Below are 54,739 nucleotides of genomic sequence, written 5' to 3'. Positions count from 1 at the left end.
AATGCGCACCAACTGCTCGGCACCGGCGCCCTCATCCTGTGGACGTTCCCGTACCGCGAGCAAAATCCTGCTGTCCGCCATGAGACCCCTCCCGGCGGCCCACGCCGCCCCCGCTCAGTCTCCGAGCGGACCGGTTGAGCCCGCAGTTCCACAGCCGTAAACCACCCGCAGGACGGAACAACCCCCAGCTTCCGGCGACCGCGCCGGACCACGCCCGACCAATCAGCCGCCAGCAACCAAGCAGCACTCTGACGCGAACCCGGAATTGCGTGATCAGCATGACCTGCTCGGTGATCAGTACATTGGGGTGCGGACGGGGACGCTGCCGGAGCCGATGCTGACCGCGCCGGCGCCCGTGCCCGACCTGCGGCCGGACTCGGCCGTGGAGGAAGTGCAATCGGCCTGCGACCGGATCGACGGGCGCACCCGCCCGGCCACCCTCACCCGGGTGGATCCGGAGCGATCCGCACCGCACACCCCGCCCCTCTCGATGACGGCCCCGAACGGCCGTGTCAGGTCTGCCTCGCGGTTGAGTACATGCAGCACACCGGGATCGTTCAAGGCCCGGGGGACGCTGAACTTCCTGCGCGCTCAGAAGGGCGCTGGCACTCTCCCCACGGCGGGGGTGCATCGCGTCTGGCGGGAACGCGGGGCCCGCGTGCGTATGGTCTGCTCAACAGCAGGGGGTCAGGGCCACGGTGTTCCTGCCCGAGACCGCCCCGGCGGTGAAAGTGGCCAAGTGCGCGGCTGCGGCGCAGCTGTGCGCCTGGTCGGCTCCGAGTACGCCGAGGCTCTCGCCGCCTGCCAGGCGTTCGCGTCCACCTCCGGCGCACTCGCCGCGCACGCATACGACCCCCCGCTGATCGCGGCCCCGCTTGCCGGATCGCAGCGCATTACCCGTACCGGCCGGGCCGACCGCGCACGCGGCCGGACAAAGTCGTCGCCGGTAAGGCCTACGGCTCCCGCGCGAACCGCGCCTACCGACTTCCGAGAGCGGCACGCCGTGGAATGCGGCATCGCCCGGTTGAAGAGGCACCGGGCCGTGGCCACGCGAAACGACAAGCTGGGCGTCCGCTACGAAGCGAACTGCGCTGGTCGCTGCCATCGACGAGTGGCTTTGACCAGCACTGGGCGGTCAACTATGCAGCTGTCCCCGATCCTGTTGTGTGATTGCATAGCCGGGTACGGATGGCCACCGAACCGTCAGTACTACAGACTCCTCCTCCGCGAACCAGGAGTGGTCGACTCCGCGGCCCCACACGACGTAATCACCCTGCTGCTCCAGGAGAACACTGCGGCCGGGGAGTTCGACGCGGAAGCGACCGCTGATGAGCAGCAGGAGGGCCGTTCGCTCCTCGCCTCTCACCCATTGCCTTCGCTCGTCACCACGAGGATGGACGCCCCATTTGATCTCAACAGCCTCGCTGTGGCGCGGATCGTCGGCGTTCTTGAAGTGTCCGAGGAGCCATCCCCGGTCCAGTGCCGCATCCTTGCCCGCGCTGCCCACGTACACGCTGTCGTTCATGATCCGGACGCTAGCAGCCGCTCTTGGCAGCAGGACCAGGGCTCCCGCAACAGGCCCGAGTCCTGCGGTCGGCCAATGCGCCACCCGTTCGGGAACTCTCCCTGGCCTTGGCGCCGGTGTTGTGGCCCGGTGTTCGACTTCTGGGACCCGACCGCGCGGTCTGGTCAAGGGATAGCGGCCTGCACCCAGGGGTGGGGTAACGTCCTCTCTCAATTCGACGCATTCACCAGGCGCGTCCGGTCCTTCGCGACCATGCTCGCCGAGCGCCAGGGCGAGCGCCTGCCGGACTGGGGCGCCGGCGTCAGGCAGGACGACCTCCCCAGCCTCACACGCTTGCCGCGGACATCGACCGCGACCGTGACGCCGTGATTGCCGGTGTCTCCTTGGTCAAGGTGGATGGGTGCTGCTTCAGGGCGTCTGGAACGATGTGCCGCGTGGATGTCGATGATCAGACCGTGGCAGTGGGCGGGGACGGACGGGAGTGGACAGGAGTGGACGGGCGTGGTGAGCCAGTGCCTCCGTTGCTGTGTTTGTGGTGGGCCGACTGATGGTTCCGAGGATTATGTGCTCGTCGAGCTGACGGCACGTCGGCCCGGCGGCGGGCGGGGCAGAGCAGGGCTTGGCTGTGGTGCTTGCCTTGGGTGATCTTCTTGTCGTGTGGGACGCATCAGCAGCGCCACGATGCTGCAGACAATCGCCAGGATGGCGCAGAGCGACGCCACGTGGATGGGCCATGACTCGTTGGCTGGTGTCGACGGTCATGCAATTCCCTAGCTCAGGCGGTCGAGCGTACGTAAGACCCCAGCCCTGCGATCACGACTCCCCGGTGGGGACCGTGAATCTGTCGGTGTGCGCTCGCTGAGACATCCGCCCGCTTCCCCCGGGGCCCGGCGCAAGCACGGCAGCGTGAGGCGTGGGAGGCACTGGCCTGACGGCGCGGATGAGCCAGCGCGCCTCTCGATCGGGGCAGATGCGTCGAACCACTCGGTACGACAACGGCTACTCACCGGTCGACAAGGCGCGCACCGGATGTGGCGGGACGCCGCTGGCCAGTCAGCCCGCTGCTTGCTGGAGGCCGTCGAGGATGAGGTCCAGTCCGAATTCGAACTCGTCGCCGTAGGCGTACCCGGGACGCATGACGTGAGCGGTCGCGATCTCGGTCATGTACGGGTACTCGCCGTCGCCGAAGCCGCTCATGATGGAATCCGCCAGTTCGGCGATCTCCTCAGGGGAGCCGAGAGGCAGGGTCTTCTCCTGCAGGGCGAACCCGTAGATGTAGCTGTCGAGAACCGAGACGGCGTGGGCGGTCATGGTGAGGGAGAACCCGCCCTGACGCAGGCAACCGAGGACGGCGTCGTGGTGACGCAGAGTGGCCGGGCCCGGAGTGGACCGTGACTCCATCAGCCCGATCGCCCAGCGGTGGCGGGACAGCGTGAGGCGCATGGATATGGCCCGTTGCCGCATCGCCTGTCGCCAGGCGTCACCCGGCGTGGGCACGTCGACCTCGCCGAACACCAGGTCGATCATGCCGTCGATCAGGTCTTCCTTGTTGGTCACGTGGTTGTACAAGGACATTGCCTCGACTCCGAGGGCCTCGCCGAGTTTGCGCATGCTGAGTGTCTCCAGGCCGCCGGCGTCGGCGAGTTCGACGGCGGCATGCAGCACCCGCTGCCGGGTGAGCGTCTCGCGGGCCGACTGCCGGACGGTACGTCGGGTCACGGTGGACATCACTTCCTCTCGTGGTTTCCCAGCATTGACGAGCTTACGCCGTAAGTGCTGTACTTACGGCGTAAGTTTGACTTACGCCGTAAGTGTGCGGGAGACGGAACGGGAGCAGGGACGATGCGGAACATGAGCGAGCCGATCGCAACCACCGGTGGGACCAGGACGATGGCGGCCGTCGTACAGGAGCGTTACGACGCCGAGCCGGAAGCCGTGCTGCGCACGGCGCGGCTCGCCCGGCCCAGCATCGGGCCGGCCGAGGTATTGGTACGTGTGCGCGCCTCCAGCGTGGACCGGGGCACCTGGCACATGATGGCCGGTCTGCCGTACGCGGTCCGGCCCGTGAGCGGGTTGCGCAGGCCGAAGCTCCCCAACCCCGGCCGCAACATCGCCGGTGTCGTCGAGGCTGTCGGCCCCGAAGCGAACGGGTTCGCGCCCGGCGACGAGGTCTACGGCACGGCAGTGGCCGCGTTCGCCGAATACGCGGCCACCCGTCCCGACAGGATCGCTCCCAAGCCGGCCGGGCTCACCTTCGAGGAGGCGGCGACGGTACCCGTCAGCGCGCTCACCGCGCTCCAGGCGGTTCGCGACAAGGGCAATGTCCAGGAGGACCAGCAGGTCCTGATCACTGGAGCCGCCGGCGGCGTAGGCACCTTCGCCGTCCAACTCGCCCACGCCTTCGGCGCCCGGGTCACGGCCGTCGCGAGCACCCCCAAGCTCGACGCCGTGCGAGCGCTGGGCGCCGACCACGTGATCGACTACACGCGCGAGGACTTCCTTGCCGGCTCGCGACGCTACGACGCCATCATCGACATCGCGGGCAACCGCGGTCTGCGGGATCTGCGCCGCGCTCTCACGCCCCGCGGCAGGTTGGTCATCACCGGCGGCGAGACGAACGGCCTCTGGCTCGGCGGCACCGACCGACAGCTCCGCGCACAGATGCTGTCCCCGTTCACCGGCCAGCACCTTGGCACCTTCATCGCCTCCGAGCACGCCGATGGGCTGCGCGACCTGACCGTTCTCATCGACTCGGGAACGCTCAGCCCTGTCGTGGACCACGTCTACCCGCTCGCCGAGACCGCCGCAGCCGTCCGACACCTTCTCTCCGGCCGCACCACGGGCAAGGTCGCGCTTGCCCTGCCCGCGGAGTGACACCGTGGGCCGACGCCGGCAACAAGCCATCCATCTCCCGGACATCGCCACATCTGGCGAACTGACTGCCCCGCATACCCGGCAGCGGCAAGGCGACCACAACCGGCCACAGAGCGCAGATCGGCTTCCCAATGGAGAGGCCAACCTTGATGCAGCTCGTCGGCGGACCTGGTGCGTCAGCTTGGCGTTCTGATCTGTTCTGCTTTGTCGTCGCTCATTGCCGTGTAGTCGGTCCGATCGATGCTGCGACATCTACCTCCTCGGCCGGCGGGTGATGTGTCCGGAACGCACTGCGGACGCGCGCGGGACGGGCACGCGGCTTCGGCAGCGGGCCCGCGCCGGGGAAGTGGCACAAGCTACCTCAGCGCCGTACCGCTGTTGCGGCAGATGCTGAGCTATTTGTTGCGGTGGGTGTTGCGGTGCGTGTTGTGCGGGACTTCCCGGTGTGCCTGGGGCCCCCAGGCCACCATGGGCGTGTGGGCGTGTAGGCGTGGTCGGGGTGCTGACATCCCCGTTGCGGCCGCTCTTGCCCATGTCTCCGGATGGAGTTGAGGAGTCGGAGAGGGGCTAGGCACGCCTCAGTGCGGGCATGAGGCGGAGCGCGTTGTCGCGGTTGATGCCGCGACGTTGGCGGTTGGTGAGGACGGGGTCGGTCTCGATGGCCGGCACCGTGAAGTCGGTGATGATGTCGGCGGAGGCGGCCGGCCAGTCGGTGCCGAAGAGGATCCGGTCGGCACCGGCGGTGGCGACCAGAGTGCCCGAGGGGGCCAGCGGGCCCGCCGTGTCGTAGTAGAAGCGGTGGAGATAGTCCTGTACACGGGCAGCATCGAGGGGTGGGGTGCAGAAGTCGCCGAAGGCTTTCATGCGGGTGGCGATCTGGGGGAGGAATCCGCCGGCGTGTGGCAGGACGACTGACAGGTGCGGGTAGCGGTCGAGTGTCCTGGTACGGATCAGGTTCACAGCGGCACGCGTGGAATCCAGCAGGAAATCGCACATGAAGTTCGGAATTCCGGGGACGGTGGGCACGCCGGGTGGTCCGCTCGGGAGGTCGAGCGGGTGGGTGAAAAGGACCGCGGCGCGTTCGTCGAGTTCTGCGAGGAAGCGGTCGTACGAGGGATCACCGAGGTAGATACCGTTGTAGTTGGCTTTCATGCTGACTCCAACGGCACCGAGCTCGTCGAAGGCGCGTTGGAGAGCCCATGTGGTCACCTCGGGATGGTCCAGGACAGCAGGGCTGAGGATGGCGAAACGGTCCGGGTGTACGGCCACCAAGTCGGCCACTGCCTCGAAGACGACAGTGAGGCCTTCCCTGGCCTGCGCCGCGGAACGGTACCGGTCCTGCATGGTCGGGTTGAGGACCGCGGTTGCGATTCCCACCCGGTCCATCAGCGCCAGAGTGGAATCCAGATCCCAACGCGCCCACCACGGCAGTTCCTGCCGCCGCACCAGGCCCTCACGCTCGGCCCAGTCGACCCATGCCGGAGCGGTGAAATGGTGGTGGACGTCAATCCTTGCCCGGCCGGCGTCATCACCGGTCTCCGAGCCCCGCAGCACCGCTTCCTCTCCGGCCAGAGCACTGGACCCGGCCGTGGCGGCGACGGTGGTCGCCACCGCCCCACCGGTGATCAGCAGACTGCGCCGACTCATGGCCTGGGTCGGTTCCGACATCCGCGTATCCCATCCGTAGCGCCATCAGCTTGTCGCACCACGATGGCCCGGCGACGGGCTCGCGATCAGCAAGGCGTGCCCTGTTCGAGCTCGGTTACCTCGGACGGACGCGGTCCAGAGGGGATGGCCTCGCCAGTTCTCGCCGTCGTCCGGCTTCAGGACGGATGCCCCGTGCCGACCGCGATGGGGGAGGGCGTCATGCACGGCACCGGTACAGATCCACCTGTAGACGGCGCCGGACCACTCGTCCGGCTGGCCAGCTATCAGACGTCGGCAGCCCGCCGGCGCCTCGGGACCGCGCGACTGACCCGATGGCTGCGCGCGCGTGGCGTCCGCAGCCCAGAGGAACTTGCGAAGAAGGTTGTGGAGGCCGCGGAGCGGCAGCACACCTCCGATCCCGGCGAGGCGGTGATCGCCCAGCTCGCTCGGACGCTCGCCCAGGATGTCGAGACCCTGAACAAGAAACTTGAGCGGAATGATCGAGTGCAGACCCTTGGCCCGGATCTGGGGAGAGGACGCTGAGGACGCGGTATGGCACGCCGCCATTGACCTCTTCCTCCTCAACACGGGCAACGCCTATGACGCCCTCGCCTGCCTCTTCGGCGTCCGCAACTCCTTTGGGTTCAGGCCGCTCACCGAGGACCGAGGTCTGCCAGAGGATGCCTCGGACGGACTGCGGAACACGTTCAACGCGTGGGGCGGGCCACGGGACGCGCACGGAAGGACGTGGATCAGCTGGACCGAGTTGGCAGACGCCAACTGGGACGGGCAGATCGGTCCGGCACGCTCAGCCGAAATATGGTCGCCGGGGCGGGGACCCACTGGGCACCGGTCTGGGACGTGATGCGGACGCTTGGCGAGCTGCATGGCCCAGAGCATGTGCGACTCGTGGTCTGGTTCGACTGATCGCGGAACTGGTATCTGCCCCTCGACGCAGCTTGACTTCTCCATTGGGAAGCCAGTGAGTGTTTCACTTGGCCAGTTGAGCGCTCGCGGTCGAGCAAGTGTGACTGGTCGAGATAAGTGTCACCTGGTCGCGATACCTGTCACCGGCGCCAGTATGGCGGGCTGCCATCATACTGAGATGGCCCACGACATAGTGTTCTTCCTCGCTCCCGACGACGAGACTGCCGCAGCGACGCGCCTGCGGGGACCTGGTCAGGCCTTTGAGTCTGTGACCTGCCGTTTCATTGAGCCAGACAGTGCCATCGCCGAGTGGGACATGTACTTCGAGGAGCCCTCGGCCGAGGTCCCGCCGATTGAGCAGCTCCTTGGGTGGTCGTGGCCGGAGTGGGTCACTGCCCCCTTGAACGATGGCGTTGAGGTGTTCGCTCTGCCGCAGCGGTTGACCCGGGCGTTGGCCAACGCCAGCTCCACCGAGTTGGAGGAGCTGGCAGGTCGCTGGACCATGAGGCTCAGATCTGCCGACGGGGACGATATGACCGACGATGATCTACTGGCGGTGCTGCAGGGAGTTGCCCGGCTCGCGGCGGCGGCCGTGAGAACAGGTGGTGGCCTCTACAGCTGGAGCTTCTGACCGTCCGGTGGACCCTCTTCGAGCAGTGAAATCGCCGTCTGCTTGGGTGGCAACCGGGCTGACAAGTCGGAGTAGGTGACAACAAGGACGACTATCTGGTGACAAGTAGCGTTGTTCTCTCGTATCCGACTTGGCGCAGCGCGTCGCCGGTGGGCCGCGGTGCGTCAGATACTTGATCGTCCACAGTTGTCGTACTCTGTCGAACCGGCCGGACGGCTCGCCCGTCCCGAGCGCCTGATCCGGCGATGCGTGCCACAGTGCTCTGACGGGTCGGGGGCGTTCTTCGTCTTGGCCCATGGGGACAGAACGAGGGCACGTTTGCGGCCCCTCAGTCGATACAGAACTCGTTGCCCTCGATGTCCTGCATTGGGATGCACGAATCATGGCCGTCGTACAGCGTTCGCACATGTACCGCGCCGAGCGGGACCAGTCGTGCGCATTCGGCCTCAAGTGCGGCGAGGCGCTCCTTACCCACGAGTCCGGTGCCGACCCGCACATCAAGATGCAGCCGGTTCTTGGCGGCCTTCCCTTCGGGGACGCGCTGGAAGTACAGTCGCGGACCCACACCTGAGGGATCACTGCAGGCGAACCATGAATCCCGCTGCTCAGGTGGCTGCGAGTGCTTGAAATCGTCCCAAGTGGTAAACCCTTCCGGTGGCGGCGGTACGACGTACCCCAACACCTCGCACCAGAAGCGAGCGAGGCGCTCAGGTTCTGCGCAGTCGAAGGTGACTTGGAACTGCTTGATCGACGTCATCGGTCCACCATATTGGCGCATCCGTTCACCGAGATCCCGGGGTTTCATCGCCGTGCGGGTCGAGGTCTCGCGTGACATGAGTAGAACCAACGGGCCAGACCGCCCGAGACGACGAGCGAATCTGCCCAGATCATCTGATACAGCGGCTAATTAGCATGATGTGGGGCAATAGCGAGGAAGCCGGGCCCGGCATGATCAGTGTGATCATCGAGGGTGATGTCACGCTCCGGGGTGTCACGATCCCTCGATCGGATGTCCCGCCGTACTGGTCACGCTGCGTGCATGGCCCGAAAACACGGGCCGGAGGGCCGATTCCGAGGCCCGCGCCGATCAGCGTGACACGGGTCCGGGCCCGGCTACGGTCCGCGTTCGTCCCGTGTCCTGTGACAGCCAAAGGTTGAGCGGGTGTGATGGCGGAGGAGTTGGCTGCGGTCCGGTGTGATCTGGAGGACTTCGCGGCGGAGGTGTTCGAGTCGTTCGCGCGGGCGGATCAGCGCCGGTGGGGCGGGGTGTATCCGCGGGGCCTGTTGTTGGACGGGCGGCGTAAATCGGTGGAGCCGATGGCCGTCCGGCTGGGCGAGGACGGCAACCGGCAGGCCCTGGCCCACTTCATCACCACCAGCCCGTGAGATCCGGCGCATGTCCGCGCCCGCCTGGCGTGGAGGATGCAGCAGGTGATCATGCCGAGCGTGCTGATCATCGATGACACCGGCTTCCTCAAGGACGGCGATTCGTCGGCGTGCGTGAGTCGGCAGTACACCGGCACCGCGGGCAACGTCACCAACTGCCAGGCCGGGGTGTCCCTGCATCTGGCGTCCGACAGGGCTTCGGCGGCGGTCGACTGGCGTCTGTTCCTGCCCGAGAACTGGGATCCCGCTTCGCCGAAGGCCGATCCGGACAAGGTGGCCCGCCGCAAGCCGTGCGGCGTCCCTGTTGAGGTGGGCCATGTCGAGAAGTGGCAGCTGGCCCTGGACATGATCGACGAGACGAGGTCGTGAGGCATCGACATCCCTTTCGCCGTCGCCGACGGCGGTTACGGAGACACGGCAGCTTTCCGGCTGGGCCTGGAAGAACGCGGACTCGACTACGTGGTGGGCATCTCCACCACGACCACCGCCCACCCGGAAGAAGCACAGCCGCACGTCCCGCCCAACGGCGGCCGTGGTCCCCGGCCCCGGCCCGTCTACCCCGAGCCGGCCCAGACGGTGAAGAACCTGGTCATCGCGGCCGGCCGGAAGGCCGCCAGGCGTTGCAGTGGCGGGAAAGCTCCCGCCCCGACAGCGGCCGCAGCGGGGTGAAACGCATGTACTCACGGTTCGTTGCCCTGCGGATCCGTCCTGTCGGCCGCGAGATTCGCAAAGCCGCCGACGGTCCCGAACTGCTGGAACGGTAGCTGCTGGCCGAATGGCCGACCGACCAGCCCGAACCGGTGCAGTTCTGGCTGTCCAACCTTCCCGCCGACACGGCGCTGGCCACCCTGGTGCGCACCGCGAAACTGCGCTGGCGCATCGAGCACGCTCACGGTACTCGTCCAGGCACTCGCGCAGATCCCCGAGATCCACCGGCGCGGCCCCGACATCCTCGTCCGGACCGACGGCGCCGGATCCGCGAAAACCTTTCTCGCCCACGTCCGCGACCTGCGCAAACGAGGAATCCGTATCTACTTCTCGGTCGGACACGCCATCACAGAGCCGATCCGCCGCGCCATTCGGGCCATGCCCGATCGCCTCTGTCATCCCAGCCCTCAACCAGGACGGAATGCTGTGTGATGGCCCAGAGGTCGCTGAACTGAGCGGCTTGATGCAGTTGGACGGCTATCCCGCCGACACCGTCCGGGCTGACTGGCTGGATGGTGCCGATGCACAGGCCGCCCGGTAAGGGATCCCCCGCAGGTAGGCCCGCCAGTCCGCCGGGGACAGACCGGAGCCCACCCGTGCGCAGAGGCGGGCGGCGACTCGGTCGGGGTCTATGTCGTACGCCTGCACCGGCACGTGTGTGCCCGCCGCGTACAGCGTGCCGCCGTCCGGGCCGAAGGCGAGCGAGCGGATCATGTCGCCGGGAGTGGACAGTGCGGAGCCGAGGAGCCGAGGAGCCGAGGAGCCGAGGAGCCGGTGCGAGTCGGTGTCCCATAGTTGGACCGTGCCCAAGTCGCCCGTGACGGCCAGGGTCTCGCCGTCCGGCGAGAAGGCCAGTGCGGCCACTCCTTCGTTCTCCGCGCGGAGGGCTTCTGGGCCGTACTCAAAGAGGAGATCTGCCCCCGCTTCTGGCCCGACTGGGCCACCGCCCGCACTGAGATCTTCGACTTCGTCGAGACCCTCTACAACAGACGAAACTTCAGCTCCCGACGTACTGCCCTGCGCCGACTTAACGAACACCACTACACACACCACCATGCTGGGCGCTAAATCTGCCACTAGCGAGGCAGGTAGTACAGGTCCTTCTGACAGGCAAGGACGAAGGCACCGAGGACGGTCCAAAAATGTTGGGAAGCCTCTCGGTTCACCTTGGCGTGCTCGAGCGATGGAAGGTGAAGCGGCGTAGAGGTTGTTGTCTTTCCGGGCTTGAGGACTGCGTTCTCGCTGGTCAGGCATAGGGTCGGCGGTCTCGTGGCAGTGGTGACGTGTCGTGTCGTTGCTTTGGTGGAGGTCGAGGATGCCGTCGGTCGTGGAACTGCTGGAACAGCGTGAGCTCACCGCTCGCCGTTGTGTCGACGATCTGCGGGAGGAGGTCGACCGCCTCCAGGCGGAGCTGGCCGTGGCTGAGCGGGAGTGGAACGAGTGGGTCATCGCCCGCTCACGCGTTGGCGAGGTACTGGCCCCGGGCAACGACGCCGTCGTCGGCCCCGCTGCCTCCGAGGGTCTGCCGGCTCCCGGTGTGCAACCGGCGCGGCCCGAACCGGCGGAGGCGGCGAAGCCGAAAACAGTGGTGACGGTGTGGCGCGCGGGGCTGGCCTGGTCGGCGCTGTCGGTGGACTACCAGCGCATCCTGCAGGCCCTCAGCGACCGTAACCGACTCGGTCAAGGAGCGTTGACATGCCAGGAGATGGCCGCCTGCTTCGGCCTGGACCCCGTACCGGGAAAGGTGGAGGCACTGCGATCGAAGGCCAAGCGGCTGATGGCGCGCGGCTGGCTGATCGAGCCGGCACCTGGCCGATTCACGCTCGCGAAGGACGTGGCCGGGCAACGCGGCGGGTCATGAGCATCGTCATCGACCAGTAGACCATCGCCTCCGCGCTGGCGATGGAACGCTCGAAGTCGGGCACGAGACGGCGACTTCGCATCAAGTGGGCGAAGAACCGCTCGACGATCCACCGCTTGGGCAGCACGACGAAGCCGCGCATGTCGTCGCTGCGTTTGACGATGGCGAGGACCAGGGCGAGGGCCGCGAGGCAGTACTCGACGAGGCTGCCGGTGTATCCGCTGTCGACCAGGTAGCGGATCGCGTCCAGCTTCGCGCGGTGGCAATAAGCCTCCGGTTGTCGGCCCCGGCCCCGCAGCCAGCCCGGCACCGGCAGCAGTGGCCGGACCACCGCCCACTCGGCGTCCGACATGTCGGTGGGATACCGACGCTCGCGCGCCCCGTGGTCTCTGGCGTTCCCGGACCTGTGAGCCAGACAGTCACACGCGAGAGTGGCCGAAGTGGACCCCACTCCCGCGTTGCCGTAGAAATGCGACAACAGGGCCTCCTGGACCGCACGTTGGCTTCGACACCCTTCGAGCTACCAAGAGGCCCTGCTCTCATGCACGGCAGCCGCCGCAGTCACCCGATCGACTGACTTCTCGACGAGATCGGGACGACGGCAGTCGCGTCGCTTCTCGTGATCGCTGGGACGGACAAATTCGCACTGCCCTCCAGGTAGACGGTCGGCTTGGTGACGCCCCGAGGCCGCCTCGCGGGTTTGAGCCCGGTGTCGCGACTGACGAACCTGGCGAAGAGTCGTGTCCTACCGGCTCGAGGCGCGGCCAACCGCCCCCGCTACGTCCTACTTCTCCTCCGGCTCCCAGGCGCGGAGCAGGTCGAGCAGCCCTGCGTCTCCGTCAACGTGCAAGGAGTCGGCCTGGATCCGGTCGTACAGGTAGAGGACCAGCTCACTGGCCGTGCCGTGGACGGAGGCGCCGGCTGCGTCCGAGTCCTCGCCGGTCGCGGCGGTGGGCGCGGGGATGCGGGTGGTGCGTGCGCCGTCGCCGTCGACGGTGAGGCGCCAGGAGCGGCCTTCGGCGGCGTGGAAGTCGAAGGCCGTGGGCTTGTGCGGCCAGGCACTCGGCGTTGCGCAGACGGTGAACAGGAACTCCTCCACACCGTCGAGTGCCAGCTCGACCGGCAGCGGCTGCGGGGCGCCCCCGGCGAGCTGGGCGTCGTAGGTGTGCACCGCGGTCTCCTGGACCCGGTGCCGGGCGGTGCCGCCGGCGGTCTGCGGTTGCTGGACGCGGGCCACCACGTCCAGCAACCGCTCTCCGGTCCCGCCGCGCGCAGGGCGCCCAGCAGAAGCTGCGTCGACGCGTCCAGCCAGGCCACCAGGGCCTCACGCTCCTGCGGCACTTCCAGCGCGGCGCGCGCGGCGACGGCCTCGGCCGGGGGCGCGTCGGCGGGCCCCGCGCCGACGATGGCGGCCCAGAAGCGGTCTCCCCCGCCCAGGTGCTTCACCAGATCGAACAGCGTCCACCCAGGGCAGGTCGGCACCTGTGCGTCGAGACCGGGCGCGGCGGCGACCACGGCGCGGAAGGCGGTCGACCGTTCATCGATCAGTCGCAACAGGTCGGGGAACTCAAGATTCTCTTCCACGCCGGATGTCTATCACCGTGCTCCGGTGATCGGACAGCGATTTTCGCAGTCACCGCCGGTTGGCCATTGCGGACGTCCTCGCCTCCCACCGCTCGGGTGGCAAGCTGCGCACTGCTGCGAGGACGCTGGTGGTGGCGGTACGCCAGGCGTCGTGCCTGTGGGCGCTCTGGCCTCGCCGCGCGGCCTGGCACCTCGGCGCCGTGACGTCCACCCGGTGCGCGCGGTCATGCTGCCGCTCGATGTGATGGACGCGGAGGTCACGACGGCGGGGGGAGGACCGGTCGGGTTGGGAGTTCAGGTGACTCCCGTTCGACCAGCACTCCTCAAGTTCGGAACAACAACAGCCACTAAGCTTGTTTTTTATGGTTTGGGAGCTTTGAGCTGATTACGTTCAGCGATGCTTTCTGGGCGTCTGGTCGATTTGCCCACGTCGTAACGGGTGGCGGGTCGTCGGTTTTTCGAGCCAAGTGGGCGTCCTCGGCCGGGAGTTGAGGGTTTGGGTGCACGGGCCGGACTGTGCAGGTTAGGGCGGAGGTTCCGAAACCCTCGGCGGACGCGGGCCGGGGTGAGCCGGGCGGGCTCGGCCCGCTTCTCCCAGGGGCGGCGGAGATCGGCCGCGGCCTCGCGCGTGAGCCGGAGCTGGGTATGCGCCGCGATCACGAGCCACGTCCACCGGTCCGCGGCCTCGGGACTACGGAGCCTGGGATGGGTCCAGCCGAGCGTCTGCTTCACAAAACGGAAAGTATGTTCAAGATCGAAGCGACTTAAGAACGCTTGCCACCGCAGGTCGACGTCCTCGCTGGTCATGCCGGTCTTGGAGGACCACAGCCAGACGGGCAGTGGGTCACCTCCGCCGGGCAGATGGTCCACCTGGAGGCGGATGAGGGTGCCCTCGATGATGGGGAGTTCGCCGTCGTGGTCGATCCACGCGCTGCGGGTGGTGAGCCGGGGGTGGATGCGGTCCCAGGCCATGGCCTGGGCGGTGCCGTAGCGGTCGGTGACCTGCACCGTCTCCGCGTCGGGCTCACCCCAGGTATCGGACCTGGCGAAGCGGAACTCCTTGCCGTGCTTCGGCGGTCGCCCGCCCTGGGGATAGGACAGGGCGTACTCCTTGAGTGAGGGTGTCGGCCGTCGCATCACACGGTCCGCACGCATCCGTCCCAGCACCTCGACGGGCAGGCCGTGGAGGAGGTAGGCCATGCGAGGGGCGTCGTAGCCAGCGTCGAAGACGACCAGGATGTCCGGGTCGCCCTCCTCCCACTGGCCCTGGCCGATCAAGTCGTTCACGACGCGGCGGACCTGCCGGGCGGTGACCTCGGCGACATCATCGTCGGGTCCGAGGCGAACCGCGTCCAGCAGCTGGCACCACGAGGTGCGGCCCGTCTCCAGCGCGGCGACGAACGAGTACGGCCAGCCGGGAATGAACTGGTCACTGGACCGTCCCGAGCGTCCGTAGACGTGGCAGAACAGACGGCCCGGGCTGGTCGGCGCGTCCGGACGCAGCCACGGCGAGACATCGACGGCCAGGGCCAGGCGCCCGTCGGCGGCCTTGGGCTGCGGCAGCACGGCCAGTGCCCTGCGCAGTCTGTCCGCGTCGATGCGGCCCTGGTTGAGCGCGTCGTACAACGCGCCGTGCCCACGCCGGTGTTCAGCCAGCAGCGTCAGGTCGACCGGCGAGGTCACCGGCCCGTTCTCGCAGAGCATCGCGTCCGTGACTTCGAACAACGTGTCACCGCGCCGGGTCAGGCATCCGTAGAAGTCCTCCCGAAAGTGGGACGTGAAGTCGAATGCCTCGTGCCGGGCATCGTGGTGCAGCAGACTCACCCCTGCGGCCTTCGTATGAGTGCGGTTCTGTGACGGAACGCATGCTCATGCGGGGGCCGTCCGCCTGTCCGGCGAATGCCCAGGTGCGCGGCCTAGTTCGAGGAGCATTTCGACTCATCGGTAGCCTGCATCACCATGATGCGCGCTTGGACCTTGCCGATGCTGCTGGTACTCAGCGGCTCAGTCGTCGCTGCTGGGCAGATCTTCAAGGGGAGCCCCGGCGCAGCCGCAGCACTCCTGCTGGCGTTCCTGGCGCTCGCCGGCGTGAACTCACCCCTGATCTTCCCGAGGTCGATCGGTGCGCAGGAGGCACAACGCCGCAGCGCGGTCGACGGCCGACCGGTCGTCTTCTGGCGGCCGGGCTGCAAGTACTGCATACGACTGCGCATCCGGCTGGGCCGCAACGCCCGCCAGTTGCACTGGGTCAACATCTGGCGCGACCCGACAGGAGCCGCAGCGGTGAGAGCAGCCAATGACGGCAACGAGACCGTGCCGACCGTCGTCGTGATGGGCCAGCCACACACCAACCCCGATCCCGAATGGGTGCGCGAACAGCTCTCCCCTTCCGCGTGATCAGAACCGCGGCCTATGACGAGGCACCCGCAGACACAAGCGCACAGAGGTTAAAAGACAAGCTAAGGCGGCACTGACCTCGGCGTCGACATCTACCACGCTCGTATTCCCGATCAGGAAGAGTTCGACCGTGGCCTCGTTCAGCGCGTCCCGGGTCTGGGGCATCGCCCGAGCTGCGGATGTACTCACTTCGCGTCACAGAACAGCAACATCATCGCCACGCGGCACACGTCCCGTGCATGATGCCCCGTCAGTATCGATCATTCTTGGGGGGAACCATGCGCACCCGTACAGCCATCACAGCCGCCCTGCTCGCCCTCGTAGCCACCACGGCCGCCTGCAGCAGTGACAAGGCCGACCCTGCCGCCTGCAAGGCCGCCATGGAGAAGCAGTTCAAGGACGCCGCCGACGGCAAGGAAGGCAGCCGACCGGACGAGTGCGACGGCATCGACGACAAGACGGTGCGGAAGTACGCCGCGGACATAGTCAGCGACCAGGCGAACAAGGAAGTGGAGAAGTCCCTCGACGACGTCGAGCAGGAGATTGACGACACTCTCGAAGATCTGGAGGCCTCCACACCCTGACCCCTACGGAGGAGGGCGCCCATGGCCGGCAACCCGCGCAACGGGCGCCCCTACCGCCGGCGCGTCGAGCGGCTCCGCGCCCAGCGGCTGCCGTGCTGGATCTGGGGTCACAACATCGGGTACGAACTCGACGCCCGACACCCGCTGTCCTTCACCCTCGATCACCTCGTGCCGCTCTCGCGCGGCGGCGGCCTCCTCGGCCTCACCAACACCCGGCCCGCACACCGACGGTGCAACTGCTCTCGTGGAAACCGGACCCCCGCCCCCTAGCACGAGCTACCACAGGTGGTGACACAGCGTGCTGCACGTCGGCACCGGCCCACCCGCCGCAGGCAAGTCCACCTGGATCGACACGCACACCACAGCGCGTGACATGGTCATCGACCTCGACCACATCACCTGCGCACCGACCGGCCCCGGGAGCCCCCGCCTGGTACCAAGGTCTTCCTCCAGCTGCGCGTCGCATACAAGGCCCGCTAGGCCGCCATGCGCGAGGCGTTCGAGCTACGCGACCGCGTCGACGTCTACCTCATCCGCATGGCATATGCGGGGCGGCCAGGCCTAGGCGAGCCGATGCACAACACCGGGGCTGTGGACGAGGCGCGGTGTTGTGCGGCGGATCTTGCGGCCTCCCGCCCGAGCGTGATCGCTGCCTGAGACCATCGGCCCATGGGTGTCGTGGTTTTTCACTGTGTGGGCGTCATCTGGTTCACCGCTAGGGGTGGGTTGTGCTGGGTGGTTGGTGTTTGTGGTGTCGTCAGTTCGGTGAAGGCTGCTGTCGTTTCCCGGGTGGGATGGATGGCGCTTGTATGGGTGGAGATTGGCGGATTCCGGGGCCGAGGTAGTAGGGGTCTGGCTACGCTCGGCGTGTGCCTTCGTTTGCGGGTGATCCGCGTCATGAGCGTCTTGTTGCTGTTCTTGTGCCGTTGCTGCGCCGGTCGTGTCCCCCTGGCGGGGGTGGCTTCGGCGGGTCGTACGAGCTGCGGTTGGCTGTGGATGAGGCCGAGGCGCTGGGTGGCATTGATTTGATCCGTTCGGCGATGCGTAGGGCCGCACGCTCGTTGGGCTGGACGCGGCCCCAGACGTTCGGTGGCTCCTATCCGCAGGTTGCTGTCGCGGGGGTGGTGGACCAGCGGGAGGTCCCGGATGAGTTTGCGTCGGCGGTCGAGGACTACCAGATGGGGCGGATGAGGGCTTCTGCCGAGGTGGTGTCTCAGACGCTCCGGGACGGTCGGCGCAGGGCGGTGCCGGGTTCTGTGTATGTGACGACGCAGGAGTTCCGTGCCGCCTTCGCTTCAACTGAAGGCGTGCCGGAGTGAAGCGTGGAGCGGGCGACTCGGCTGTTTCAGGGCGTGATCACGCGCCTGGAGCAGGGCGGTTGGCCGTTGGGCCTGGTGGATGAGGTGCACGTCTTCGGGTTGTACGTGTGGGGGCGCTGGAGCCGAGCGACGTCGGTGTCGTGGTTGAGCACGCTACGGACAAGCGGTGGCTCGGGGAGTCGCTGCGCGCGTCGACCAACGGGGCGTGATCCGTATGGGGGAATGCGTCAGGCGCCGCGTGGCCGAACTCGCGGTATCTCCTTCCAGTTCCGCAGGCGTGACACTCTGCGCGATGAGGGATGCGGCCTGTTCCTTTTGTGGAGCCAACGTGAGTCTGTCGACCTGGGCGGTGTGGTGCCGCACGGGGAGCGGCTGTTCGGCGCCGGCCAACCCGAGCGCTGTTTCGTAGACCTTGGCTGGAGCAGCTTCGGGCGCATGGGACACCTGGCGGACGGCGGGCTGGGCTGGCCGGAGGCCATGCGTCCTCACGACACCAAGCCCATGGGCGCACTCTTCATCCAGCCGTGCCGTGCTGACAGCCGCTGAACTCCACGAGTTCGTAACCACCAGTGGTATGGCAACACCTATTCGGCATTTTCCCCTCGATCGTGTGCCGGAGCCCGGTGTGTCGGTCTGAGTACGGGATGGCGTGGACAGCACCCCGCAAGACGGGACCTTGATGCATCGGGGGTGATGATGGTGTCCAGTTTGGCCCGTTCTTTCGATGAAGCCCTTTGAGTAACTGCCGCGTCTGGGGTGGGAGGGTGTGGTTTTGTGCGCGAAAATGGGCTCTGGTCCACTTTCGTGTGGACGAGCACACAGGGTGACTGTTGATCTTCGTGTGATGGCGGTTCAGATCGCCCGAAAATCGCCCGGCTGGATGGTGGTGTGGTCGACAGTACTTCGACGTGAACGATGTGCTGCCGCAGCTGGATGAGTTGCTGTTCTCCTCGGTCGAGGGCGTGTTGGTGGAGTCGGTCCGGGTGACTGAAACGGTCGTCCAGTCGAGGCTCGTACGACCGAAGAACGGGCGGCCTGCCCGGGGTGCGGACACTGGTCGGGGCGAATACATGGCTCCTACCTTCGGTTTCCTCGTGATCTGCCGACAGCGGGCCAGCTGGTCGTTGTGGAGTTACGAGTGCGACGGTTCGTCTGAGTGGTGGACTCCTGCCTTCGGAAAACGTTCGCTAAGCAAGTCCCCGGGCTCACGCGCCGGTTCGGACGGCAGACCGAGCGGCTGCGATCGACGCTGGTGTCGGTCGGCCTCGCGCTAGCGGGCCGGGCAGGCGCCCACAAGACGGATGCTTTCAAGGTCCCGGTCAGCAGGAACACATTGTTGAGGCTGATCGCCTCGCTTCCGGACCCTGTCACCTCCACGCCCCGAGTGGTCGGCGTGGACGAATACGCTCAGCGCAAGGGCCGTATCTACGGAACTGTGCTCGTCGACGTCGAAACACGTCGTCCGGTCGACCTTCTTCCCGACCGGGAGGCAGACACGCTCGCGGCTTGGCTCGCCGAGCGACCCGGCATCGAAATCATCTGCCGTGACCGGGCACCCTTCTTCGCCGAAGGAGCCACCCGAGGTGCCCCGCAGGCTCTCCAGGTCGCCGACCGATGGCATCTCTGGCACAACCTGGGCGAAGCCGCTGAGAAATGCGTCTACCGGCACCGCGGATCCCTGCGCCCCATGCCGGCTCAGCCCGAAGAACCGCAGGAGGAGGCAGAACCGGCCGCGTCGTCGCCCTGGCCGACAGGACACCGGTTCGCCGAACGCGCCCGCACCAAGCACGCCACCATCCACGCTCTCCTCGCCGCCGGACACAGCAAGCGGTCTGTGTCCCGGCAGCTCGGCATGACCCTCAACACGATCTTGCGCTTCTCCCGCGCCGCCGCCCCGGAGGAGATGTTCACCGGTCAGTGAGGTTTTCTCAGAGGCTAACGTCTCTGCGGGATCCGGCGTGGACCACTTCGAGCATGCGCGGCCTTCGCCGGAAGGGAGTCACACCGGGTTCGGCAGGCCCATGAGCGCGAGTTTGGCCGGGTCGACCACGGCGGTGATCTCGGTGATGTGGCCGTCGGCGACAGTGAAGGCAAGGAGGGAAAGCGGGGTGCCGTCCTCGCTCCAGGAGATGACGCCCGGGCGGCCGTTGACGGTCGCGGCATGTCCTCGTGCCGCACTGCCGGCCACTCGCGCGCGGGTGGCGACTTCGGTGGCCCCGAGCGTGACGAACGTGCCGTTCGGGGTGTGGACGGTGAACTTCACTTCGGGGTGGAGAACCTGCAGCAGCTGCTCGAACCGGCCGTCGCGGGCTGCGGCCAGGAAGGCTTGGACCACCTCGCGTTGTTGTCGTCCGGCGCTTGCCGGCTGCCGGCCGGCCTGTACCTTCCTGCGGGCGCGGCTGGCGAGCATTTTGGTCGCGTCGGCGGATTTTCCGAGAATGGTGCCGATCTCCGCGAAGGGCACGGCGAACACGTCGTGCAGCACGAACGCCAGTCGTTCGTCAGGGCGCAGCGAGTCGAGGACCGTGAGGAGCGCGAGGCCGACGGAGTCCCCGATTGCCGCGAGGTCTTCCGGAGCGGGAGCGTCGTCGAGCGTCACGGTGAATTCGGGTAGCTGGTCGTCGAAGGAGACTTCGGGGCGCGTCCGGCCCGACCGCAGGACATCGAGGCTGAGGCGGCCGACCACGGTGGTCAGCCAGCCGCCGAGGTTGTCGATGGTGTCGGTGTCCTGGCGGGAGAGACGCAACCACGCCTCTTGGACCACGTCTTCCGCATCGGCATGTGATCCGAGCATGCGGTAGGCGACGGCGCGGAGCCGGTCACGGTGGGACTCGAATGCATCGACGATCGGGTCCGCGGGATGGGCGCTGGCCATGTTGTTACCTCCGTGGAAGCTGCTTCGTCATAGGGATGACGCGCACAGGCGCCGCAACGTAACCCGATGAAGGAGAGCACTCCCACATGGAAAACCGGCTCAAGAACAAGAACACGAACAACCCCGATGTGTGGACCGCGGTGCAGCACCTCCACAAGGCGATCGCCGCCGGGGGCGTCGACCCGAAGCTGCTCGCGCTGGTCCACTTGCGCGCCAGCCAGATCAACAGCTGCTCGGCGTGCGTCTACGCCAGTGTGGCCGGCGGGAAGAAGGCCGGTGACACCGACGAGCGGCTGCACAACGTCGCAGCGTGGCGCGAGGCGCCGTTCTACACCGACGCGGAACGCGCGGCACTGGCGCTGGCCGAGGCCGCCACCCGGTTGCAGGACGGTGCGCCGGGCGTCACCGACGAGATCTGGGAAGAGGTCACCGCCCACTTCACCGAGGAGCAGATCGGCGCGATCAACCTGGAGATCGCGCTGACCAACTTCTTCAACCGGATCAACCGCACCATCAAGGAACCGGCCGGCAAGACCTGGGGCTGAGCCAGCGCGGCTCTTACCCACTGAGGCTTCCCCAGCAAAATGATCTCCGGGTGGCCCACGGGGCCGGGCAGGCGTGAAGCCCCTGGTAGGACTGGTCTGCCAAGATCATGTCCGCTCGAACCAGAGGCTTCACGTCGGTCACCTATGCTGCCGCGCTCGGCGTCCCACGCCACATCGTGGAGTTCCTCGCCCGGCTGCCGGCCGCCCACCGGCGCGGGATCGGCACCCCGAAGGGCTCTCGCGCCCTGGACCCGTTCCGCCAGGCCGTACGGGTGCTGCGCTGGTTCCGAGAACACGGCTGCGTGCACTGCCTGGCCCGGGACGCCGGGATCTCGCAGGCCACCGGCTACCGCTACCTCCATGAGGGCATCGGCGTGCTGGCCGCCCAAGCTCCTGATCTGCACGAGGTGTTGGACCTCTGCCGCGCCGAGGGGATGACACACGTGGTGCTGGACGGCACGCTGATCGCCTGCGACCGGCTGGCCGGGGTCCGGGAAAACGGCAACGATCTATGGTTCTCCCAGAAACACAAGAGCTTCGGCGGCAACATTCAGTTCCTGGCCACGCCGGACGGCACCCCGTTGTGGGTCTCCGATGTCGAGCCGGGTTCCACCCCGGACATCACCGCGGCTCGTATCCACGTGCTGCCCGCGCTGTACAAGGCCGCCGCCGACGGGCTTGCCACGCTCGCCGACAAGGGCTACATCGGCGCCGGCATCGGCATTCGCGTGCCCGTACGCCGCCCCAAAGGCCACTCCGAGACCGCCCTGGACCGAGGAACCCGCGCCATGAACGCGTTGATCAGACACATGAGGGCGCGCGGCGAGCGGACCGCGGCGGAACTGAAGGAACGCTGGCGAGCCCTCAAGCACGTCACCCTCAGCCCTAGCAGAATCGGCGACATAGCCCGCGCCGCACTCGTTCTCAATGGGCACTGGAAATGATCTTCACTGGGAAAACCTCAGTGGCAAAGCCGTGTGACCAGGCTCGACGACTACAAGCCTTACCTCGATCAGCGCTGGCAGGAAGGCTGCACCAACGCCCGGAAACTGTGGGAGGAGATCAAGGAACAGGGCTATCCACGCGGATACGCCAGCGTTCGCGACTATGTCAGCAGGACTCTTCGCGGCAAGCCCCAACCAGTCGGCCCTCGGCCGCCATCGGCCCGCGCCGTCACGCGTTGGATCCTGACGCACCCCGACGCTCTACCCGAAAGCGACCGGATCCAGCTCAAAGCCGCTTTGGCCAACTGCCCTGAACTGACAGCGCTCGCCGAGCACGTGCGCTCCTTCGCTTACATGCTCACTCACTTGCAAGGCGACCGACTTTCCGAATGGATCGAAGCGGCCAGCGCCACTACCGAACTGCCCAGTCTCCGCCACTTCGCTCAGCACCTCCTGCGCGACCTCGACGCCGTCATCGCCGGTCTCACCCTCCCCTGGAACTCCGGCGTCGTGGAGGGCCATGTCAACCGGATCAAAATGCTCAAGCGCCAGATGTTCGGCCGTGCGGGATTCGCCTTGCTTCGCAAACGAGTCCTCCTGGCCGCGTGAGTGTTTGTCAGTGTCTGCTGGAATGCTGGCTTCGTCCGCGAGAGCGATACCAGGAGCCGTGCATGGGAACGTGGGGAACAGGCCCATTCGACAGCGATCTCGCTGCCGACTTCGTCGATGAACTCGAGGGACTGACTTCTCAGAAGGTCATCGAAGTGCTCGAGCGAGCATTCCAGCGAGTCACGGATTCCGGAGCACGCGTGGATGGCGGCGACGGCACCGAGGCGGTGGCCGCCGCGGCTCTCGTTGCCAGCACAATCCCGGGCAGCGGGATTGTGATCGACCCTGATGACGGACCCAGAGAACCTCTGCCGCAGCTTCCGTTGACCATCCGCACGTCAGCCGTGCTCGCTCTGCAGTGTGTACTCCGAGACGGATCGGAACTGCTGACCGGCTGGGTGGACAGTGCCGACGCCGCTCAGTGGCGCCACGAAGTCCAACGGATCACGGAGGCCCTGGGGCCGATCGGTCACGAGCAGTAACCGCGCCACAAGAATGGGACCAGAGCCCGAGAATGGGGAACGTTTGTCGACGGTTTTGGGCAGCACTTAGCGATCAGAGCGATCAGCCAGCTCGAAAATGTCGATGAGATCCGACAATGGTGCTTGATGGGCCGCACCGCTGCGGGGGTCGTCTGTCTGGTCTCGGTGACCCCCGTGGCTGACCCGCTATGGCATTCAGGGGCACCGCACCAAGTGCCGGACTTCCGGCAGGCAACGTTACGCGGCAGAAATGGGTTGCAGTTGAAGATCGTGATGCGGATGCTTCCACCATGAAGATGCACGCCAACCAGCTGACGGTGTCACCTGAGACGGTGCGCATGTTGGTAGAGCAGCAGTTTCCTGAGTGGCGGAGCCTGCCAGTCAGGAGCATCGCGGCGCAGGGTACGGTCAACGCCGTCTTCCGTATTGGCGATCGGTTCGCAGCCCGATTACCTCTTGAGTCCGCAGACGTCGAGTCGACGCGGCGCTGGCTGGAGTCCGAAGCGGAGGCGGCTCGCGAGCTGGCAGGTCGCACGCGTTTCCCCACGCCCGATCCGGTCGCGCTTGGTGAACCTGGGGCAGATTACCCGCTTCCGTGGTCGGTGCAGACGTGGCTGCCCGGCGTCGTGGCCGCCAACGAGGACCCAGGCGAATCGTCTGCGTTTGCCCGTGACTTGGCCGATCTCATCGGCGACCTACGCGCGATCGACACGCACGGCCGCACGTTCGCCGGCACAGGTCGAGGAGGCGACCTGCAGTCCCATGACGCGTGGATGGAGACCTGTTTCAGACACAGTGAGCAGCTCCTGGATGTCCCTCGGCTGCGCCGTATCTGGGCAACTTTGCGTGATCTGCCGCGAGGTTCGGCTGAGGACGCCATGGCCCATTGCGATCTGATTCCCGGCAACGTGCTCGTGTCCGCTGGTCGGCTTGCGGGGATTCTCGACGTTGGCGGCTTCGGGCCGGCTGACCCTTCGCTCGATCTTGTGAGTGCGTGGCATTTGCTCGAGGCTGGGCCGCGGCAGGTGCTCCGTGATCACCTGGGTAGCGACGACCTTGAATGGGAGCGAGGCAAGGCGTGGGCTTTCGTTCAGGCGATGGGGTTGGTCTGGTACTACGTCAAAAGCAACCCGGTCATGAGCCGGACGGGTCAACGATCCTTGGAACGTATTCTGGCGGACAAGTCGCTCGCGTGACTTGAAGCGGCTGCTGGTCGCGGGTGAGGAAATCTTGATGGGGCCGTGTGCAATCACTGAGCTCTTTCAGCGTTGCCGCTCCGGGTGAGGGCTGCGGCGGCGATCGACGGCATTCGATTCGGGCTGCATCGGGACCGGCGGAAGATCCGCCACGACTTCAGTCGTGCTACGCCACGCTCGACCGGTGCCCGTGCCGCGGACAGCGCGCGGTTGACGGTTTGCTGGGTTGGTGTCAGTTCGCGGCCCGGTGGGCGTCTGAAGGGGTGTCGTCACCCACGAGCCGGCGTCCATGTAGGCCCGGTCAGCGAGGACCGGGACGCTCTGGCGTTCGTAGATCCGGATGATCCGGTGGGCGCGGGCCGCGGTCAGGTCGTGGGCTCGGTCGGGCAGAGCGGGCGAGAGTCACAGCAGCCGGCCGGCCGGGTCGGTCACCTTCTGCACGTTCACTCCGTGCCGGCGGTGCTTGGGGGAGTGGTCGGCCCGGCTGTCACCGACCCGGTCGTACTCCCCGAGAATGCCGTCCAGCAGGACGTAGTCGGGGGTTGGCTTCGCGCAGGGTCCGCAGCAGGCCGTGCGCTCGGCCGACGAGCAGATTGATGACGGCCGACGCGTAGGCGTGGGCGGTGCTGACACGGATACCGAAACCGGCGGCGATCCGGGCGAGGGTGTCGTGCCGGCGCAGGTACACCAGGCCGACCAGCGCACGCTGGTGCGGCGGGAGCTTGCGGCGGCGGTCACGCTCGCGGGTGGCGATGCGCATGGTGGCCCACTCGACCAGGGCGTGTGGGAGGCCGACTGCGGCAGGATACGGAACCAACTCGGCTCCTGTGCCTGTGGGTTGAGACTTCGAACTCCTCCCCCAACGGCACGGGAGCCTCGTGCGTTGCGCACACCAACGTCACCCGATCGGTGGCCGTGCTGAAAACCCTCACTCTCTGAACCTCCCGCCGTCACCTGACGGTCCGGCCCGTCCCGACGAAGACCAGAACGGAGGAGACCCGCACCACCCCGGGCCGTGGAACCCGGCGCAGCCGCAGCGTCACGCGACGGCCCACCCCCGACGTCAGAGGACGTTACGGGCGAACCACCGGGCCGCTCAGCGGCCGAACCCCGCTGACGGAGCGGGGTCAAAGGTGGATCACGTCGTGCCGCGGACAGTCAAGCTTGGTGTCAGGACGATAGGGGGTGGCAGTTCGCCTGCGAGGAGTTGGTCGACTTGGTGGATGGCCAGTTCGCCCAGCCGTCGCTTGTCGAGGTGGAGGGTGGTCAGTGGCGGGTCGACCAGATCGACGACGCTCAGCCCGTCGTAGCCGACCAGTGCGCAGTCTTCCGGTACTTGGACGCCGAGTCGGCGGGCGGCCCGGAGCGCGCCGATCGCAACCAGGTCGTTGAAGGCGACCACGGCGGTGAGGTCTGGGCGCGCGGCGTACAGCGCCTCGAACGCGGCGGCGCCCCCGGCCGGGGACTGCTCACCCATGACAACCCAGCCCTCGTCGACAGGCAGCGCATGTTCGCCGACGACCTCGAGGAAGGTGCGGCGCCGGAGCATCGGGGCGCTCACGCACTCGCAGTCGATCATGCCTATCCGGCGGTGACCCCGGTCGATGAGGTGCTGCATCCCGGCCCTGATTCCGGCCGCGGTGTCGATGTGGACCAATGCGTGGTTCGACGAGTCCAGCCCGCGATCGACCAGAACCAGCGGCACGGTGCCCACGTACGGCTCGAGCTGCGCATCGGGATGGCTGATGTAGCCGACAAGAGCGTCAACCTGTTGGCCGAGAGAGCGGACCAAGGCCAGCTCCCGAGACCGATCGTTCTCGGTGCTGGCCACGAGCACCTGCCAGTCCCGTTCGTCCGCGGCCGCAATCACACCTGCCACGAACTCTGGGAAGAAGGGGTTGACCACGTCGGGGACGATGAGCCCGACGGATACGACGTCCGGGCGGACCAGCCCCCGGCCGAACCGGCTGGGCCGGTACCGCAACTGCCTTGCGACATCGAGCACGCGTTGCTGAGTCCCCGGGTCGATCTCCCCCTTGCCGTTGATCGCCCGGGAGACGGTCTGATGGGACACGCCTGCCGCCTGAGCAACGTCGCGGAGCGTGACGCGCTTGACGGTTCTCACACCCCGCGCCCGCTGGTCTTCCGTTTCCCGCTGTCCGGCCACGCTGCCCACTCACTTCTGTTCCTGTGCCGCCCTGTGTCCAAGTCAATCAGGTTCACCGGTCTGCCGCGCCATCACCAGCCCGGCACTGCCACGAGAGCAAGGCGGCGCCAGAACGCCACCTGCGGATCGTGAGCCGTCCGGCGGCGGGCGTTGACGGAATCTGCTCGCCTGCGCAAGAATCCCGTTAACGGTCACGTTAACGGTAACGGACGAGCGAAGGAGAGCACAGTGGCTTCGTTGAGGGGCCCCCTGCCGCACGAGCCCCACCCGATGTTCCGTGGCGTGTTCCGCACCTGGCACGCAAAGGCCGGCGTTTTTTCGGCGCTGCCCGACGCACCTGTGGAGCCGGATGATCCGCAGCCTTGGTGGCGCCAACTGAGAGTTCGGCGGCAGAAGCCGAGCAGCGGTGGATCTTCGCCCAGTCGGTCCACGGCGCGTCCCCGGGGCTGCCCTGCTCCCATTGGGGATGGTCGGAGCTGACAAGAAGTGTTCGCCGTCTTTTTCGCGGTACTTCATCCCGCGTGTCCTGGGCTTGGGCGGCCCTGGCGCTGGCGAGTCGGTAGGATTCCGTGCCGGTCTCGATGATGTTCCCGCCGAAGGGGAGGTGGTCGTTGAGGGCCGCGCAGAGTCGGGGATCGGTGAACGTTATGGTCCACCCGCCGAACGACTCGTGGGAGGCGATGGCGACGCTGTTCTTCTCCTCGCGTTCGGTGAGCACCTGGAACAGCAGCTCAGCGCCCCTGCGGTCCAGCTTGATGCAGCCCAGCTCTCCTATGCAGAGAAGATCAACTCGCCCGTAGCGGGCGATGGTCTTGGTCAGGATCTTCTCGTCCGCCGCTTCAACGAGCTCGTTGACCAGCTTGGTGGCGAGTGTGCAGCGGACACGGAAGCCCGGCCATTGCGGCCTCGGCCCCGAGCGCGATGAGCAGGTGGGACTTGCCGCTGCCCGAGTCGCCGATCAGACAGAGCAGCAGGCCCTTCTTGACCCATTCGCAGGTCGCCAGGGGTGTGGATGACCGCAGCGTCGATGTTCCCGTCGGCCTCGAAGTCGAAGGCCCGCAGCGAATTCTCCCGTGGGAACTGCGCCGCCTTGATGCGCCCGTCCGGAGCGGTGGCGGGCCGGTCGTCGCACTCGGCCATCAGCGGTTCGGCGAGGAACCCGCGATAGGACATCTGGTCCCGGGCGGCTGCTTCGGCCAGTTCGGGGAACTGGGCCCGGAGGTGGGCAGCCTGAGCATGAGGCATGCCTGTTCGACGGCGGCAGCAGCGGCCTGTTCGGTCAGCCCGCGGTGGCGTTTGAGTGTCACGGCATCTCTCCCTTGGCAGCGGGGCGGTCGGCCACCTGCCTGGCTATCAGCAGCCGGTCGTAGGCCGCGATCGGAGGCAGCGGCCGGGTGTCGGCCGGCAGCTGCGCCAGCCGCCGTTCGGTCAGGGAGGTCACGTTCGTCCGTTCCGGCTCCACGGGGACAGCAGGAGCCGCGACCTCGTCGGCTTCGGCCGCCTTCCAGGCCTCCAGGGCGACAGCGTCTGCGGTCAGAGCGCAGCCCGCAAAGCGGAGGCAAGTCCGGCGACCAGGTGTTCGTGAGGGACGTGGCGGCCCATCAGCAGGACCTCGATCAGTGCCCGGGTGGCGTCCCGCTCGCCATGGGCAGCCTTCGCCGCCTCCCACCAGGCGTCATGGACGGCGTGAACTTCCCTGCAGAACGAGCCTGTTCGAGGGCGGTGGCCCCGGGAAACGCACCGGACTTGCGGACCAGGGCTTCCCGGTAGTGGTCCAGATCCAGCCGAGCCTGCCCCTTGGCGATCAGCCGTTCATGGCGGGCGACCTCCTGCTGGCCGTCGTAGACCACCAGCTCGTACGCGTGCAGCATCGCCTCACCGTCCGCCCGATCAGCCGCACCGGCACCGAACGGCGGTTGGTACGGACACTGATCTGGCTGAAGCGGTCCACCCGCAGGCCGAACAGCCTCCCCGTGTCGAAGGGATCGTCGGGCAACGGCTGCAGCAGTGGCCGTTCAACGGCGTAGTACTCGCTCACCGGCCGGGGACGGGAGCCGATCCGGCGCTGTTCGTCTTCCTCATCCCACTGCTCAATCATCGCGTTCAGCTCGGCGAGGGAGGCGACTTCAGGGACGGGGACCATGTGATTGCGGCGGAACCAGCCGATCTGCCCCTCAACCCCGCCCTGTCGAAGATCCGCTTGACCGTGTGACGCTGCTTGCGCGGCGCAGCCAGATCCGCCCGGAGCATCTCGTCGATCAACGGCTTGTAGGCATCCAGACGGGTCCCACGCGGCCGCGGCTTCTTCCGGGGCTCCGGCCAGACCGACTCCAACGCCGCCTTCACCGTGCGGAATCCGACTCCGTACTCACGCATCAAGGCCCGGTATGACATCCCCGCCCGGGCGTCACGGCGGATCGCAGCGTACAAGTCGACCTTGGACTTCGGTGGCGCCATGGCAGCCTCATCCCGCAGAGCACGTCCATGCTCCCACCGCAAGCCCCCGGTGTTGTCAGAACTCAGAGACATCGCCCTCCGGCGAAACCGGGCGTTCCCCGCTCTGAGCAACAAGTGGTGTCAGCTCCCACGTAGAAAAACCAAGGGTGCGCGGCAGATTCCCGGCGGGACGTCTGCCGTCCTGGCTCGGCGAGCACGAACTCGGCGTCCATGCCGGGGACGGACGTACCGGCCTGGCTGGAGCCCTGAGCCGGTAGCGCACCACGGACCGAGACTGGGGCGGACCTGGCCGACCGCCACGGCGCCCCGATCCGCCGGCCCGTGCTGTGCGCCGGCGGGGTCCTCGACGCCTTGACCGTGTGGCTGGCCGACACGGTCGAGGCAAACGCCATCGCACTTCCGGGCCCGACCTCCTCCTACGTCCTCGACGGCTGCGGCCCCTTGGATCCAGCGGGAACGCCCCGAGGGGGCCAACCGGCTCCTGACCGGCTGGCTCGCCTCCCTCGAGGTCTGACGCCGGCGCGCCTCAGCGCGCTCCGGTCCAGTTGTGGGCGACGTCAATGATCACGTGGCCGTCCACCCGCAGGACCCGGAACGGCAGCCGGGCCCGGACGCCGAGCCCGAGCTGGGTGTCGCCCTCGAAACTGCCGGCGAACCGTGCGTCCCGGAAGGTGCGGTATCCGGTGAGGTCGACGCCCGGCAGTGGACGGCCGGCCTTCGCGGGATAGGTGGGCGCCCCGGTGTCGGGGTCGTAGCTGGGCGCCGTCACCCGCACCTCCAGGACGGCTCCACCGCCGACGCGTATGAGGCGGCCCGATCCGTCCTGGTAGAGGTGTTTGACGTACCTGACGGAATAGCCGAGGTGGCTCCTGCCCGCGCCGGGGATGTCGATGACCATCCGGTCGTAGCAGGCGTGGCGGCCGGTCCTGACGTTCGTCACCGGCGTCGTCGTGCCGGCTGTGCGTGTCTTGGCGCCGCTGCCCCAGCCGGTGGGGCAGGCGGTGCTCTGCGCGGCGGCGACCGGCGCGGCGTCCGCCGGTAGTGCGGTCACTCCCAGTGCTGTGGCAACAACCGTGAGTGCCACCCATGCTGCTCTGCTTCGTCTCATCATGTCCTCCGAAGCGTGTTTGGTGCTGATAGTGCTTGAGACATGGGAGGTGGCTGAAAGGTTGCGGTTTCTGGCCGGTTATCTCCGAGGCTGGTCGGCTTCGATGGGGAGGCGCCCTCGGCCACGAGGAAATGCCGGTCGAGGACCACGGTGCCCTCGTCGCTGCTGTCGCCCGGCACAGGACCAAACGACCCACCCCCGAAGCCGCCGACCGCGACCTTGGTCCGGTTGTCCGCCAGCTGCTGATCAGGCTTGTCTGCAAAAGCCCGAGACATTTCGACGGCGATGTCGAGAACCCGCGTCCGGCTCCGTCCCCGGGGTGAACGCGACCACAATGGGTCGCATCAGCACCGAGGAGAACCGTCATGGCCAAGTACCTGCTGCTGAAGCACTACCGTGGCGCTCCGGCCGCGGTCAACGACGTGCCGATGGACCGGTGGAGCCCGGAGGAGATCGCGGCGCATGTGCAGTACATGAACGACTTCGCGGCCCGGCTGGAGAAGGCCGGCGAGTTCGTCGACGGTCAGGCGCTCGCCCCCGAGGGGGCGTGGGTGCGCTACGACGGTGAGGGGCGCCCGCCGGTCACCGACGGCCCGTTCGCCGAGACCAAGGACCTCATCGCCGGCTGGATGATCATCGACGTCGACAGCTACGAGCGCGCCGTCGAGCTGGCCGGGGAGCTGTCGGCCGCCCCCGGGGCGGGCGGCAAGCCGATCCACGAGTGGCTGGAGCTGCGCCCGTTCCTGACTGCCCCGCCCACGATCACGGAGTGACCTCCCCGATGGACGAGGCCCTGCTGCGCGGCCTCACACCGAGCGTGCTCACCGTCCTCGTCCGCCGCGGAGCCGACTTCGCGGCGGCCGAGGACGCCGTGCAGGACGCGCTCGTCGAGGCACTGCGCGTCTGGCCGGCCGACCCGCCGCGGGATGCCAAGGGCTGGCTGGTCACCGTGGCCTGGCGCAAGTTCCTCGACGCGGCACGCGCGGACACCGCCCGCCGTCGGCGGGAGGACCGCGTCGAGGAGGAGCCGGCACCCGGGCCCGCGCCCGCGGCCGACGACACGCTCCAGCTCTACTTCCTGTGCGCCCACCCCTCGCTGACGCCGTCGTCCGCGGTCGCGCTCACCCTGCGGGCTGTCGGCGGGCTGACCACCCGCCAGATCGCCCAGGCCTACCTCGTGCCCGAGGCGACCATGGCGTGGGGGTACCTCCCACGCCCTTAAGGCAGTGGGGGAGCATCAGCCGGGCCAAGCGCACCGTCTCCGGCGTACGCTTCGACCGGCCCGGCGACGTCGCCACCGTGCTGCGCGTCCTCTACCTGGTATTCAACGAGGGCTACTCCGGCGACGTCGACCTCGCCGCCGAGGCCATCCGCCTCACCCGGCAGCTCGCGACCGCGATCGACCACCCCGAGGTGGCGGGGCTGCTCGCCCTCATGCTGCTCCACCACGCCCGTCGCGCCGCCCGGACCGCGCCCGACGGCAGCCTGGTACCGCTCGCCGAGCAGGACCGCGGCCGCTGGGACACGAAAGCGATCGCCGAGGGCGTCGAGATCCTCCAGGAGGCCCTCGCCCGCGACCGGCTGGGCGAGTTCCAGGCCCAGGCCGCCATCGCCGCCCTCCACGCGGACGCGCCCACCGCCGAGGAGACCGACTGGGTGCAGATCGTCGAGTGGTACGACGAGCTCGCGCGCCTGACCGACAGCCCGGTCGTCCGGCTCAACCGCGCGGTGGCCGTCGGCGAGGCCGACGGACCGCGCGCGGGCCTGGCGGCGCTCGCCGCGCTGGACGCCTCACTGCCCCGCCACACCGCGGTGGCCGCACACCTCCACGAACGCGACGGCGACCTGGCGACGGCGGCACGGCTGTACGCCGAGGCGGCCCGAAAGGCACCCAACCTCGCCGAACGCGACCACCTGACCCGCCAGGCCGCCCGGCTCAACACCCGCCGATGCCGCTGACGGGCCGCGTCGCCCCCATCCGGCAGGCACGCCGCCCCGACACCACGAACCCCTGTTGACCTGCTTCAACACGCAGATTCAACAAAGAACTCCAGGAGGACCTAGGGCCTGTCTCTTTGGAGTGCCGCCGCCTTGGATGAGGGTTGATTACTCTGTCGTGATGACCAAGAGAATTGAGTCGGAACTGGTGGTTGACCTGCGGGGTAGGCCGATCGAGACGCTCGACGACTTCTGGGACGCCGTGACTGAGCCTTGCGGGCTGCCGGAGTGGTTCGGCCGGAGCACGGAAGCCTGGCGGGACACCATCCAGACACGAGGCATCTCCGAGGTCATCGACAGCTACGACGTCCTGGTCGTGCACGTGGACAAGCGAGGAGTCTTCGCCACCCGGAACCGGGAGGCCCGAGCCCTGCGAAGTGCCTTTTCGGGGAAGCAGTCGCGACTGGTCGTGCACGAGTTGCTCTGATCACCGCGTCGAGCGGGACCAGATCAGGATCGCCGCCAGGTGCAGAGCCGCCTCGTAGGCCAGGATCCGTATCGACCCCCGCAAGTCGTCCCACACCGCCGTCGCCGTCGACGCCGCAGGACACCAGCTCGCCCAACGGCGCTTCGTCGTCAGCGCAGGGACCGTCCGGCAGCTGATGTGCTGGTGCGAGCGGTGGCCCGAGCGCCGCTTCGCCGTCGAAGGAGCCAAGGGTCTCGGCCGCAGCCTCGCTCAGCAGCCGGCCTCCGCCGGCGAGCACGTGGTGGACGTGCCCTCCACCCTCTCCGCCCGGGCCCGGCTCCTGGCCACCGGCGGGGACCGCAAGACCGATGCGGCCGACGCCCTGCACGAAGACGCCAGCCTGGTCGCACTTGGCGAAGTAGCCGTACACCGTGGCCCACGGGGTGAAGTCGTGCGGGAGGTAGTGCCACGGGATCCCGGTGTGGTCCACGTACAGGATCGCGTTCATGATGTTCCGCAGGTCGTGCTCGGGCGGGCGTCCGATGTCCAGGGCGCGTCGGCGCCGCTTGGCCCGCCAGGCCGTGAGCGTCGGCTCGATCAGCTCCCAGCGCGCGTCGGAAAGGTCGCTTGGGTAGCCGCCGCGGGGGGGGGGCATGTTTCTGATGTACCGCGTGACGGCCACGTCGGCCGGGGGTTAAAGGGCAGCAGGCGGGCGCGTGTCGGGACGAGACAGGAGGAGCCGACGGTGAAACGATCCTCTGCTTTCACAGAGCAGACGGACACCTCATCAGCCCCTCCAGCCTCCGGAGGCGGGTAACAGCCGAAAACGGGAGTAAACGCTCAGCGAGTGCCCGTTTTCAAATTCCGGTGCGTGATCTTTGGGTGGTCGTGGGGCGTCCTGAACTGGGGACGTCGGCGCCGGACGCTGTTTCTGTCGCTCGGCTGCAGAGCAGCCGTGTTCGCATGCCTTTGGTTGTGACCGCGCGGCCGTGATGGCTACGCCGTTTGAGGCAATGCTGCCTCGTTTGGAGCGCCCGGGGCATCGTCGTCAAAAGCCAGTTGAGATGGTGCCCTTGATGGGGAAGGGTCTGTGGTCATGGAGTTCTTCTGCTACCACCGTGATCGGCCCGGCTCCCTCGAGTTACGCGAGGAGTTGCTGGAGGAGCACTGGTCCTACATGGACCGGTACGCGAAGGAGCTGATCGCTCGCGGCCCGACCTTCGCCGATGATGGTGAAACACCCACCGGCAGCGTGCACATCGTCGACCTGCCCGATCCCGCCGCCGCCCGCGCGTTCGCCTTCGACGAGCCCAACTACCAGGCCGGCGCGTACCGGGACGTGCTGGTGCGCCGGTGGCGCAACATTCTGGGGCGCACCATGTGGGATTTCCCCGGTGGCCTGACCGATGGCAACCGGTACCTGGTGCTCGGCCTCGGCGAGGGCCCGGCCGCCGACCTTGCCCTGCCGCTCGACCGGGACGAGCTGGTCGCGTACGGGCCTTTGCTGTCCGACGACGGCGACACCTGGCTGGGTACGGCGGTGCTGCTCAGGGCCCCGGATCCGGACACGGCACGAGCCGTCCTGACTCAGGACCGGTACGCGGACATCGAGGTCCACGACTGGGAGTTCGGCGGGCGTCGATGAGCCACGAAGGCACCGGGTTGATGTCATCTCCGGAGCACATTGACCTGGGACAGGAGCGGTGACGGTGGCGCTGCGGGCGGTTCCACTTGTGGGCGGGCCGGTGGAGATACGGGGTGCGCTGGACCTGGAGACCACACAGGCAGGGGTGATGCCGCGCCGGTTGCCCGCGTGGACCAAGGAGCAGCACCAGGACCCGTCGGTCTACGGGGTGACCCTGATGCCTTCGGGGGTGCGGCTGGTGTTCCGCACTGATGCGCGCGAATTGGAGTTTGAGGTACTCACCTTCACCGGCCAGCTCGACTCCGACCCCTGCCCCCGCCCGACCGGGATGCTGGAGTTGCTGGTGGATGGCGCCTTGGCGGGGCGTCAGCAGGCGCCAGTGGGCAACGTGCTGCGGATGGCGGGTCCCGGGGCCGAACAGCGACTCATCCCGGGCGAGCCAGGGACCGTACGGTTCGCCGGGCTGCCGGTCGGCATGAAGGACGTCGAGTTGTGGCTACCTCAGCAGACTCCAACGGAACTGGTGGCCCTGCACGCTGACGGCGATGTGCTGGCACCGCTGCCGGACGGGCGGCGCCGGTGGGTGCACCACGGCAGTTCCATCAGCCACTGCATCGAGGCTGACGGCCCGACCGGGACCTGGCCGGTGGTGGCAGCTGCGCTCGGAGGGGTGGAGGTGATCAACCTCAGCTAGGCGGGGAACGCGCTGCTGGATCCCTATGTCGCCCGGACGATCCGCGATACACCCGCCGACCTGATCAGCCTCAAGGTGGGCATCAACATCGTGAGCCTGTCCTCCTTCCGGCTGCGGACGTTCGGCCCGGCGGTCCACGGGTTCCTGGACACGATCCGGGATGGACACCCGGACACTCCACTGCTGTTGATCTCTCCGGTGAGCTGTCCGGCCCTGGAGGAGGCCCCCGGCCCGACCGCGACCGGCCCGGACGGGAGGCTCGCCGCCCTGGGTGACCCGGCCGATGTGGCCGACGGGGCGTTGTCGCTGGCGGTGGTCCGTGCCGAGCTGGCCCGGATAGCTGCGGCACGACAGGCGCATGATCCCCACCTCCACTATCTCGACGGACGCGAGCTGCTCGGCCCGGACGAGGCAGATGACCTGGCCGACGGCCTTCACCCCGCCGCCGCCTACCGTCGAATGGGCAAGCGCTTTGCAGCCCAGGCCTTCGCGACCGACGGTCCCTTTCGCTGAAGGAGTTCCTGCCGTTTGTTCACAACGGCTTGACCAGCGCCCCCGTGCACACGCCGCCCGGCCTCGGAGACTGAACGGTTCCGCCTTGTGTTTGTGCCTCCAAGTGGCTCAGCGCGAGAGCGGACAAAGTTTCCTGGCTCAGACGGCCTGCGCGAGGTCGTCCGACTGGGCGCTGGGCGCTGGGCGCTGGGCGTTCGGCCCGGAGTGCCGGAGTGCCGGAGTGCCGGAGTGCCGGAGTGCGGGTGAGCGGCGGGTCATGAGCGTGATCGACGCCCACGTGATCAGAGCCTCACTGTGCTGCGGGAGCCGCTCATAGTCGCGGCAGTGGCGACGGGCCCACATGATCCACGAAAGCGAGCGTTCCACCGCCCACCTGCGCGGAAGGGCGACGAAGTTGGGCTGGACTGGGGGCCGGGTGACGACGTTTATCGTCAGGTTCAGGTACCTCTTCGGCCCAGTCGACCAGCTGGCCGGAGTAAGAAGAGTCGGTCCACACGCCGGTGATCTCCGGGTGTATCAACCTCAGCCGGAACAACACCTCCTTCGCCCCGTGCGAGATAGCGGATCGCATCGACGATGTCGCGGCGTGCCATTTCTCGGGCCGGCCGCCCTTGCTGGTCTGGCAGGCCGGATCCGGCAGTAGAGGTTCGAGCAGGGCCCATTCGGCGGTGGCGGTGATCAGCCGTCCGATCTCGGCGACTTTCGTGCGAAACGCGCCGAAGGCAAGCGCCATACCCAGGCCGTCCTGGCTCTCGCTCGCCGCCGCGTCAACGTCCTCCGGGCCCTCCAGCGCGACGGACCGCTACGAGCCGGCTCCGCCGGCAAGGGCTGCCGCACAAGACAAGGACGCGACACGCTGCGCGCGGCCAGTCGGTCTGACCGACCCTGTCAGACCACGCAAAACTCGTTACCTTCCGGGTCTCCCATCACCACGTGATCCGGCCTGCCCTGCAACTCGTCCTCGCGGACCACAGCCGCGCCCGCAGCGGTCAACCGCTCCACCGCCTCGACCACGCGCGGCCAGCGCACCTCCCACGGGGTTTCCCGGCCGCCACCAACTTGCACGTCGATATGCAGCCGGTTCTTCGCCACCTTCGGCTCCGGCACCTTCAGGAAGGACAAGGTGGGGCCTACGCCGTCCGGATCCGAGAGGTACGCCCCGTCATCCCACTCGTCCTCCGGGACCCCATGATGCGAGAACCACTCCTCCCAGCTCCCGAACCCTGAGGGCGCGGGCTTCTCCACATAGCCCAATGCCAGTGCCCAGAACGCGGCCAGCTTCGCCGGGTACGCGCAGTCGATCGTCAAGCTCCACTTGGTCGCCATGAGCCCTCCCCAGTCGGAGGAACGGACTGTACCGCGCACCCACGCACTGACCGAGGCGGGCCTGTCCGTGGTCGACCCTCTCGCGGGCGACTGGTCCTGCCGGAGCGGCCACGAGGCCGGTCTGCGACTCACGGACGACGACGCCATGACCGCCGTCTTCGTAGTCAACGACGACATGGCGATCGGGCTGGTATGGGCCCTGCACGAACGGGGCCGCAGGGTCCCCGACGAGGTGAGCGTCGTCGGCATGGACGACATCCCCGCCGCCCGGTTCCAGCAGCCCGCCCTGACCACGGTCGTACATGACTTCGACGCCGTGGCCACCGAGGGAGTCGGCCTGCTGTTGGAGGAGATCACGTCCCCCAGCACCGTGGAGCGCGTCCTGTACGAGGTGAGTCCACCGCTGGTCGTGCGCGAGTCCAGCGCCGCGCCGAAAGCGGAAACATGACCCCCAGAAGCTCATGTGAACCCGGGGCAACCATCCGTGCCGTTCGAGGGTCACATTAAGTGTGAGCAAAGTGCTCACATAGGCACAAGGGGGAAATATGAGAATCGCGCGTAATGTCGCAGCCGTCGGAGCGTTAACCGCGTTGGCGGTGGGCTCCGCGACCGCGTTCAGCACGACTGCCTCGGCCGCACCCAACGTCACACCGCAGGGCGTCTGTGGCAGCGCCTACAAGACCGTGAACTCCGCGCCTGTCGGCTCGCTGGGCACGATCTACCTGACGTACAACTCCTCGAACGGCAAGAACTGCGTCGCGACCATCCGCACCAACCCGGGCACGCTCAAGTACATGTCGGCGTACATCTACATCCCCGCCACCGAGGAGTGGGCCCAGGACGCCGACGCCTACACGTCGTATGCGGGTCCGGCCACCGTTTACGGCAAGGGCTACTGCGTCAACTGGGGCGGCAACATCGACAACGTCTACGTGTCGGTGGAGAACTCCAACTGCGGCTCCCTGAAGGAGCACCGGGTCACCGAAGTCCGCTGATCCGCTCATCACCCGGTCACGAGCTCCCGCGTCACCGCCTCCCACAGCCCGACCGCGCGGACCTTCCCGCTACCGGCCATGGGAAGGCGTACCTGAGCCGCAGGTGACGCGGAATCTCGCACCAGACGGACCTACCAACGACCAGCAGGCCCGGAACAGCCGCGGCCCCCTCCTGGCCACCGCCGGGAGGGGGCCGCGGGTCCTTGACGGCGGGTCACAGAGGCCAGAGACCCGGTGGTGAGCGCTGTCACGGTCATGGCGAGCGTGGTGCCGTGTGCACGGCAGGTCCACCGGTAGCGGCTTCGACGGCGAGTGGGTCGACCTCACTCTCTTCGTACCGCTGTACCGGCTTGTGGATGGCAGGTGATCGCCCACGACTGGCACGGCACGGCACGGCACGGCACGGACACGGCACGGCACGGACACGGCACGGCACCGGGCGGGCAACCAGTTGGTCGCCGTCGTGGTGTCGGTATGGGTGAGGGCGGCTTCCACCCGGGCACGCGCCTCGGGGGCGCGCTGGAGCCGGCGGATGACGGCCTGAGCGTACGGCGGATCAATGGCGTCGGTGAGATGGGTGGTGATCCATGTGCTGTCGTGGGCCACCTGCTGCACCAACTCGGCGGCCGGCACGCCCGCGCCGACCAGCGGGTAGTAGACCGAGACGTCCACCTCGACCCGCCCTTTCAGGCTGCGCTCGTGCCGGGTTGCGCTCCAGGTGTCCTGCGCAGCAGCACGGAGCCGTGCTCGAGCAGGTCTGCTTGTGCGGCGACGGCGGAGGTTTGATCCTGGGCCAGTTGGCGGTGGCGGTGGCGGTGGCGGTCGGCGACCAAGGCGAGGTATGCCCGGCGGTGTAGCGGGTGCTGGAGACCATGTCGCCGGTCAGGCGTGTCAGAAGAGCGTCTCCGAAGTGGGTCCGCGCTGTCACTGTGCCGTGCGCTGCTTCGCGCGCGGGGGTGTTGGCGGCCGTGGCCGGTCGTTTGTGCACCGCTGCGGCGTGGGCCAGGGCACGGTCGACCTTCACGAGGCAGAACTCGCACCCGAACACGGATAAATGCGTCGCCCCGAACACAACTGGCGCGCCGAACGCGATTCCCATGGTCGGCCGCCACGGCGCCGAGTCCGGCTGCTGCTCCAGCAGATCGTCGATCGTTGCATGAAGTGCTGTCGCGAGGGTGACCAGGTTGTTCGTCACACAACGATCTAGGACCCCTGTCGTTCTCGCCTCCGCAGGCACCCCTCGAAATTGACCATCTAGGATGTCGGCCGCGCGTCGACGTCACATGTGGTTGACATCGCGCGCGATCGTGCCTGGGTGGTCGTGCGTCCGTGAGTCGTCCATCTGGCTGTGTCCGGGTAGCTGTATCTACGGGGGGAGAGCTTCGGTGTTCGGAATCATCAGGCCATGCCGTCATCGTCTGGGCGAGGGCATGCGTACCGAGTGGATGGCGCATCTGTGTGGGCTGTGCCTGGCGCTGCGCGGCGAGTACGGGCAGTTCGCGCGGGTGGCCACCAACTACGACGGACTGATCGTCTCGGTACTGACCGAGGCGCAGTCGGAGCGTACCGGTGACTGGCGGCGAGGCGCCGGTCCGTGCCCGCTGCGCGGGATGCGGTCGGCGGAGGTGGCGCAGGGCGAGGGCGCGCGGCTGGCGGCGACGGTGTCGCTGGTGCTGGCTGCCGCGAAGATACGTGATCATGTGGCCGACGGCGACGGCGTGTTGGGGCGCCGTCCGGTAGCGCTGGCGGCACGCCGGATCGCTCACGGCTGGGACCGTGCGGGTGTCGCGGGTGGCGAGCGGCTCGGCTTCGACACTGCGGTGCTGCTCGGCGCGGTCGAGCGTCAGCCGGAGATCGAGCGGTTGACCGGTCCGGGTGGCTCGCTGTTGACGGTCACGGAGCCCACGGAGACGGCAACCGCCGCCGCCTTCGCGCACACCGCGGTGCTCGCCGATCGCCCGGGCAACGCCGAACCGCTGGCGGAGGCCGGTCGTCTGTTCGGTCGGCTGGCGCATCTGCTGGACGCGGTGGAGGACCTGGAGGCGGATGAGGCGTCCGGCGCGTGGAACCCGATCGCAGTGACCGGTGCGGACCGCGCCGAGGTGCGTCGGCTCTGCGACGATGCCGTCCATGGGATCCGACTCGCCCTGTCCGAGGCCGAGTTCGTCGATGGGCGGCTGGTACGGGCGCTTCTGGGCGGGGAGTTGGAGCGTGCCGTCGACCGCGTCTTCGAGCCCCGTCGTCACCAACAGCACCGCCACCAGGCGCGGGACCCGCTCATGCTGCCCTGGCTGGGACGTCGTACGGCGACGGAAGCGCCCTCGGGGACCGGTACGGGCATGGCCTGCGGCGTCGGGGCGCTTGCGAGCGCGGTTCCGGAGGGCGCCTCAATGGCCTCGGGTCGGCCGCGGGAAGGGGAGTGTCGGCGGTGCGGCCAGTGGCGCCAGTTGTGCGGCGATTGCAGGTTGTGCTTCAACTGTTGTACCTGCAACGAGGACGCTGACCAGGATGACGGAGAGCCCTGGCAGTTCGGCGACGGCAATCGCAACGGTGGCTCGGGCCGGGACAGTTCCGGGGGCGACGGCTGGTTCGGCGGCCCCAGCGGCGGCAACTCGGGCGGCTCCTCCGGTGCTTCGGGCGGCGGCGGTCATGGGTCCGGCGGCGGCTCGGGTGACGGCTGCGGCGGTGGCGGTGGCTGCTGCAACCCATGCAAGTGCTGCTGCGACTGCTGCGACTGAACGACGGATGAGCCGGGCGGGCCCCCTGTCCTCGGAGGGCAGTTGGGTGCGGGGGCTTCTCGTCACGGTATGCGTCGACACTCTGCTGAATCGGGCCGTCCTCCAGTTCCCGGGTACGCCGCAGCCCCCCGGGGCCGGGGAGGGGGCGGGTGCCGGTGTCCGGCGTGGAACGCGCCTGGTCGTTCCTGCCCGAGACGCCTCGTCCGTGCCGCCTCGTACTGGCTCGCCGCCAGTCCGGTTCTTATGAGCACTGGCCTTACCAGAAAGGTGGCTGCTGAGCAGATCCTCGGAACCGAGCTATTGACCGGTCAATTGACTGATTGTACGGTCTAGTGGACGGTGCAGGTTGCCGTGCAGATCAGGCGGGAGACCGACATGACGAATCAGGCAAGGGCCCAGCCCACTGGGGCTCGACTGCCAGGTGAAAAAGATCTCCACCGGGGGAACGGCAGCGGCCGTTACGGGCCCAGCGTGTCCTCAGCGAATCGGTGGAGACGGGTCTGATCGACCGTCATCGGCGTTGCGGGACAGGTCGGGGACAGCGCCCCGCGCGCAAGAACGCGGACGCCGAAGAACTGGCTGGTCAGCTCACTCTTACCAGTCAATTGACTGAATGTACGGTCTGACCATGACCGTGCCACTCTATGTACAGATCAGGCGAGAGTTCGAAGCGAAGATCCGGGACGGGGCCCTGCCGCCTGGCTCGCGTCTGCCAAGCGAGATGGACATCTGCACCGAGTACGGCGTCAGTCGTGCCACGGCCCAACGGGTCCTCAACGACCTGGCAGAGGCGGGACTGGTAATCCGCCAGCGGCGCCACGGAACGTTCGTCGCGGATGTGACACGGCAGATCAATCTGCTCAACTTCGTCACCCCCGCGGCGGCCGCGAAGGGCGCACCGGGCAGACACGAAGTCGTTTCCGCGCGGATCGTCAGGGCCGCCGACGCCGTCCTGCCCCTCCCCGGCGCCTCCGCCGACACGGCCGTAGTGGAGCTGGTCCGCCGCAAGCTGAACGTACGCGAGGAGCCCCAGTCGGTCGAGCGGCACGTCGTGCTCTTCGCAGCCGCCCCCGACCTGCTGAACGAGAACCTCGAAGACCTCGTCACCCTCCCGTATCTGCAGCTCAGAGGAGTACCGATCGACGCGATCCGGCTCTACCTCGACCCGGTGATCCTCGACGAGCGCGATGCCGGATTGCTGCACAGCGAGACCGGAACGCCCGTGCTGATGAGGCGCAGGGAGTTGCGTGCCGACGACGGAAGCACCATCGAGGTGGTCACGACCCTCGTCCGTCCGGGAACCGCCGAGTTCTTCCTGGAGCTTCCCGTCCCCGCCATGTGAGCAGCGTGCCGCTGCCAGAAAGGAGATGAGCACACAATGAAGGTCATCATCGTCGGTGCCGGCGTGCTCGGCGTGAGCGTCGCAAGGCAGCTTGCCGTCGTCGGCGAGGACGTTCTCCTGCTCGATCAGCGGGGAGCCGGCACCGGTACGACCGCGACCACGTTCGCCTGGACCAACTCCAACCGGAAGCCCGACCCGGACTATCACCGGCTGAACCTCGCCGGGATGGAGGAGCACGCCAGGCTCGCCGAGCAACTGCGCGGCGCACCGGCGTACTTCCCCAGCGGGGCACTGCACTGGGCGGACGCCGCGAACGAGCAGCGGCTCGCCGGTAACGTGGAGCGACTGCAGGCCCTCGGCTACCCCGCACTCTGGGTCACGGTCGACGAAGCAACGCGGATCGCAGGCGGCCTCCGCATCCCGGCGGCCATCACGTCCATCGCACACTTCCCCGGCGAGGGATACGTTCTGCCGGACCGTTTCGTGAACAACCTGCTGGCGGACGCCGAGCAGCACGGAGCCGAGTGCGCGATAGGCGAGGTCGTAGCCATCGACGACGGGCCGGACGGAGTATCCGTCACCTTGGCCGGAGGCCGGGTCTGTACGGGCGATCGAGTCGTCCTGGCGGCAGGTCGCTGGACAGAACAGCTCGCGGCACGGGCCGGGATCGACGTTCCCATGGTGACGGATGTCAGCCGCGGAGCACAGACCGTCGGCCTGCTCGGGTACGCCAGGTCCCCGGAACTCGACCTGCGCTGTGTGATCCACAGCCCAGGCCTCAATCTCCGCCCCGAGGCCAGCGGGCATACCGTCCTGCAGGCTCTCGATCTGAACGCCGACGTCGATCCGGCAAACCCTCCGCCCCGGGACGGGGACCTCGCGGGCACCCTCGCACAGCGGTTCTCCGCACTGCTGCCCGACCCGGGCCGGGCACCGGAGATCGACCTGCGCATCGGTTTGCGGTCACTGCCCGCGGACGGCCACACCGTCGCCGGCTATGCCTCCACGCGGTCCCGCGTCTACTGCCTCGTCTCGCACAGCGGGGTCACCCTGGCGCCGATCCTGGGACGGCTGGTCGCAGCCGAGATCACAACCGATCAGGAACAGGACCTCCTTGGGGCCTTCCGGCCCACACGATTCACCGGCGTGCGGCGCTCGGACATCGACGTGGATCAGCACGCCACCAGTCTGGGCGAGCAGTAGCCGACATCGCCGTCACCGCGAGGCCTCGGGCTGGTATCCGAGCCGCGCAGCCAACGCGCAGGTGCGTCGGACGAAGTCGAAGTCAGGTTCCCCACGGCGGCTTTGGCTGCCGTCCACGATGAGCACAGTGTCATTCGCGAACCGGCGCCGCGGCTGAAGCGTCGGCAGGGGGCCAAGCTGGTCAATTATCCGGTGCGCGGCAGACTTCGAGACCCCGAACAGCGGGGCGAGCTGGCGCGTTGTCAAGTTTGTCCGCCAGTAGGCCGCGACAAGCAACAGCCCATCTTCCAACGGCAGTCCCCACCGGTCACTGCTTGATCATTCCATTGCTTCAGGTTCTCCCTGCTCGAACGCGATGCGGCAGCGTTCAACCTGCTCGGCCACGTGCTCCATGAACCAGCGCATGATCTCGTAGGGGATGACGTGCTCGTCATGGCTGTGGATGTGGACGGTCGGCTCCAGGTCCGGATCCTCGTCGGGTATCACCGCCACCAGGAAGGCCACTCCAGGCAAATGAGTTTCCGCGTTGGGGATCTCAGCCCACGTGGCCGGCGCCGGGACGGCCTCGCTCAGCTCCACACACCATGCGTCGTCCGGCAAGGCGTAGTGGAACTGGACGGCATAATGACGACCTGCATGAACGCGCAACTCTGGCATGTCCGCAGGCTGTCACAGCCCCGCGTCGGAGTCTCGCGAGTATCCCGCTCAGAACCCGGCGCGGGCTCCAGCCCGCCTTTGCGGGACAGCCTCTAGTTCAACGAAGGTCGCGATTCGAAGGCGCTGATATCGATGGCCTGGGAGCGGCCCGGCGCGATCGTCCAGTTCCTCGGGCTCGACGACGACGTACTCGCCTTCGGTTACCTCGAAGCCCTTGACGATGTCCTCGGCCGATACTTCCCTCCCGGGCACGTTCGTTGACCCGCCGGTTTGCGGATCCGGTCGGCGGTACCGCGCTGGAGCTGGTGGAAGTGGACGGTGTGGTCCTCGATGGCGCTGTAGAGCCCGACGGAGACGCTGACCAGCCCGAAGGTGATCACGCCAGTCCAGATCGCGCGTGCCATGACCACTCACTTCCGTCCTGTCTGTCCCAGACGCACCCGGCGCAGAGGTGGTCCTGGTGACCACGCCGGCACTGTTGCGCTCGGAGCGCGTGCCGGGCGAGTAGGGACCGGCACGGCGGCCCACCGCCCGATCCTGCCCGGTGTCTACTTGAGGTGTCCCGACAGACGTTTCACCTCCTGCGCCGCCTCAAGCACGGCCTGTTCGGCCTGGGCCGTTGCCTCAGCGGCCGCACGACCGCGTTCCTCGGCATCGTTCTGTTCCTGGTCGGCTTGCTGGAGTTCCTCGTGTGCCTGCCGCAGTTGCTGTTCGACGGCGGCGACCTGCTGGTCGGCCTGGCCGTGCCGGTCGCGGGCCCGCTCGAGAAGCGCGTCGGCCTCTGCTTGTACGGTGCGCAGGTCACGCAGCCGTTGCTCGGCGGCCCTGGCTTCCTGACGGGCCTGATCGAGCTGCTCCTGCTTCTGGCGGCGCCGCTCGGCGAGTTCGTCCTTCGCCCGAGTTCGTGAAGAAGGCGGCGTGGCTGCTGATCGGGCCGGCTTTCGAGACGTGCTGGCCGTGTCGGCCTCGGGGGAGAGGAAGCCTGTCGGTGGGGTGAGCGCGTTCTCCAGACGGCCGGTGGCCCACAGATCGGCCGCGTCCTGGTCGGCGAGCACGGCGCGCAAGGTGGATTCGACGTCCCGCTGAACGCTCTCCGACAGCCGATGCCCGGCCTCAAGGGCAAGCTCGGCGGCCCGCCGGGACAGCGCGAGGACGATCTTCCGGCGCTGCTCGGACAGCTCTTTGATCCCGTCGGCGTCCAGGCTCTGGTAGGCCTCACGCAGCGCGCGCCCCAGCTCCAGGAAGCGCCGGCTCTCTTCCGGCTCTGAGCGCAGCAGCAGGTTGGCTGCCCATGCGGCGAGGGAGGGACGGCGGGCGGCGTGGATGAGGCGGGCATCAGTCACCCGTCGGGCCGCCTTGGCCTGAGCAGCCAGCTCCTCCCGTCGGGCGACGAACTCGGGCGGCGCGGTGGTGTAGAGGTCGTCCAGAAGCTCCTCCACGCCACGCTCTTCGCTGTCCCGTGCACCCTTACGCCGCATGATCACCAGATTCCGTCGAGCCGGGCCGCCGCGCACCTCGGGGCCCCTCGTACGGCGGGCGTGGCTGTGAGCAGTCGGTGTGCCCGCAATGCGGAAACATGTATGCGGTAAGGAGCGAACCCGTACGTACTCCACCAGTGAAGGGCGTGCGCTCCGGCCAGGGCGTCTACGAGCTCACCCGGGCACCTGACGGACGCGCGACATGGCTGTACGGCCCGGAGATAGTGCGCGGGACCTGCTACATCGTGTGGCGCCACATCGGCACCCAGGTTGCAGCGAAGCTGAACGGCACTTTGGGGCGGCCCCGGTACGCGGCGCGGGACGCATGACCGCGCTATGTGATGGAAGCGCTGAAGACCGGGGTGGTCAGGAATCCTGACGACGTGAGCGAGCAGATCGGGCATGTCCGCGCGGGCATCTCCGCGTCCGAGAGGTGTGCCGTGCACATGTTCCTCCTGGACGGCATGCCCCGCACCACCCACATGCAGGTCGGCGGCGCCAACCGACCCGCTGCCCCCGGTACGAGCCCTGTGCGCGGTGCACGCGGGCTGAGGGTGTCAGCGGGGGCTGATTGGATGCGGCCATGTCTGATGATCTGAATGTTGACGGGGATGCGGACCTGGCGGCGCGGATCACCGACGTACCGGTGCACGACGGAACCGACGTGGGGTGGGCGACGGGGTGGGCCACCCCACGTCGGGTGGGCGACGGAGTGGGCCACGGGCGGCATGATCGACCACGATCTCGGGCGGGCTCTCACCGGCCACACCGAACCGGTGCGGGGGGTGGCGACGGGGATGGTGGACGACCAGGTCGTCGTGGTCACCGTCGGCGATGACAAGACGGTGCGAAGGTGGGACCCGACCACCGGCCGGCCGATCGGTGAGCCCCTCACCGGCTACACCCACCAGGTGAGAGGGGTGGGCACGACGGTGGTGGACGGCCGCCCGATCGCCGTCGCCGGCGATTGGGACGGGAACGTGCTGGTGTGGGATCTGGCCACCGGCGAGCCGGTCGACGACCTCCCGGACAGCGAAACCGGCGGGGTGTGGTGGATGGCGCCTGCGGTGGTGGACGGCCTCCCCGTCGTGGTCGCCGCCGGCGACGACGGGGGCGTGTTGATGTTCGACGTGACCACCGGCGAGGAGTCCGACGCATGCCTGAGCTGCGGCAGCTGGGTCTTCGCGATGGCGACCGCGGTGGTGGACGGCCTTCCTGTTGGTTCGATGCCCCGTCGGCGCATCCAGAAGCGGATCATCGCCTGACGACACCACTGTCGCCCGGTGACGGCCGTCGCCCTGCCGACAAGCGGCTGCGCGCCGCCCAGGAGGAGGCCGGTGTCCCGCCTGGGAGCTGGAGGGGCCGGGGTCTGGCCGCGCTTCGGGCTCACAGCGGGTGAGGTGGTGACCGGGCGGCGGCCCAGCTGCTCCTTGGCGAGGGACGACACCCCCGTGTGCTGGAGCTGTGCCAGGAGATCGCCCCGGTCATGGAGATCGCGCCGTCAAGTGGGGCAGCCAGGACCCACTGTCAAGGCCAATGTCTCCGGGCCGAGAGAGACTGGCTGCGCCTGGCGGGTGACCGAAGGAAGACCAACCGCTTTTCTGGGGCACATGTCGAGGTGAGTGCCTGGAGGGGCGGTGAGGCTTTTCAGGAGTCGCTGGACAAGCCGGTTCCCAAGGGCGGGCTTGGGCGTTCGGCGAGCAGTCGCTGTATCCGTTCCCGTACCTCGGGTGGAAGACTTGCGAGGCGCCCAGTACCCGGCGCGCACGGCGTTCTCTTCGCTGGGCGGCGGACTCCCTGGACCGAGTAGCAGCTCCAGCGGCCGTGAGCCAGGGATGTGGCCGGCCCCTCTGGTGAGGTGAGGAACGTGGTGACGGCTGGTCCGAGCCATGTGAAGACTGGGTCCATGGCATGCCGTACGACGCCGTCGTTCGTGCCGCCGGACATGTCCAGCTTGTGGCGGAGTTCGTCCCAGTACGTTCGGGACCAGCCTGCGCCGTCGTTGCTCTGGGGTGGTACAGCCAGTTCATGTCCATCGGGTTCGGTGGCTGCAGGATGTCGGCCCGTAGGGTGATCAGCTGGGCAGAAGCTCGTCGACGAGCGCGCGGACGCGGGTCTCGATCTCATCGCGGATCGGCCGGACTGCGTCGATGCCCTGTCCGGCGGGGTCGTCGAGCTTCCAGTCGAGGTAGCGCTTGCCGGGGAAGACGGGGCAGGTGTCGCCGCAGCCCATCGTGATCACGACGTCCGAGGACCGCACGGCGCCTGTGGTCAGGACCTTCGGGGCCTCGGCGGAGATGTCGATGCCGACCTCGGCCATCGCGGCCACAGCTGCGGGGTTCACGCTGTCCGCCGGGGCAGAGCCCGCGGAGCGGACCTCGATCCGGCCTCCGGCGAGGTGGGTGAGCCAGGCGGCGGCCATCTGGGAACGGCCGGCGTTGTGGACGCAGACGAACAGCACGGACGGGCGCGGGGCGGGAGTGCTCATGAGCGGTTCTTTCTCGAAGGGAACGGTTCGGTCAGGAGACGGCGGGTTCCGGCTCGCCGTGCGGGACGACGACTTCCTCCGCGGAGGGGCCAGGGCGGCCGTAGACCGCCGTGACGGCCCCCAGCCCGAGCACGGCTCCGAGCGCCTGGGCCGCGATGAAGGGGGCGACGGAGGCGGGGGCGATACCGGCGAAGGTGTCGGTGAAGGCGCGGCCGATGGTCACCGCCGGGTTCGCGAAGGACGTGGAGGAGGTGAACCAGTAGGCGGCACCGATGTAGGAGGCCACCGCGGCCGGAGCGAGCGAAGCGCGGCCGATCCGGTTGAGGCCGAAGATCAGCAGGATCAGTCCGGCCGTGGCCACCACCTCGCCCAGCCGGAGATGGCCGGCGGACCGGTCGTGGGTGGAGAACTTCACCAGCGGCTCGCCGAACATCGCGTCAGCCAGAACCGCGCCCCCGACAGCGCCGACTATCTGGGCGGGCACGTACCCGGCGACGTCCCGCAGAGTGAGGCCGTCCGCGGTACGGCGACCGGTGAACCAGGCCGCGAGGGTCACGGCGGGGTTGAAGTGCGCCCCTGAGACCGGCCCCAGCAAGGCGATCAGCACGCCCAGGCCGAAGACCGTGGCGAGGGAGTTGGCGAGCAGTTGCACACCGACGTCCGGCGACAGTTCGGCGGCCTGGATACCGGAGCCGACCACCACCGTCACCAGCAGCCCGGTCCCGATCGCCTCAGCGGCGATCCGGCGGCCGAGGGAGGCGGTCACGCGCCGGCTCCCGCGGGCTGCGGGGCGGTCAGGAACGCGGCCAAGCGGTCCAGGACGCCGGGCAGCACCCAGTAGTAGACCCAGGTCCCGCGGCGCTCACAGTCGATGAGCCCGGCCTGCCGCAGCAGCTTGAGGTGATGGGAGATCGTCGGCTGGGACAAGTCGAAGGCCGGGGTCAGCTCGCAGACGCACACCTCGCCGCCCTCCCCGCGTGACGCGATCATCGACATCAGCCGCAGCCGGACCGGGTCGCCCAGCGCCTTGAACACCTTCGCCAGCTCGGCTGCCTGGTCCTCGCCCAGCGGCGCGGCAGACAGGACCGGGCAGCAGCCGGCGTCCTGGCCGATCAACTCAAGCTCTTGTTTCGACATGCCTCTATGTTGACGTTTTTCGATTCAAGGCGCAAGGTTGCATCAAAGAACGTCAATACAGGCCGTTCCGGGGCACCGCCATGCCCTGTCACCCAGGAGTGCGTCATGAGCGAACAGACCACCGACCTGCGCGAAACCGTCCGCCGGCGGTACGCCGCCGCGGCCGTGAAGGTCACTGAGGGCGGCACCGGCTGCTGCGGGCCCGATCCGGTCGAGGTCGACGAGAACTTCGGCTCCACCCTCTACGCCGCCGACGAACGCGGCGCCCTGCCCGCCGAGGCCGTGGCCGCCTCCCTCGGCTGCGGTAACCCCACGGCCGTAGCCGACCTGCGCGCGGGTGAGCGCGTCCTCGACCTCGGTTCCGGCGGCGGCATCGACGTCCTGCTCTCTGCCCGCCGCGTCGGCCCCACCGGCAAGGCGTACGGACTGGACATGACCGACGAGATGCTCGCCCTGGCCCTCGCCAACGCCGCGAAGGCGGGCGCGGCGAACGTGGAGTTCCTCAAGGGCACGATCGAGGCGATCCCCCTGCCCGCGAACACCATCGACGTGGTCATCTCCAACTGCGTGATCAACCTGTCCACCGACAAGCCGGCCGTCTTCGCCGAGACCTTCCGCGTACTCAAGCCCGGCGGCCGGATCGGCGTCTCCGACGTCGTCGCCGACGACACCCTCACCCCCGACCAGCGGGCCGAACGCGGCGACTACGTCGGCTGCATCGCCGGCGCGCTCTCCTTCGCCGAATACCGCGTGGGTCTGGAAGCAGCCGGGTTCACCGACGTCGAGATCACCCCGACCCACCAGGTCGCGGACGGCATGCACTCCGCCATCGTCCGAGCGCTCAAGCCCACCGGCTCCGCTCAGACCAGCAGTTCGGCCGCAGCCGGTGAGTGCTGCGGCGTCAACGCCTGCTGCACTCCGAACGAGCAGGCGACCGACCCTTTGACCACGGTCGCCGAAGCGAAGGCTTCCAGCGGCTGCGGCTGCCAGGGCTGAGCGCTCAGCCGTAGACATCCCGGGGAACCCGTGCGCCGAACCGCTGTGACAGCGGTTCGGCGCACGGGTTCCGGGCGTTCGGGGGCCTGGAATCTGCGATCCCGCGCGGTTCACGGAGGCCGACACGGAAGCGGCCGGTGCGGAGGTCGTAGACGAAGGCGGTGACGGCCCAGCGGAAGAGGAGGCGCTGTTGGCGGGTGAGGCGGTCCAGGTCGGTGGTGAAGCGGGGCAGGGTCTCGTAGGTCGGCACGACGGTGTCCTCCAGGAAGCGCGAAGCTCCCGGCGGGGCCGGGGGCGGGGTGTCTCGTCTGAGGTGAAGGGGGTCGGTGACCTGGAGCGGGGCCGTCGTCCATTGCCGTTGAGCGGAAGCGGCTACGTGGGTGTGCGCGGGTGCCGAAGCGTGTGCGCTCAAGATCTCGGGGTGATCATGGCCCAGGACGCGCTCGCGGTGCCCGCGTCGGGGCTGGGCGACCAACCGGTGGTCACGCTGAACGACCTGTTCCAGCTGCCGGTCCGCCTGAACGGTTGACTTGCGCTGGAGTGCTCTCCAGGTCGTAACGTCGCAGACACCGTGGCGCACGAAGCCCGTGTCGCCCGGTGCCTCTCACGGGATGCCGGGCGGTGGAATCCGTCGCTAGATGGATGAAGGGCTTCGTGCCGTCCGAACGACGAACGAGTGTGCAGGGAAGGCTGGGACACAGCATGCAGAAGCGCAGTCTGCGGAACCTCCATGTATCGGCCATCGGCCTCGGGTGCATGGGCATGTCCGCCTTCTACGGATCCGCCGATCACGAGGAGGGGGTCGCGACCATCCGGCGCGCCCTCGACCTCGGGGTGAACTTCCTCGACACCGCGCAGATGTACGGGCCGCTCACCAATGAGTCGCTCGTCGGCGAGGCGATCCGGGGGCATCGCGACGAATACGTGATCGCGACGAAGTTCAACTACCGGATGGACAACGCCGTACCCGGCGACATCAGCACGGTCGGCCCGCAGGACGGCTCGGCCGAGCACGTCCGGAACTCGGTCCACGGCTCCCTGAAGCGTCTGGGGACCGACCACATCGACCTCTACTACCAGCACCGGGTCGACCCGAACGTACCCATCGAGGAAACGGTCGGCGCGCTGGGTGAACTGGTAGCCGAGGGCAAGGCGCGGTACATCGGCCTGAGCGAGGCGAGCGCGGAGACCATCCGGCGCGCCCACGCCGTACACCCGATCACCGCGGTGCAAAGCGAGTATTCGCTGTGGTCACGGGACGTGGAGGCCGAGGTGCTGCCCGCCTGCCGGGAGCTGGGCATCGGCTTCGTGCCCTACTCGCCGCTCGGCCGCGGTTTCCTCGCCGGGCGGTTCACCTCGCCGGACGAGCTGGACGCGAACGACTGGCGCCGCGAGAACCCGCGCTTCCAGGACGCCAACCTGGAGGCGAACCTGCAGCTGGCGGCAAAGGTGAAGGAGATCGCCGCCGAGAAGGACGTGACTCCGGCCCAGCTGGCCATCGCCTGGGTGCTGGCCCAGGGTGAGGACCTGGTGCCGATCCCCGGCACCAAGCGCCGCACCTACCTGGAACAGAACGCCGCCGCGGTCGACATCGCGCTGACCGAGGATGACCTGGCCCGCATCGATGCAGAGCTGCCCGAGGCGGCGGGTGAGCGGTATGACGAGGCAGGGATGCGAGCCGTCAACCGCTAGCCGGGGCGCGGCAGCAGCTGCCAGGTTTCGCCGTCGGCGCAGGTGAGGGCCCGGCTGGTCGACCGCATCCAAGAGGCGGCGGGGCGGCGACTGACGCCCGCACAAGTCCAGTCCGCTCTGCTCTTGAGCAGGCGAGGGCCTGGGCGCCCGCACCCGCCACGGGAGTTACGGGCGTTCACCGTTTGGTGGTCCTCGCCGTGCGGAACATGGTGCTGGTCGGCGCGGACAGCTCCAGCGCCCGCTGCTGGCTCTCGTGAGCGCGGCGGGTCTCTCCGAGCGTGGTGTAGGCGTGGCTGAGGTGAACGTGGTGCCTGTGCGCGGAGTAGGTCAGCCAGGTGTCCGACCGCTTGCCTCGGGGAGCGGTTCCATGAGGGCGTCGGCGGCGGTGAGCGGCGGAGGCGACGGCCAGCGTGGTCGACTCGCAGTCCGTCAAAGCGGATGGCGTCGTCGGCTCCGACAGCCGTGGCTTCGACGGCGGCAAGCTGATCAACGGCCGCAAGCGTCACGTCGTGGTCGACACCCTCGGTCTGCTGCTGGGGGGGTGATGATCACCGCCGCAGACACCGGCGACCGCACCGCCGCGCAGGACCTGCTCAAGCAGGTGACCGACGCGCACCACTGCCTGGCACGTGACTACGAGCGCTGCACCACCAGTGCCGAGGCGATGGTCTATTGGTCGATGACCATGGTCATGACCCGCCGCCTGGCCGGCCACGCCCCTCGCGAGCGTGAACCGGCCTGGCGCGGGCGCGGCAGCCAGCCACGAGAGACCAGGCGCTTCGCCTTCGACTGCAGTGCCTTCACCCGCGCCGCAACCGCGTCCATGCCGAACAAGACCGCCATTTCCTGGCAGGTCAACGGCCCTGATGAAGCCGGGCCCTGTCCGCGAGGACGTGCAGGATGCGCTGGTAGTTCACCGACGGCATCGACCAGACCAGCCCCTCACGCCACATCGGCAGCTGCGTCGCCTTCGCCGCATCCGGCACCCGCGACACCCGACGATGCCTGCCCCGAGGACGTACCCACTGGAGTCGCGTGAGAGTGGGGCGCGGATGTACCGGACTGCTGAGCCGAAGCCCGTGATCCGTCGCATGATCGAGGAACTCGGTGTGCGTCACGAGGCCCTGCGAGGCTGGATCCGGCAGGCCTCACCCACCGCTGGCAGGGAGGTCGCTCCGGCCGGAACCGCGCACGCGGTCAAAGCGAGCACGAGGACCAGAGCGTGCTGTAGGTCGCGAGGATGGCGAGGGTCGGGCACCTCGGCCAGTCGTTCCAGCAGGCCCGGGATCTCCTCGGGCACGGCCCGGGATGCTCGCGGAGTTAGTCAAAAGGCAGGCGGGATCGGCGATGATGCGTCGACGGGCACGGTCTTCCACTCGGATCGCGGGACTTCGAGAACTCCATGATCTTGGAAGCCCGTGCCTGTCACGTTCAGAGAACTCCGTCGAACTGGCAGATCGTCATGAATCGGGCGTCGAGCGGCTACGGCGAAGTCCTGGCTGTTCGCCCAACGACGTACCCCCGCTTTTCCGCGCTGGAGGGACGGGGGTTTGCGGTGGGTGGATGAGTGGCACGTTCGCAGGTCGCGGTCGTCGACCAGGACGGTGCGGTGCGGGTCAAACGGAATGCACCCAACGGGTCGGGACGGTGCTGCGGGTGATCGGCGATCCACGTCCATGCGGTCCACGTGCCGTGTCACGGGCCGGTGGTGCCAGGCGTTGTCACGCCCGCCCTGAGGGCATGCCCTCAGGGCATGTCATCCGCCCGTGTCGTCCTCGGCCTCCCAGCGCAGCAGGTCGCCCGGCTGGCACTTGAGGACCTCGCAGAGCGCGGCGAGCGTCGCGAAGCGCACCGCCTTGGCGCGGCCGTTCTTGAGTACCGCCAGGTTGGCGGGGGTGATCCCTACGCGGTCCGCGAGCTCGCCCACGGACATCTTCCGCCTGGCCAGCATGACGTCGATGTCGACGGCGATCGGCATCAGATGACCTCGTCCAACTCGGCCTGCATCTGCGCCGCTTCGTCGTCGCGCGCGACGGCCTGGGCGAGCAGCATCCGCAGTACGAGCACGAGGAGCGCGACCCCCAGGATGGCCACGCCGACCCCGCCCATGATGACGGTGACGCCCGGGTCGTCCCGCTGGCCTGGCGCGTTGAGGGCCGTGACCGCGAACCACAGGAAGGCAGCCGCCACGATCGCGCCGATCACGCCGTCCACGTACCGGAAGGCGGCGTGGGAGAACACGGTTCCGCGTCGCACCATCGTCACCAGCCGCCATACGCAGACCAGGGCCACCTGGGCCGACACCATGCCCAGGATCGTGATCACGCGCAGCGGGGTCAGCGGGAGCGACCCGTCCTCCGGGTCGCTCCCGCTGACCAACACCCACACCATCAATGCCTGTACGAACACGGTGCCGGCGAGCACCACCACGAGCACGGCGCGCAGCGCACGCACTGTCAGCTTTCCCATGACCCATCCCTCCATCGAGTTGCGATGGAAATCTATCGAAATTCGATATGCTGGGCAAGGGTCGGGACGAAGGGGGGGGCAGCGGTTTCGAACCGTGACCGGACGCCACTGCCCCCTCCCATGGCACGGCGCTCGCGCGAACCGTCTTGATCTTGTCGAAGCCGGCCTCGCTTGAACACAAAACGGACGCCACCCGACTACGCCGAAGCCCTGCTTCTCCTGCAAGCAGCTTTACGACCTGGCGCCGACGGTCACGCAATTCGGTTCTGTCGGCGATCTTGTGAGGCGCCGCGATGACGGAATACCAGACGATCAGGTCTCGAAGGTCATAGACACGACGGCGTCAACAGGCGGCAAGCACTCCGATTTTCCGCCTGGAACGGGCGCCGCCGCAGGGGATCCGGTGGGCTCATGAGACAAGGGCGCTGTGCGGATCTCGGTTGCGAGTCCCGTCGTCTCAACACTCTGCGGTTTGCGACCACGGAGTTTTCCGGGCCCTGGCCCGGGGGCCCCAGGGGGCGCTTGCGACGGTCGCCGGGGAGGTGAGCCCCAGAGCGTCGTTGTCCTTGCCGTCCCGCATGTGATCCAGCCAGCGTTCGTACCAGGAGAGGAAGTCCTGGGCCGAGGAGACGTTCGGGGGCCAGAAGCCGTCCGCGTTACCGGTGAGCATGCGGCCGGTGAGGGGGCCGGTCACGCCGATGAGGCACAGGTCGGTGCAGCCCATCTCGATGATGTGGAGGAACAGGTCTCCTTGCAGCGCGTCCGGGTGGTTCACGTGATGGAATCCCCGCGGGGTGCCGTCCGGCGGCTGCCGGTCCATGGTGTACAGCCTGCACTCCTCCAGCGGAAGCAGACCGTAGAAGGGGCCGGCACCGCTGCCCCCAAGTTCGACAAGGAACTTTCGGTAGGCCGACGGCAATTCGATACGGTGTTCGCCCTCGAAGGCGTCCGCCTGCGCGGAACTGATGCGCGGGCCAACGCGAAACGCGTGACGCTCGGCGCCCATCGAGTGGCTGCGCTGCACCTGGTACGGGACCTTCGCCAGCTTGGAGCGTATGCGCGATATACGGGAGTCCATCGGAGGATCTCTTCTCTAGTCCGCCGTCACTCTACCGGCCGCCCGAATGAGACATCTC

55 protein-coding genes and 12 pseudogenes (1 of these 67 cut by a window edge) are annotated in these 54,739 nt (G+C 68.0%); 34 read left to right on the top strand and 33 right to left on the bottom strand.

The annotated features are described in order from the left end of the window. The 3 genes from SGFS_RS02295 to SGFS_RS02280 form a co-directional block, all read right to left on the bottom strand. Positions 1-81, bottom strand: the beginning of a protein-coding gene (locus SGFS_RS02295) for an Orn/Lys/Arg family decarboxylase (RefSeq protein ID WP_286247175.1). It extends 2,328 nt beyond the left edge of the window; the window shows 81 of its 2,409 coding nt (coding positions 1-81); the start codon lies at positions 79-81; its stop codon lies off the left edge, out of view. A 1,054-nt stretch (positions 82-1,135) separates the two neighbouring features. Further along, positions 1,136-1,525, bottom strand: a complete 390-nt coding sequence (locus SGFS_RS02285) for a cupin domain-containing protein (RefSeq protein WP_286247172.1) — start codon at positions 1,523-1,525, stop codon at positions 1,136-1,138. Between the two features lie 1,053 nt (positions 1,526-2,578). Continuing rightward, positions 2,579-3,244: a TetR/AcrR family transcriptional regulator gene (locus tag SGFS_RS02280; RefSeq protein ID WP_286247170.1), complete on the bottom strand. Its 666-nt coding sequence runs from the start codon at positions 3,242-3,244 to the stop codon at positions 2,579-2,581. 132 nt (positions 3,245-3,376) lie between these two features. On the opposite strand from SGFS_RS02280, the gene SGFS_RS02275 reads away from it, so the two are divergent. Next, the gene (locus SGFS_RS02275) at positions 3,377-4,399 is read left to right on the top strand and encodes an NAD(P)-dependent alcohol dehydrogenase (protein WP_286247168.1); all 1,023 of its coding nucleotides are present in this window, start codon (positions 3,377-3,379) and stop codon (positions 4,397-4,399) included. A gap of 567 nt (positions 4,400-4,966) precedes the next feature. On the opposite strand, the gene SGFS_RS02270 is transcribed toward SGFS_RS02275, so the two are convergent. Continuing rightward, positions 4,967-6,067: an amidohydrolase family protein gene (locus tag SGFS_RS02270; protein ID WP_286247166.1), complete on the bottom strand. Its 1,101-nt coding sequence runs from the start codon at positions 6,065-6,067 to the stop codon at positions 4,967-4,969. Positions 6,068-6,238: 171 nt separating this feature from the next. Between SGFS_RS02270 and SGFS_RS02265 the strand changes: the two genes are divergently transcribed. Beyond that, positions 6,239-6,589, top strand: a complete 351-nt coding sequence (locus SGFS_RS02265) for a hypothetical protein (protein WP_286247164.1) — start codon at positions 6,239-6,241, stop codon at positions 6,587-6,589. A 562-nt stretch (positions 6,590-7,151) separates the two neighbouring features. Next, on the top strand, positions 7,152-7,604 hold the full coding sequence (locus SGFS_RS02260) for a hypothetical protein (RefSeq protein ID WP_286247162.1): 453 nt from the start codon (positions 7,152-7,154) through the stop codon (positions 7,602-7,604). A 328-nt stretch (positions 7,605-7,932) separates the two neighbouring features. On the opposite strand, the gene SGFS_RS02255 is transcribed toward SGFS_RS02260, so the two are convergent. Then, positions 7,933-8,361, bottom strand: coding sequence for a VOC family protein (locus SGFS_RS02255; RefSeq protein ID WP_286247160.1), 429 nt, complete (start codon positions 8,359-8,361; stop codon positions 7,933-7,935). Between the two features lie 410 nt (positions 8,362-8,771). On the opposite strand from SGFS_RS02255, the pseudogene SGFS_RS02250 reads away from it, so the two are divergent. Further along, positions 8,772-9,877 (top strand): annotated as a pseudogene (locus SGFS_RS02250) (IS701 family transposase); the annotation flags it as partial. A gap of 298 nt (positions 9,878-10,175) precedes the next feature. Here SGFS_RS02250 and SGFS_RS02240 read toward each other — a convergent pair. Continuing rightward, complete coding sequence (locus SGFS_RS02240) at positions 10,176-10,562, bottom strand: WD40 repeat domain-containing protein (RefSeq protein ID WP_286247155.1); 387 nt, start codon at positions 10,560-10,562, stop codon at positions 10,176-10,178. A gap of 451 nt (positions 10,563-11,013) precedes the next feature. Between SGFS_RS02240 and SGFS_RS02235 the strand changes: the two genes are divergently transcribed. Continuing rightward, on the top strand, positions 11,014-11,559 hold the full coding sequence (locus SGFS_RS02235) for a hypothetical protein (protein WP_286247152.1): 546 nt from the start codon (positions 11,014-11,016) through the stop codon (positions 11,557-11,559). Here the strand turns inward: SGFS_RS02235 and SGFS_RS02230 are convergent. The 3 genes and pseudogenes from SGFS_RS02230 to SGFS_RS02220 form a co-directional block, all read right to left on the bottom strand. Beyond that, positions 11,516-11,911: a hypothetical protein gene (locus SGFS_RS02230; RefSeq protein WP_286247150.1), complete on the bottom strand. Its 396-nt coding sequence runs from the start codon at positions 11,909-11,911 to the stop codon at positions 11,516-11,518. The two genes, SGFS_RS02235 and SGFS_RS02230, sit on opposite strands and share 44 nt — an antisense overlap. Positions 11,912-12,343: 432 nt before the next feature. Continuing rightward, positions 12,344-13,143 (bottom strand): annotated as a pseudogene (locus tag SGFS_RS02225) (maleylpyruvate isomerase family mycothiol-dependent enzyme). Between the two features lie 360 nt (positions 13,144-13,503). After that, positions 13,504-14,961, bottom strand: coding sequence for an NF041680 family putative transposase (locus SGFS_RS02220; RefSeq protein ID WP_286259736.1), 1,458 nt, complete (start codon positions 14,959-14,961; stop codon positions 13,504-13,506). A 141-nt stretch (positions 14,962-15,102) separates the two neighbouring features. Between SGFS_RS02220 and SGFS_RS02215 the strand changes: the two genes are divergently transcribed. The 6 genes from SGFS_RS02215 to SGFS_RS02195 all read left to right on the top strand — a co-directional run bounded on the left by SGFS_RS02215 (position 15,103) and on the right by SGFS_RS02195 (position 19,364). Continuing rightward, positions 15,103-15,540, top strand: a complete 438-nt coding sequence (locus SGFS_RS02215; protein WP_286247149.1) for a glutaredoxin domain-containing protein — start codon at positions 15,103-15,105, stop codon at positions 15,538-15,540. A 278-nt stretch (positions 15,541-15,818) separates the two neighbouring features. Beyond that, positions 15,819-16,124: a hypothetical protein gene (locus SGFS_RS02210; protein ID WP_286247147.1), complete on the top strand. Its 306-nt coding sequence runs from the start codon at positions 15,819-15,821 to the stop codon at positions 16,122-16,124. A gap of 21 nt (positions 16,125-16,145) precedes the next feature. After that, entirely contained in the window at positions 16,146-16,394 is a 249-nt protein-coding gene (locus tag SGFS_RS02205; protein WP_286247145.1) for an HNH endonuclease, read from the top strand. A gap of 599 nt (positions 16,395-16,993) precedes the next feature. Continuing rightward, complete coding sequence (locus SGFS_RS02200) at positions 16,994-17,443, top strand: hypothetical protein (RefSeq protein WP_286247143.1); 450 nt, start codon at positions 16,994-16,996, stop codon at positions 17,441-17,443. 1,066 nt (positions 17,444-18,509) lie between these two features. Further along, a complete protein-coding gene (locus tag SGFS_RS51230; RefSeq protein ID WP_350284070.1) occupies positions 18,510-18,599 on the top strand; it encodes a hypothetical protein in 90 nt (29 codons plus the stop codon). A 237-nt stretch (positions 18,600-18,836) separates the two neighbouring features. Next, positions 18,837-19,364, top strand: coding sequence for a transposase (locus tag SGFS_RS02195; protein WP_286247141.1), 528 nt, complete (start codon positions 18,837-18,839; stop codon positions 19,362-19,364). Positions 19,365-19,442: 78 nt separating this feature from the next. Here the strand turns inward: SGFS_RS02195 and SGFS_RS02190 are convergent, their stop codons facing one another. Then, positions 19,443-20,318, bottom strand: a complete 876-nt coding sequence (locus SGFS_RS02190) for a sigma-70 family RNA polymerase sigma factor (RefSeq protein WP_286247139.1) — start codon at positions 20,316-20,318, stop codon at positions 19,443-19,445. A gap of 86 nt (positions 20,319-20,404) precedes the next feature. Between SGFS_RS02190 and SGFS_RS02185 the strand changes: the two genes are divergently transcribed. The 5 genes from SGFS_RS02185 (at position 20,405) to SGFS_RS02165 (ending at position 24,094) form a co-directional block, all read left to right on the top strand. Beyond that, the gene (locus tag SGFS_RS02185) at positions 20,405-20,863 is read left to right on the top strand and encodes a carboxymuconolactone decarboxylase family protein (protein WP_286247138.1); all 459 of its coding nucleotides are present in this window, start codon (positions 20,405-20,407) and stop codon (positions 20,861-20,863) included. Positions 20,864-20,970: 107 nt separating this feature from the next. Then, positions 20,971-21,807, top strand: coding sequence for a transposase family protein (locus SGFS_RS02180; RefSeq protein WP_286247137.1), 837 nt, complete (start codon positions 20,971-20,973; stop codon positions 21,805-21,807). 33 nt (positions 21,808-21,840) lie between these two features. Then, complete coding sequence (locus SGFS_RS02175) at positions 21,841-22,416, top strand: transposase (RefSeq protein WP_286247136.1); 576 nt, start codon at positions 21,841-21,843, stop codon at positions 22,414-22,416. A 62-nt stretch (positions 22,417-22,478) separates the two neighbouring features. Then, positions 22,479-22,898: a DUF4259 domain-containing protein gene (locus SGFS_RS02170; RefSeq protein ID WP_286247135.1), complete on the top strand. Its 420-nt coding sequence runs from the start codon at positions 22,479-22,481 to the stop codon at positions 22,896-22,898. 290 nt (positions 22,899-23,188) lie between these two features. Further along, positions 23,189-24,094, top strand: a complete 906-nt coding sequence (locus tag SGFS_RS02165) for an aminoglycoside phosphotransferase family protein (protein WP_286247132.1) — start codon at positions 23,189-23,191, stop codon at positions 24,092-24,094. 66 nt (positions 24,095-24,160) lie between these two features. On the opposite strand, the pseudogene SGFS_RS02160 reads toward SGFS_RS02165, so the two are convergent. From SGFS_RS02160 to SGFS_RS02130, 7 genes and pseudogenes are all read right to left on the bottom strand, one after another. Next, a pseudogene (locus SGFS_RS02160) lies at positions 24,161-24,911 on the bottom strand (transposase). Positions 24,912-25,232: 321 nt separating this feature from the next. Then, entirely contained in the window at positions 25,233-26,270 is a 1,038-nt protein-coding gene (locus SGFS_RS02155) for a LacI family DNA-binding transcriptional regulator (protein ID WP_434026004.1), read from the bottom strand. A gap of 517 nt (positions 26,271-26,787) precedes the next feature. Beyond that, positions 26,788-27,568: pseudogene (locus SGFS_RS02150) on the bottom strand (ATP-binding protein); the annotation flags it as partial. Continuing rightward, positions 27,565-27,702 carry a hypothetical protein gene (locus SGFS_RS02145; RefSeq protein ID WP_286247130.1) on the bottom strand — a complete coding sequence of 46 codons (138 nt, stop codon included), beginning with the start codon at positions 27,700-27,702 and terminating at the stop codon, positions 27,565-27,567. The pseudogene SGFS_RS02150 and the gene SGFS_RS02145, both read right to left, overlap by 4 nt. A 175-nt stretch (positions 27,703-27,877) precedes the next feature. After that, positions 27,878-28,132 carry a hypothetical protein gene (locus SGFS_RS02140; protein ID WP_286247129.1) on the bottom strand — a complete coding sequence of 85 codons (255 nt, stop codon included), beginning with the start codon at positions 28,130-28,132 and terminating at the stop codon, positions 27,878-27,880. Then, a complete protein-coding gene (locus tag SGFS_RS51720) occupies positions 28,066-28,359 on the bottom strand; it encodes a Mu transposase domain-containing protein (protein WP_434028173.1) in 294 nt (97 codons plus the stop codon). The genes SGFS_RS02140 and SGFS_RS51720 overlap by 67 nt, the downstream gene beginning before the upstream one ends. Positions 28,360-29,244: 885 nt before the next feature. Continuing rightward, positions 29,245-29,826, bottom strand: a complete 582-nt coding sequence (locus tag SGFS_RS02130; RefSeq protein ID WP_286259734.1) for an AMIN-like domain-containing (lipo)protein — start codon at positions 29,824-29,826, stop codon at positions 29,245-29,247. Positions 29,827-30,191: 365 nt separating this feature from the next. On the opposite strand from SGFS_RS02130, the gene SGFS_RS02125 reads away from it, so the two are divergent. The 4 genes and pseudogenes from SGFS_RS02125 to SGFS_RS51225 form a co-directional block, all read left to right on the top strand. Beyond that, a complete protein-coding gene (locus SGFS_RS02125; RefSeq protein ID WP_286247127.1) occupies positions 30,192-30,599 on the top strand; it encodes a YciI family protein in 408 nt (135 codons plus the stop codon). An 8-nt stretch (positions 30,600-30,607) separates the two neighbouring features. After that, a pseudogene (locus tag SGFS_RS02120) lies at positions 30,608-31,785 on the top strand (RNA polymerase sigma factor). A 160-nt stretch (positions 31,786-31,945) separates the two neighbouring features. After that, the gene (locus tag SGFS_RS02115; RefSeq protein WP_286247124.1) at positions 31,946-32,251 is read left to right on the top strand and encodes a barstar family protein; all 306 of its coding nucleotides are present in this window, start codon (positions 31,946-31,948) and stop codon (positions 32,249-32,251) included. Between the two features lie 64 nt (positions 32,252-32,315). Continuing rightward, positions 32,316-32,555 (top strand): annotated as a pseudogene (locus tag SGFS_RS51225) (IS110 family transposase); the annotation flags it as partial. A 57-nt stretch (positions 32,556-32,612) separates the two neighbouring features. On the opposite strand, the pseudogene SGFS_RS02110 reads toward SGFS_RS51225, so the two are convergent. Further along, positions 32,613-32,885 (bottom strand): annotated as a pseudogene (locus SGFS_RS02110) (transposase); the annotation flags it as partial. 441 nt (positions 32,886-33,326) lie between these two features. Here SGFS_RS02110 and SGFS_RS02105 point away from each other — a divergent pair. Together SGFS_RS02105 and SGFS_RS02100 are read left to right on the top strand one after the other, a co-directional pair. After that, positions 33,327-33,875 (top strand): YciI family protein, encoded by a 549-nt coding sequence (locus SGFS_RS02105; RefSeq protein ID WP_286247122.1) that lies wholly within the window; start codon positions 33,327-33,329, stop codon positions 33,873-33,875. 70 nt (positions 33,876-33,945) lie between these two features. Further along, positions 33,946-35,082: pseudogene (locus SGFS_RS02100) on the top strand (SGNH/GDSL hydrolase family protein). Between the two features lie 19 nt (positions 35,083-35,101). Here the strand turns inward: SGFS_RS02100 and SGFS_RS02095 are convergent. After that, a pseudogene (locus SGFS_RS02095) lies at positions 35,102-35,773 on the bottom strand (transposase family protein). Between the two features lie 9 nt (positions 35,774-35,782). On the opposite strand from SGFS_RS02095, the pseudogene SGFS_RS51715 reads away from it, so the two are divergent. Continuing rightward, positions 35,783-35,918, top strand: a pseudogene (locus tag SGFS_RS51715) (IS110 family transposase); the annotation flags it as partial. Positions 35,919-35,970: 52 nt separating this feature from the next. Here SGFS_RS51715 and SGFS_RS02090 read toward each other — a convergent pair. Continuing rightward, a complete protein-coding gene (locus tag SGFS_RS02090) occupies positions 35,971-36,408 on the bottom strand; it encodes a VOC family protein (RefSeq protein ID WP_286247121.1) in 438 nt (145 codons plus the stop codon). On the opposite strand from SGFS_RS02090, the gene SGFS_RS02085 reads away from it, so the two are divergent. The 5 genes from SGFS_RS02085 (at position 36,407) to SGFS_RS02065 (ending at position 42,686) form a co-directional block, all read left to right on the top strand. Beyond that, entirely contained in the window at positions 36,407-36,856 is a 450-nt protein-coding gene (locus SGFS_RS02085; RefSeq protein ID WP_286247119.1) for a substrate-binding domain-containing protein, read from the top strand. The two genes, SGFS_RS02090 and SGFS_RS02085, sit on opposite strands and share 2 nt — an antisense overlap. A gap of 97 nt (positions 36,857-36,953) precedes the next feature. Next, on the top strand, positions 36,954-37,403 hold the full coding sequence (locus tag SGFS_RS02080) for a spore-associated protein (RefSeq protein ID WP_286247117.1): 450 nt from the start codon (positions 36,954-36,956) through the stop codon (positions 37,401-37,403). Positions 37,404-38,788: 1,385 nt separating this feature from the next. After that, positions 38,789-40,141, top strand: a complete 1,353-nt coding sequence (locus SGFS_RS02075) for a DUF5685 family protein (protein ID WP_286247116.1) — start codon at positions 38,789-38,791, stop codon at positions 40,139-40,141. Between the two features lie 628 nt (positions 40,142-40,769). Continuing rightward, positions 40,770-41,483, top strand: a complete 714-nt coding sequence (locus tag SGFS_RS02070; RefSeq protein ID WP_286247115.1) for a GntR family transcriptional regulator — start codon at positions 40,770-40,772, stop codon at positions 41,481-41,483. A gap of 36 nt (positions 41,484-41,519) precedes the next feature. Further along, positions 41,520-42,686, top strand: coding sequence for an NAD(P)/FAD-dependent oxidoreductase (locus SGFS_RS02065; RefSeq protein ID WP_286247112.1), 1,167 nt, complete (start codon positions 41,520-41,522; stop codon positions 42,684-42,686). 105 nt (positions 42,687-42,791) lie between these two features. Here the strand turns inward: SGFS_RS02065 and SGFS_RS02060 are convergent. From SGFS_RS02060 to SGFS_RS02045, 4 genes and pseudogenes are all read right to left on the bottom strand, one after another. After that, positions 42,792-42,989: pseudogene (locus tag SGFS_RS02060) on the bottom strand (helix-turn-helix domain-containing protein); the annotation flags it as partial. A 15-nt stretch (positions 42,990-43,004) separates the two neighbouring features. Next, positions 43,005-43,343, bottom strand: a complete 339-nt coding sequence (locus SGFS_RS02055; RefSeq protein WP_286247110.1) for a hypothetical protein — start codon at positions 43,341-43,343, stop codon at positions 43,005-43,007. A gap of 48 nt (positions 43,344-43,391) precedes the next feature. Next, complete coding sequence (locus SGFS_RS51220; protein WP_350283963.1) at positions 43,392-43,595, bottom strand: Ku protein; 204 nt, start codon at positions 43,593-43,595, stop codon at positions 43,392-43,394. A gap of 296 nt (positions 43,596-43,891) precedes the next feature. Continuing rightward, entirely contained in the window at positions 43,892-44,821 is a 930-nt protein-coding gene (locus SGFS_RS02045) for a hypothetical protein (protein ID WP_286259733.1), read from the bottom strand. 137 nt (positions 44,822-44,958) lie between these two features. Between SGFS_RS02045 and SGFS_RS02040 the strand changes: the two genes are divergently transcribed. Both SGFS_RS02040 and SGFS_RS02035 read left to right on the top strand, forming a co-directional pair. Then, entirely contained in the window at positions 44,959-45,150 is a 192-nt protein-coding gene (locus SGFS_RS02040) for a hypothetical protein (RefSeq protein ID WP_286247107.1), read from the top strand. Positions 45,151-45,549: 399 nt separating this feature from the next. Continuing rightward, positions 45,550-46,086 carry a WD40 repeat domain-containing protein gene (locus SGFS_RS02035; RefSeq protein WP_286247105.1) on the top strand — a complete coding sequence of 179 codons (537 nt, stop codon included), beginning with the start codon at positions 45,550-45,552 and terminating at the stop codon, positions 46,084-46,086. A gap of 809 nt (positions 46,087-46,895) precedes the next feature. Here SGFS_RS02035 and SGFS_RS02030 read toward each other — a convergent pair. From SGFS_RS02030 to SGFS_RS02020, 3 genes are read right to left on the bottom strand one after another with little or no spacing between them, the layout of a single operon-like run. Further along, positions 46,896-47,309, bottom strand: coding sequence for an arsenate reductase ArsC (locus tag SGFS_RS02030; RefSeq protein ID WP_286247104.1), 414 nt, complete (start codon positions 47,307-47,309; stop codon positions 46,896-46,898). A gap of 31 nt (positions 47,310-47,340) precedes the next feature. Beyond that, positions 47,341-48,075 (bottom strand): aquaporin, encoded by a 735-nt coding sequence (locus SGFS_RS02025; RefSeq protein ID WP_286247102.1) that lies wholly within the window; start codon positions 48,073-48,075, stop codon positions 47,341-47,343. After that, on the bottom strand, positions 48,072-48,446 hold the full coding sequence (locus SGFS_RS02020) for an ArsR/SmtB family transcription factor (protein ID WP_286247101.1): 375 nt from the start codon (positions 48,444-48,446) through the stop codon (positions 48,072-48,074). Before SGFS_RS02020 ends, SGFS_RS02025 begins: the two co-directional genes overlap by 4 nt. 105 nt (positions 48,447-48,551) lie before the next feature. Here SGFS_RS02020 and arsM point away from each other — a divergent pair, with 105 nt between their 5' ends. Next, positions 48,552-49,442 carry an arsenite methyltransferase gene (gene arsM, locus SGFS_RS02015; RefSeq protein WP_286247100.1) on the top strand — a complete coding sequence of 297 codons (891 nt, stop codon included), beginning with the start codon at positions 48,552-48,554 and terminating at the stop codon, positions 49,440-49,442. Between the two features lie 4 nt (positions 49,443-49,446). Here arsM and SGFS_RS02010 read toward each other — a convergent pair whose 3' ends face one another. Continuing rightward, complete coding sequence (locus SGFS_RS02010) at positions 49,447-49,692, bottom strand: hypothetical protein (RefSeq protein WP_286247099.1); 246 nt, start codon at positions 49,690-49,692, stop codon at positions 49,447-49,449. Positions 49,693-49,842: 150 nt separating this feature from the next. Here SGFS_RS02010 and SGFS_RS02005 point away from each other — a divergent pair, with 150 nt between their 5' ends. The 3 genes from SGFS_RS02005 to SGFS_RS01995 all read left to right on the top strand — a co-directional run bounded on the left by SGFS_RS02005 (position 49,843) and on the right by SGFS_RS01995 (position 51,679). Further along, a complete protein-coding gene (locus SGFS_RS02005; protein WP_286247097.1) occupies positions 49,843-49,971 on the top strand; it encodes a hypothetical protein in 129 nt (42 codons plus the stop codon). 173 nt (positions 49,972-50,144) lie between these two features. Further along, positions 50,145-51,134, top strand: a complete 990-nt coding sequence (locus SGFS_RS02000) for an aldo/keto reductase (RefSeq protein ID WP_286247096.1) — start codon at positions 50,145-50,147, stop codon at positions 51,132-51,134. Positions 51,135-51,544: 410 nt separating this feature from the next. Further along, entirely contained in the window at positions 51,545-51,679 is a 135-nt protein-coding gene (locus tag SGFS_RS01995) for a transposase (RefSeq protein ID WP_434025991.1), read from the top strand. Positions 51,680-51,828: 149 nt separating this feature from the next. On the opposite strand, the pseudogene SGFS_RS01990 reads toward SGFS_RS01995, so the two are convergent. The 5 genes and pseudogenes from SGFS_RS01990 to SGFS_RS01970 form a co-directional block, all read right to left on the bottom strand. Beyond that, positions 51,829-52,120 (bottom strand): annotated as a pseudogene (locus tag SGFS_RS01990) (hypothetical protein); the annotation flags it as partial. Positions 52,121-52,248: 128 nt separating this feature from the next. Next, complete coding sequence (locus SGFS_RS01985) at positions 52,249-52,434, bottom strand: transposase family protein (protein WP_434025989.1); 186 nt, start codon at positions 52,432-52,434, stop codon at positions 52,249-52,251. A 456-nt stretch (positions 52,435-52,890) separates the two neighbouring features. Beyond that, the gene (locus SGFS_RS01980; RefSeq protein WP_286247095.1) at positions 52,891-53,112 is read right to left on the bottom strand and encodes a helix-turn-helix domain-containing protein; all 222 of its coding nucleotides are present in this window, start codon (positions 53,110-53,112) and stop codon (positions 52,891-52,893) included. After that, complete coding sequence (locus SGFS_RS01975) at positions 53,112-53,603, bottom strand: DUF2975 domain-containing protein (protein ID WP_286247094.1); 492 nt, start codon at positions 53,601-53,603, stop codon at positions 53,112-53,114. Before SGFS_RS01975 ends, SGFS_RS01980 begins: the two co-directional genes overlap by 1 nt. A gap of 457 nt (positions 53,604-54,060) precedes the next feature. Next, positions 54,061-54,681, bottom strand: coding sequence for an SMI1/KNR4 family protein (locus SGFS_RS01970; protein WP_286247093.1), 621 nt, complete (start codon positions 54,679-54,681; stop codon positions 54,061-54,063). Positions 54,682-54,739: the final 58 nt, after the last annotated feature.

This window comes from Streptomyces graminofaciens (genome assembly GCF_030294945.1).
GTDB lineage: Bacteria > Actinomycetota > Actinomycetes > Streptomycetales > Streptomycetaceae > Streptomyces > Streptomyces graminofaciens.
This window is presented reverse-complemented; position numbering and strand designations above follow the sequence as displayed.

Bases quoted from the DNA above. Each gene is read 5' to 3' on its own strand.
- SGFS_RS02285 (WP_286247172.1), bottom strand. From the start codon at position 1,525: ATGAACGACAGCGTGTACGTGGGCAGCGCGGGCAAGGATGCGGCACTG.
- SGFS_RS02275 (WP_286247168.1), top strand. From the start codon at position 3,377: ATGAGCGAGCCGATCGCAACCACCGGTGGGACCAGGACGATGGCGGCC.
- SGFS_RS02270 (WP_286247166.1), bottom strand. From the start codon at position 6,067: ATGTCGGAACCGACCCAGGCCATGAGTCGGCGCAGTCTGCTGATCACC.
- SGFS_RS02260 (WP_286247162.1), top strand. From the start codon at position 7,152: ATGGCCCACGACATAGTGTTCTTCCTCGCTCCCGACGACGAGACTGCC.
- SGFS_RS02255 (WP_286247160.1), bottom strand. From the start codon at position 8,361: ATGACGTCGATCAAGCAGTTCCAAGTCACCTTCGACTGCGCAGAACCT.
- SGFS_RS02235 (WP_286247152.1), top strand. From the start codon at position 11,014: ATGCCGTCGGTCGTGGAACTGCTGGAACAGCGTGAGCTCACCGCTCGC.
- SGFS_RS02230 (WP_286247150.1), bottom strand. From the start codon at position 11,911: ATGTCGGACGCCGAGTGGGCGGTGGTCCGGCCACTGCTGCCGGTGCCG.
- SGFS_RS02215 (WP_286247149.1), top strand. From the start codon at position 15,103: ATGATGCGCGCTTGGACCTTGCCGATGCTGCTGGTACTCAGCGGCTCA.
- SGFS_RS02210 (WP_286247147.1), top strand. From the start codon at position 15,819: ATGCGCACCCGTACAGCCATCACAGCCGCCCTGCTCGCCCTCGTAGCC.
- SGFS_RS02205 (WP_286247145.1), top strand. From the start codon at position 16,146: ATGGCCGGCAACCCGCGCAACGGGCGCCCCTACCGCCGGCGCGTCGAG.
- SGFS_RS02190 (WP_286247139.1), bottom strand. From the start codon at position 20,318: ATGGCCAGCGCCCATCCCGCGGACCCGATCGTCGATGCATTCGAGTCC.
- SGFS_RS02185 (WP_286247138.1), top strand. From the start codon at position 20,405: ATGGAAAACCGGCTCAAGAACAAGAACACGAACAACCCCGATGTGTGG.
- SGFS_RS02180 (WP_286247137.1), top strand. From the start codon at position 20,971: ATGTCCGCTCGAACCAGAGGCTTCACGTCGGTCACCTATGCTGCCGCG.
- SGFS_RS02170 (WP_286247135.1), top strand. From the start codon at position 22,479: ATGGGAACGTGGGGAACAGGCCCATTCGACAGCGATCTCGCTGCCGAC.
- SGFS_RS02165 (WP_286247132.1), top strand. From the start codon at position 23,189: ATGAAGATGCACGCCAACCAGCTGACGGTGTCACCTGAGACGGTGCGC.
- SGFS_RS02140 (WP_286247129.1), bottom strand. From the start codon at position 28,132: ATGCTGCACGCGTACGAGCTGGTGGTCTACGACGGCCAGCAGGAGGTC.
- SGFS_RS51720 (WP_434028173.1), bottom strand. From the start codon at position 28,359: ATGATTGAGCAGTGGGATGAGGAAGACGAACAGCGCCGGATCGGCTCC.
- SGFS_RS02130 (WP_286259734.1), bottom strand. From the start codon at position 29,826: ATGAGACGAAGCAGAGCAGCATGGGTGGCACTCACGGTTGTTGCCACA.
- SGFS_RS02125 (WP_286247127.1), top strand. From the start codon at position 30,192: ATGGCCAAGTACCTGCTGCTGAAGCACTACCGTGGCGCTCCGGCCGCG.
- SGFS_RS02115 (WP_286247124.1), top strand. From the start codon at position 31,946: ATGACCAAGAGAATTGAGTCGGAACTGGTGGTTGACCTGCGGGGTAGG.
- SGFS_RS02105 (WP_286247122.1), top strand. From the start codon at position 33,327: ATGGAGTTCTTCTGCTACCACCGTGATCGGCCCGGCTCCCTCGAGTTA.
- SGFS_RS02085 (WP_286247119.1), top strand. From the start codon at position 36,407: ATGAGCCCTCCCCAGTCGGAGGAACGGACTGTACCGCGCACCCACGCA.
- SGFS_RS02090 (WP_286247121.1), bottom strand. From the start codon at position 36,408: ATGGCGACCAAGTGGAGCTTGACGATCGACTGCGCGTACCCGGCGAAG.
- SGFS_RS02080 (WP_286247117.1), top strand. From the start codon at position 36,954: ATGAGAATCGCGCGTAATGTCGCAGCCGTCGGAGCGTTAACCGCGTTG.
- SGFS_RS02070 (WP_286247115.1), top strand. From the start codon at position 40,770: ATGACCGTGCCACTCTATGTACAGATCAGGCGAGAGTTCGAAGCGAAG.
- SGFS_RS02065 (WP_286247112.1), top strand. From the start codon at position 41,520: ATGAAGGTCATCATCGTCGGTGCCGGCGTGCTCGGCGTGAGCGTCGCA.
- SGFS_RS02055 (WP_286247110.1), bottom strand. From the start codon at position 43,343: ATGCCAGAGTTGCGCGTTCATGCAGGTCGTCATTATGCCGTCCAGTTC.
- SGFS_RS02045 (WP_286259733.1), bottom strand. From the start codon at position 44,821: ATGCGGCGTAAGGGTGCACGGGACAGCGAAGAGCGTGGCGTGGAGGAG.
- SGFS_RS02035 (WP_286247105.1), top strand. From the start codon at position 45,550: ATGATCGACCACGATCTCGGGCGGGCTCTCACCGGCCACACCGAACCG.
- SGFS_RS02030 (WP_286247104.1), bottom strand. From the start codon at position 47,309: ATGAGCACTCCCGCCCCGCGCCCGTCCGTGCTGTTCGTCTGCGTCCAC.
- SGFS_RS02020 (WP_286247101.1), bottom strand. From the start codon at position 48,446: ATGTCGAAACAAGAGCTTGAGTTGATCGGCCAGGACGCCGGCTGCTGC.
- arsM (WP_286247100.1), top strand. From the start codon at position 48,552: ATGAGCGAACAGACCACCGACCTGCGCGAAACCGTCCGCCGGCGGTAC.
- SGFS_RS02000 (WP_286247096.1), top strand. From the start codon at position 50,145: ATGCAGAAGCGCAGTCTGCGGAACCTCCATGTATCGGCCATCGGCCTC.
- SGFS_RS01980 (WP_286247095.1), bottom strand. From the start codon at position 53,112: ATGCCGATCGCCGTCGACATCGACGTCATGCTGGCCAGGCGGAAGATG.
- SGFS_RS01975 (WP_286247094.1), bottom strand. From the start codon at position 53,603: ATGGGAAAGCTGACAGTGCGTGCGCTGCGCGCCGTGCTCGTGGTGGTG.
- SGFS_RS01970 (WP_286247093.1), bottom strand. From the start codon at position 54,681: ATGGACTCCCGTATATCGCGCATACGCTCCAAGCTGGCGAAGGTCCCG.